We start from the raw sequence: 40,375 nt of genomic DNA, 5'->3' as shown, positions 1-40,375 counted from the left end.
AGGGAAGCCGAGCTCTTTGACTTCACACCTGAGCGTATTTTGAGAGAAGCCGAGCTCTTTGGCTTTTCACCTGAGCGTATTTTGAGAGAAGCCGAGCTCTTTGGCTTTTCACCTGAGCGTATTTTGAGGGAAGCTGAGCTCTTTGACTTCTCGCCTGAGCGAATTTTGAGAGAAGCTGAGCTCTTTGGCTTTCTACCTGAGCGTATTTTGAGAGAAGCCGAGCTCTTTGACTTCTCACCTGAGCGAATTTTGAGAGAAGCTGAGCTCTTTGGCTTTCCACCTGAGCGAATTTTGAGGGAAACCGAGCTCTTTGGCTTTTCACCTGAGCGAATTTTGAAGGAAGCCGAGCTCTTTGACTTTTCACCTGAGCGAGTCTGTTGGGTACCTGTGCTTTTTGCCTCCTCACCCAAGCGTGGCTTGAGAGAAGCCGAGCTTTCTTCTCTCCGATCTTAGCGTTTTTCTTATACTTAAATAAAAGCATCTTCGTCCGTAACATGACGAGATGCTTTTTTCTTAATCAAAATATTTTACGTAATTACAATATTGATCTTGTTTCATATGAAGATTTTCGTATAGCTTCCGTGCATTAATATTATCCGCGGCTGTTTGAAGTGTGACATAACGAGCGGATTGCTGCTCACAATATTGAAATACCTTTTGCATTAATGCTGTGCCCACCCCTTGGCCCCTTGCATCTTCCTTCACATATATATCATTTAAAATATATGCACGCTGTAAAGCAATGGAAGAAAAAGTAGGATATAATTGCGTAAATCCAACTGCCTTGTCATTCTCTACAGCCATAAAAATAACGGATTCCTTTAAGGCCATTCGTAATTGTAAAAATGCCTTTGTACTGCTTTGATCTGATTCAATCCCATAGAATTGGCGGTATTCATCAAAAAGCATTGCTACCTCTTCTAATTCATTCATAGTTGCTTGAAATATGTCCATGCTACTCTCCCCTTATGTCTACCCATGATTGTCAAAAAATATGAATCTAGCTCTCATTATAAAGGAAATTATGGGATAAAGAAAAGAATTCTCCACTAACTCGAGCAAGTCTCACATTAAAGGGGCTTTTCCTGTAAATATTCAGCAACTTTTTTCACTATATGCTTCCAATTTAATTCTGTTCTTGCAAACGCTTGGAGCTGCTCACATGTATCTGCTAGTAATTGCTCCTGCTTTGTTACTTGCTTTAATGTTTGTGCTACACTTTCCCAATCATGTGTTGGGAGAATCATACCAAATCGTTGATGATGGGTAATATCAGCGGCACCATCAACATCGGTCGTCACGATGTAACAGCCGTTTTTGGCTGCCTCTGCAAACACGTGTGCATAGCACTCCACGAGAGAGGTTAAACAAAATATTTTAGCCCGCCTGTACTCCATTTCTAATTGTTCTTTATCATAAATAGGTCCTATCATAATTACTTTACTTCCTATTGGGCTTCCATCCGTAAGATTTCGTATTTCCTGCTTAAAATCCTCTGACATTGGACCCACTAAGCGCAGCTCCCAATCTGAGAGTTTTGCGGCTAAAAATGCTTTAACGGCTAACAGAGTCTGTTTCTCAGGAGCATCCAATCGACCTACCATCAGTATCCTATTTCTCTTCTCAGTAAACAAAACAGGCTCTGTTTGGAACAACTCATAATAACCATTTGTTACATGCTTAATATCCAAATTCAAAAACTCAATGATAGATTTTTGAATGGCTTCACATTCCGAGGAAAGAACATCGCAAAGCTGAAGCAATTCTGGAAAATATGGATAGGTTTTTAATCGATTTAGCCAAAAACGATTCACATCTAATTTCATGTAAATCTTGCCATTTGGATGACAATTTTTATAGGTTTTTAAGATAGATAAATAAGAAGGATACGGACCTATAGCAAAAACAATATCAATTTCCTCGGCATGCTCCTTTAAATAGTTATTCATATTTGCCACATAATCATCTTCAAAAGGAATGTGCTGAAAGGTTACAGTTGGAAAGGTCTCTTTCAACAAGGCTTCATTTATTTCAGTCGTTAAAATTGTAACATCATAGCCTAGGTATTCCCCTAATAAAATTGGAACAAGACAAAGATCTTTGAAAATATGTGCATCAGAAAGCTTGTAGGATTCCACGCTACAAATAAAAGCAATTTTCTTCGACATACTATCCCCCTTAAATGGCGTGCTCCCCCTACTTTATGAACTAGTCATTATGAATGTGAACAGATTAGTAGGCTCAGGAAAATGAATAACAGCGCCTCTAGCAAATAGGCCACTCATTTTTATATTCTCTCTCTTATTAATGTAAGCAATTGCCTATGAAGTAACTCTTTACAGTGCATATTGTAATAAAGAATCCTTTACAATAGCATCCTTGCAAAAAACCAGTAAAGTACAAATCCAAAAGAATTGAGGGTTTCCATGAATATTAGCTTCTTATCCCCTGCCTATAATAGCGCGGAGTGGATTGTAACAATGCTTGACAGTATCCCAAAAGAATATGCCTATGAAATTATCGTTTGTGATGACGGCTCTACAGATCATACATTAGCACTATTAAAAGACTATCAAAAAGGCTGTCCTGCTTTAAAAATTATTGCCCATCCATGTAATCTAGGAGCGAGTGTAGCTTACAACCGCTGTATTGAAGAGGCTACGGGCGATTATATTGCCATCATCGATAGTGATGATCATTATTTGCCAGCTATAAGCAATGTGTTAGCACAGGTAGATGGTCAATATGATATTTATTATTACAACATGCTAACAAAGGCTGGTTATGCATTCATAAAAGATGACTCCAATCGTTATACATTACCTGGGCAATTTAAAATTATTCGAAGAAGTTTAATAGGTGATGCGAAATTTACTATAAGAAAAGATATTGCTGGGGATTGGGATTTTAACTGTGCTTTAATGGATAAAAACCCCACAAGCAAATATACAAATGAATTAGCCTATTGGTATAACTTTCCGAGAGAAAATTCTGAATATGATTTACACCGAAGAGGCTTAAAATAACAGCATTTTCAAAATTGATTGAGGAGGTGTGACAGTCAAAACAATGTTTAAAGATAAAACTCTGTTAATCACTGGGGGCACTGGCTCTTTTGGCAATGCTGTATTAAAAAAGTTTTTAAATACCGACATTCAAGAAATTCGTATTTTCTCTAGAGATGAGAAAAAACAAGATGATATGCGTAAGCTCTATCAGCATCCTAACCTAAAATTTTTTATTGGGGATGTCCGAGATATTCAAAGCATCCATAATGCGATGTATAATGTCGATTATGTTTTTCATGCTGCTGCTCTTAAGCAAGTTCCTTCCTGCGAATTCTTTCCTTTAGAGGCTGTGAAAACAAATATTCTAGGAACAGATAATGTATTAACCGCTGCTATTCAAGCTGGTGTACAAAAAATTATTTGCTTATCTACGGATAAAGCTGCCTATCCTGTTAATGCGATGGGCATTTCCAAGGCAATGATGGAAAAAACCTTAATTGCTAAATCAAGAATGGTTCATCAAGATCAAACATTGATCTGCGGTACACGATATGGGAATGTCATGGCTTCACGAGGCTCAGTTATTCCTTTATTTATCGAACAAATTAAATCCGGAAAGCCTTTAACCATTACAGACCCAAAAATGACGCGCTTTATGATGACCCTTGATGAAGCGGTAGAATTAGTTTTATACGCCTACCATCATGCTGAGAACGGAGATATTATGGTACAAAAATCTCCAGCAGCCTATATCGAGGATTTAGCTCAAGCGTTACTAGAAATTTTCCAAGCTCAGAATAGCATACAAACAATTGGAACACGGCATGGAGAAAAGCTGTATGAGGTGTTATTAACAAAGGAAGAGGCCGCAAAAGCCATTGATATGGGCAATTTTTATAGAATCCCTGCCGATAATCGCGATTTAAATTATGAAAAGTATTTAGAAGAAGGCTCGCCGAAAATAACATTATCAGATGAGTATAACTCTAATAATACAAAAATACTGACAGTAGCTGAAATAAAAGAAAAATTACTAAAGCTCCCTCTTCTGCAAGAAGAACTACAACATTGGACGGGAGGAAAGCCTTGAAATATTTAGTGCTTGGTGCTACTGGAATGGCAGGTCACATCATTTCCATCTATTTGTGTGAGCAAGGGCATGATGTGACAACCTATTCTAGAACTGCCTTTTCATATGGAAGAAATAGAACCGGGGATATAACAGATCCTATTTTTTTACGTTCACTTTTACTAGATGATACCTATGATGTTGTCGTCAATTGCATTGGTATGCTTAATAATGCCTGTGAGATGAATCAGAAGGAAAGCATCTATGTCAATAGCTATTTACCACATGCCATTGTTTCGTTATTGGAAAATCGTCAAACGAAGCTTATTCATCTAAGCACGGATTGCGTATTTTCAGGAAAGGCGCCTCCCTATCAGGAAAATAGCCTGCGTGATGGGGAAACCTTTTATGATCGTACAAAGGGATTAGGAGAAATCGAAAATTCAAAACACTTAACATTGCGTAATTCTATTATTGGACCCGATATGAAGGTGGACGGTATTGGCCTCTTCAACTGGTTTATGAAACAGCAAAACATGATGAACGGCTATACTGGCGCGATTTGGACGGGAGTTACTACTCTTACGCTAGCAAAGGCGATAGAGAATGCACCATCTGAAGGAATAACAGGCATCTATCACCTTGTTAACAATCAGAGTATTTCAAAGTACGATCTTTTGCAGCTATTCAATAAACACTTTAAGGACAATCAGGCAAGCATCCATGCATGTCAACTTCTGAACGTCGATAAAACGCTTATTAATACTCGAAACGATTTTTCATTTGTTGTCCCTAGCTATGAGGAGATGGTCATTGAAATGAAGCACTGGGTAGGAGCGCATAAGGATTTATACCCTCACTATTTTAAATAATGAAAATTTTACTGAATCTACTAGCTTTAAAAGTTATGTAGGTTCTTTTTTAATGAATAATTTTTCCTTCTGGTAAGCGCCCCTCTTTCATCCAATATTCAACAAAATGATTAAAGAATGTTGGATTTGCGAAAGATACACCATGGCCAATATTAGATAGCACAACACCCTTACAATTGGGATTACGATTTACTAGCAGTCTAGCAGATTTTTTCATAATTCCCTTTTCCCTTTCACCAACGGTCACCAAAATCTGGCAGCTAACTTGAGAAAAGTTGTCAGGGATTGCAAAGGACATATTTTCTTGCAGAATATTCGTAAGTGTTTCTATTTTTATTTTTAAACTATCTTGATAATACTGCTGAAAATATTCTTGATTTATATACAATGCTTTAGCTTGTAGCTTTGCGAATGATTTATTTTTTATGAGAGGAAAAGATAATGTAATGAATGGTCCTATCAGCTTTTTTGTAATTGGAGAAGGTATAACTAAAGCACTGTTAATAATCGCATTATCTATCAATTGAGCATTTAAACTTAGCATTTTTACAATAATTTGTGCACCTAAAGAAAAGCCGACCACTGTGACATGTTTACCTTGTGCTTTTTCTTCTATTATTTTTAGAAGTTTCCTGGCACATTCTTCAATTGAAAAATGCATATCGTCACCTATTAATTCTGGCACAACACAGTGAACGTTGGAAAAATGTTGGATTTGTTTATCCCACATCCATCCCCCAACGCCACCACCATGAATAAACATCATAAAAGTGGTATGTTCCCTACCATATTCTTGATAATCCATAACCCAATCCCCCAATACTACTCATGATCATCTAAAAAATCTTTACTAAAGCTCGTTTGTGATTGATAGCTTGAGCGTTTGCCCATATCAACCCCTCGCTTAATAATGCCCTTCCCAAAGCGTGCTTCGATTTCATCAACAATTTTTATTATAGGTTCGTCCTTGATATGCTCTTCAAAATTGAAAATAGAAAGCTGCTGTGAAAAATCCTTACGATCCACAACATTTGACACTGTCACTCCTAATAATCTAACAGGTGCCTCATCCCAATGCTTATCAAAGAGTTCACAGGCAACTTGGTAAATTTCTTCAAAGCGATAAATAGCATTGGATACCGTTTTTGAACGTGTATGATTATGCCAATCTGCATCACGGATTTGTATACTTACTGTTGAACCCGCCAGACGTTTGGCATCTAATCGTTCCGCAACCTTTTGACAAAGTCCATCAATTGTTTTATGTAGAATCCGAATGTCTACTACATCCTCTGGTAAGGTTGTGGAGTTGCCGACACTTTTTGTATCAAAAATGGCATCTGGATCTACCATTCTTGAATCCTCCCCATTCGCCCTAGCACGGAGACGTACACCATTCTTTCCTAAAATTTGCTTTATCGTATATTCCTCAGCTTTAGCTAAATCGCCAATTGTAAAAATACTGTGTGCATTTAATTTTTTGGCTGTACTAGTCCCAATGCCATGCATAGTAACAACCTCAAGAGGCCAAAGAATTTGCTCAATATCTCGAATTCGTAATACAGTAATGCCCATTGGTTTTTTCATATCAGAGGCTGTTTTTGCCAAAAATTTATTTGGTGCAATACCAATAGAGCATGGTAAATCAAGCTCTGTATGTATTTGATCTTGTATTTCCTGGGCAATATTAAATGCATGTCGCTCCTTACTTAATTCAGTTACATCCATATACCCCTCATCAATAGAAACAGGCTCCACTAAATCGGTATAGCTACGTAGTATGGTAAACATCTGCTTGGATGCTTCACGATACTTTTGAAAATCTGGTGGTAATAACAATAATTCGGGACATTTTCTCAATGCCTCATGAACTGTCATTGTTGTGTAAATCCCGAGAGCCCTTGCCTCATACGAGCAGGTGACAAGAATACCACGGCGTTCTTTTGGGTTCCCCGCAATCGCTATAGGCTTACCCTTTAAGCTTGGGTTATGTGCCTGTTCAACTGAAGCATAAAAACTATTCATATCTATATGAAAAATAATACGCCCTTTATGCGTCATCCTATCACCACTTTTCCTTACATAGCCCTATTATAAGCCTTCTTTCCTTTAATCAACAAATGTATAATCTCCATTGCTTTCAAGTAAATCCTTCAAAATAATGAGTGCCTGTTCAAGCTGATTCTCCGGTGCAGAAATGGCTAGTCGAACTGCGTTGATCGGTTTCGCATTTCCCACTGCAAAACGCTCTGCAGCATACACCTGTACACCAGCCTTTGCTGCAAGCAATTCAAACTGTACACCTGTAAATTTATCAGGAAGTATAAGCCATCTGAAAATACATGCTTCACCCCCTAAAATATTGTAATTACCTAGGTATTGATTAACCAATGCATTTTGTTGCTTTGCATACAACTTGTGTTTTTCTAAAATCGTTTCTGCTACACCATCATGAATCAATCTTGTGGCAAGCTCAAGCATCATTGGTGATATGGAAATATTGATATTATAAAGCGTCTCCATTATTCTTTTTCGCAGTGCTGAAGGTGTAACGATATACGATAATCGTAATCCAGGTGATATGGTTTTAGACAAGCTAGCAATATAAATAACTTTTTCTGGTGCATAGGAAGCTATCGGTGCAAGAGGCTGCTCCTTTAAAAAGCTATAGATGGCATCCTCAATAATAATTAAACCTGTATCCCTTGCTACTTCTGCAATCATTCTCCTTGTTTCTAAAGACATTGTGTGAGTAGTTGGGTTGTGAAAATCTGGAATTACATATAAACCTTTGATATGCTCATTTTTACAGGCATATAATAGCCCCTCTCTGGTTATTTCACCATCCCTTTGCTGTATTGCTACTAGTTGGATGCCTAACATATTGGCAGCTGTTTTTATCCCAGCATAGGTGATAGGGTCTGTGCCAATTCTATCTCCTGCTTGGAACAATGCAGCTAATGTTGCGACAATCGCATTTTGTCCTCCAGCCCCAAGCAAAATAGGCTGATCCGTTTGGAAATTGACTTTTTCTAAAAGCTTTAATGCTGCCTCATTTTGCCACACATTTCCTTCAAGACGTCCATATTGAAAAAGGTTATTAAAATTAGAATCACTCATCATCTTTTTCATATAACGAGTAATGTCTTCATTTACATAGTTATCTGGCAGAACAGAGCCCATTTCAATCATATGTGGGGAATGACTAGTGGGTAATAAAATTTTATTGGTTGCGGCATCGGAGGACACAAATGTTCCACTTCCAATCGAAGCATAGATGAGCCCCTTTTGACCACAAAGTTTAAAAGCTCTTGTGATTGTACTTAAATTAACATCTAAAAAGTCAGCTAATTCCCGTTGCGGGGGTAGCTTTGTCCCAGGCAAGAGCTTCCCGTCCTTTATATCTTGTTCAAGCTGTTCAGCTATGGCTATATATAATGGAGCCGAAATATTGCTGATATTTGGTCTCCAGCTCATTGGATACTCTTCAAATGAATTTACTGGCATTCTCTATGCTCCTTTTCTCGTCACTTTTGCATACAATATTTTAATTGTCTTGCATACAATGATAATATTGTATGCATATGATTTCAATGCTATAATTTTTAAAAAATCAGAAAAAAGGAACGATTAATTATGCAATATTCAGAAAAAATCTTAAAAACACCTTCTTCATTCATCCGCAACATCTTGAAAGTTACAGACGCAGAGGACGTTATTTCCTTTGCAGGGGGGCTTCCTAACCCAATCTCTTTCCCGATCGATGCGTTAAGAGCATCTGTCGACCATGCCATCACAGAAAATGGTAGTCGATTATTCCAATATTCTTCTACTCAGGGATACGCACCATTACGTGAGTACATTGCTGCAAAATACCAACGACTACATGGATTAGATGTTCACGCTGATGATGTCTTTATTACTACAGGTTCACAGCAAGCTCTAGAATTAATTGGAAAGGTATTGATCAACAAAGGAGACGGCATCGTTATTGAAGAGCCTGGTTATTTAGGAGCCATACAAGCCTTTACTTTAAGTGAGCCAACATTTTATGGTGTAACTCTCGAAAATGATGGTCTTAATTTAGAAGAATTAGAGAAAGCCCTACAACAGCCAAATGTAAAATTTATTTATACAGTTCCAAATTTCCAAAATCCAACAGGGCTAACGTATTCTAAAGAAAAACGTCGGCAGATTTGCGACATCATCTCAAAATATGATGTGGCGTTAATTGAGGATGATCCATATGGAGAATTGCGTTTTCAGGGCGAGCCACTGCCATACATCGGTGCAGGCAAATTAGAGAACAGCATTTTACTTGGTTCTTTCTCTAAAACGATTACACCAGGAATGCGTCTAGGCTTTATCATTACAAAGAATAAAGAGCTCATGCAACATATTGAAACAGCAAAGCAAGCAACTGATCTACACACAAATATTTTTGCTCAATATGTAATTTATGACTATCTAGCAAACAATGATTATACTGAGCATGTTCAGAAAATTATAACATTATATAAAAATCAAGCTGAAGCAATGCTAGATGCGATGCAAGAGTTCTTCCCGGCACATGTGGAGTATACAAGACCTGAGGGTGGTATGTTTATTTGGGCTACGATGAACAATGGTGCATCAGCTCTTGATGTCTTCCACAAAGCAATGGAGCAAAAAGTAGCATTTGTCCCTGGTGACCCATTCTATACAGCAAAAACGGGAGTAAGTACAATGCGTCTTAATTATACAAATGCAACCCCTGAAATTATTCGTGAAGGCATTAAACGATTAGGCAGCATTTTATAATCTACAACAAAGAAACCGTATGAGCTTTTTAGATTCGCTCATACGGTTTGTTTATATAGGATAATAGATTGTCATACTTAATCGTGTTAAAGACTGACTCGGATTAAAATAGGAATGTGGCAGATCTGCTTTAAATCGAATAGAGTCACCAGTTTTTAAGGTGTATTGCTTGTCATTGATCGTCAATGCTAGTTCCCCATCAAAAACCGTGATAAATTCTTCTGTCCCATCTCGATGTACCTCGGCAATTAATTTTCCCTGCTGGTCAATCTCCACAGTATAAATTTCAAAGCGGCTCTTCTCCTGAAAAGGAAAATAAGGATATACCCTATACCTTCCTTTATCCCCCGTTAATACTTGTACATCCTCTAGTAAAATTACCTCTGTTTCGGGTTGTGGTTGATTAATAAGTGTCGTAAATGATACCTTTAGACCATTTGCAATCTTCCAAATGGTTGTGAGCGTTGGGCTCGATTCCCCTCGTTCAATTTGCCCTATCATCGTCTTACTTACTCCACAAAGCTGTGAAACTTTCTCTAGGCTTAGCTTTTCCTTCTCTCGAATAGCTTTTAAATTTTTTGCAAACACAAGATGAATTTCTTCTATCTTTAATCACCCCTTTAACATGTACAATATAACGTACATTTTATATAATAAAAAGTACGAACGTTATATTGTTTATTTTGAACATTATAACATACTATCAAATAGGAGGGACTACAGTGCCATTATTTTCTTTTTTAACTTTCGTTGTCATTACAAGTTTTACCCCAGGTCCTAATAACTTTATGGCCATGCTATTTGCCAATAAACAAGGTTTTACAAAAACGATTCCCTTTTCTCTCGGAGTCGGTGCGGGCTTTTTTATGCTGATTGGTTTATGTAGCTTTTTTAATATTGCCCTGACAAATATTATGCCTTTTATAAAGTTACCCTTGACCCTATTTGGGGTTGGCTATATGTTGTATTTAGCCTTTAAAATAGTAACAAGCAAAGCTAATGATCTTGAAAAAGAAAGCAGCAACAACAGTCATTTATTTTTAGTAGGTATTTTATTACAGTTTATAAATCCTAAAGGGATATTGTTTGGCATTACTGTAGTAGCAACCTATATCCTCCCTTATTATTCTTCATATTTTAGCTTTTTTCTTTTCGCTGTATTTTTAGGAATCGTTGGCATCCTCAGTACAAGTAGCTGGGCTCTATTTGGTTCAGCTTTCCAAAAAATGCTTCATCAATATCGGCAACCCTTTAATATCATTATGGCTCTTTTATTGGTCTATAGTGCGATTTCAATTCTTGTTCAATCGTAGCAAAAAACAACCCTTCTCGTACGCTATAGCGTCGAAAAGGGTTGCCCTCTCAAATTTATTTTGTATATGTTAAAACGGCATTTTTTTTGAATTTAGCCAATGCTTGTGTAGCCTCACTTTTGTTTGTGTATTCAAAAATTCGAACATCTTTTTTATCAAATACTGTAATGACCCACATAAAAAATTCTCCCTTCAAACTTGTTTTTTTGTATTTAACAATCACCGAACAATGTGATACTTCCTGTAAACTATTTTTATCATTGCCTTACCTGATTCTTATTTTACGCTGATTTTTGTAAAAATAAAGCCTTATGTGAAGCCCTTCACAAACTGTTCAATTTCAAAACGCTTTCATTGAACATTTTGTGAAAAGCCATGTTTTTTAGGCATAAAGTGGAACTTCAATGTGCGAAAGCACCATACGTTTCTTCCTCTATCCAACAGTTCCTACTGCTATTTCGTCTTATAAAGAAAAACCGTATAAACGCCTTTTCCACGACAAGTTATAAAAACGGAAGAAAAAAGATCACCCATCACGGTGCTGCACCCCAAAAGTTAGAGTAATAAATCTAACTTTTGGGGTGTTTTTGTATGGCGTAATAGCTAAGGTTTTAAATTAAAGATTGTTCAAGAGTATTTAAAAGGGAATTTGGGATACTTATTATTAGCGCAAAAATACGGTATTCCATCTCCAACCCCAATCAAACATTAGGTTAGGGCTTATAAAGCTTTTGGAGAAGAAGGTTTACAACGGAAAACAAAGCATGAAAAATATCCTGTTCAATTCAAATGAAATGGTTTATGAAACAAACAGGTGCTTCTTACCAAGATACAGGAATACTATTTAACATGAATGATCCTAGTTTAATCGTAACTTGGAACAGTAAGTTTTTAAAAGAAGGAGTAAAAGGCCTGAAAACATGCGAAAGGAAGGCCCTCTATGTCTTAAAAATCAAAAGCTACAGTGACAAAAGCAGAAAAAACAATGTCTCGTGAGGAGCCGTTAGAACGTGAAAATGAACTACTTCGTCTAGAGATTACGTATTTAAAAAAGTTGAAGGCTTTTCGAGAGAACCTGGATGCCTTCCTCGAAAAGCACAAGCAGCAATCGCCTTTGAACTCAAAGAAGAAGGGTTCCGATTAAAAGACATCATTAAACAAGTCGATATTCCAGAAGCAACATATCACTATCACATCAAGCAAGAGCAGCCTAAAAATTTAACACGATAAAATTAGCGATTCGTTCATTAAAAGAAAGTGAGCAGCCATTAATTCATAGCGATCGAGACTTTCAATATACATCACACGGATTTAAGCGAATCATCGATAAAGCAAAACTGGTACAAATTATGTCACGTGTAGGTCGATGTATTGATAACGGACCGATTGAAGCATTTTGGGGCACATTGAAATGTGAGAAGTATTATCTACATAGGTACGATTCATATGAAGAGTTAAAAGTAGCGATAGATGACTATATTCATTTCTATAATCACTATCACTAGCAGAAAAGATTAAACGGCTTGAGCCCTTTAGAATTCAGGAATCAAGCCACTTAATACATTTTTTATTATTTCCATTGTCTACTTGACGAAGTGCAGTTCACATTTTTATGAGCGCCTGGTCTATTTGATTCTTGAACTATATATATCTTTTTATTGCTTTTCTAATATTTTTTTGAATGCTCCATTTCCATATTATATATTTTGCAAAATTCCTCCCTCTTCATTTCTTCTAGAGGGGTTGGATAATACCTCCAAATGCCTCTTGAAGTGCCCATCACACGCTGACCGCCAATATTCAGTTCATATTCTTCTCCATAACCTGTCGTATAAGCAGTTGTAATATTTCCGTATTTGCTATTAAAACCTTTGACCTCATCCAAACCAGACAATATATCGACGAGTGTAAAGTTTATTGGATATGTCGGTTGTTCTTCTTTTGCTTTTTGCAGCTCTTTTTCTGCTTGTTTGTACAAGGATTTTCGGTCTGGTGAAACATCAGAAATATATTGTATAGATAAATAGTCTTTCATTCGCTCTATACGATCAGATTGTTCATAGTTGTTTGAATACCTCATCATGGCTTCACGCTGTGCTACGCTTTTGATTTGTTCGAGCATCTCTTCATTTGATAACGTTCGCCCGCCTTTTGTAGGAATCCTACTCCAATCTGGTGCGGAAATGGAACTAAATGCTGAATAGCTCCTTACTAAAGGACTTTTTACTTCCTTCATCGAATAGCCCCACAAATCCCCTTTACCTGAAGAACGAATAAATTCGTCTGTTTTAGTAGTTGGCAATGTTGTATTTTTTGTCGTATTTCTCTGATGCGCATTTTCAATAAAATTACTTTGTGTTTGTCCAACTTTCCCTATCATTTTCTAACCACCTTTTTTATCTTTGTGATTTTATCGACGAAAAAGGGAAATATTTGAATTTAAAATAATTACCAAAGCGTCGTTTTAGAAGATTTTTCACTTAGCGTTGTAAATCCTTTTAGAACAACGTAAAAAAGAGAAGGATGATTTAATTACCAAGAAAGCTAAATATTGAAATAAGCGATATACAAAAATGTTTAATAAATTTTAACACAATGGATTTTATAGAAAAAAGAGCTTTGGTGGAAAAGGTGCTAAAAACTATTATTGTAAGGCAATCAGAAATTCTTTTTGAATGGAACTTTTGAGCATAAAAGTTCCGTTTTAGTTTTTAGCACCGTCCCACGATGACCATACGGTTTATCACATACATGCCCATTAAATTGTAGTAGTAGATTTTATTTCATAAGCATGTACTTAGCAAAATACTTCTTCCTGCTTTTTTGTTAATTCAATTTCAAAGCCTAAATCCTCAAGCATACGATAATCGCTATTTGCCTCTTGGCCTGCTGTTGTTAAATAATCTCCTACAAAAATGCTATTTGCCGCATACATTCCCAGTGGCTGAAGGGACCCAAGATTGACTTCACGACCACCAGAAATACGAATTTCCTTTGTTGGATTTATATAACGGAACAATGCTAAAACCTTTAAACAATAACGTGGATTTAACTCCTTTGTCCCTTCCAGCTTTGTGCCGTCTATAGCATTTAAAAAATTGACTGGGATCGAATCAGCATCTAATTGATGTAGGGCACGAGCAATGTTGACCACATCCTCTTTTGTTTCCTTCATTCCAATGATTGCTCCTGAGCAAGGCGAAATTCCATGCTTTTTTGCAATCTCTACCGTATTCACACGATCCTCATAGGTATGCGATGTAGTAATGTATGAATGATGACGCTCTGACGTATTTAAATTATGATTGTAGCGATCTACCCCCGCCTCTTTTAATTGCTGTGCCTGTTCTTCTTTTAATAAGCCAAGACAGGCACATACTTTTAAGCCATACTTCTCTTTAATTTCAGTGACTGCTTCACTGACAACATTGACATCCTTCCGCGTTGGCCCACGTCCACTTGCCACGATGCAATAGGTGCCAATTTTATTGTCAAATGCTCGTTTTGCACCCTCTAAAATTTCTTCCTTCGTAATAAATGGATATTTTTCAATCGGTGCAGATGATTTAGATGATTGGGAACAATAGCCACAATCCTCTGGACAATAGCCACTTTTCGCGTTCATAATCATATTCAATTTTACTTTTTTCCCATAATAATGCTTACGAATGGCAAATGCACCATCCATTACCTTTAATAGTTCATCATCATCACTATTTAAAATGGCAAGTGCTTCATCATTACTAATCACCTTACCTGCAATTACATCCTCTGCTAACTGTAACCAATTCACTAAACATTCTCCCTTTCTACTTGCATGATTTTCACTGTTCTTACTGACTGAAATACCTTATATAAGCGTTCGGCTAACAGTGCAGACGCTAAAGCTAAGCAAAAATCTGCAACAATACTATTTAAAAAACCAACTACAAATATATGAGACCAGCTCGTTTGCAAATGGAGCCAGAAATTCATTGATAAATATAAGTAAGGTACCGCAATCGCATAAATAATAATAAGCCCCACAATATTTGCACCAATAAAATGTTTTTTCGTTGGTGAATCTATTCTCTCAATGATGAATCCTATGATGAATGCTGCTAGTGCAAAGCCGATGAGGTAGCCAAATGTTGGCTGCAATACATAGGTAATGCCTCCGCCCTGTGTAAAAACAGGTAATCCAACTAAACCGACTCCTATGTAAACGAGCTGACTTTGAAATCCATTACGACTACCAAGTAAGCTTCCAGCTAAAAAAACAAAGATAATTTGTAGTGTAAAGGGCACTACTGGTAACGGTATCTTAATAAATGCACCAATTGCCGTTAAAGCTGCAAACATCGCAATCATGACGAGGGATAGTGTTGATTGTCGTTTAAACAATTTATGCCCTCCCACTCCTCAAAAAATTGTACAATCGTTTCTTTTGTTGTATGAATCATAAATCTCATTTCTTCATCAGAAATAATGTAAGGCGGCATAAAATATAATATATTGCCAAGTGGGCGAATCAGTAAGCCCTTTGCTAAAGCACGTTGATAAATTTGATAGCCAATACGTGCCTCATTTGGGAATGGCTCCTTTGTCCGATAATTGGCGACTAGCTCGATCGCACCCACTAACCCTATCTGTCGATACTCTCCAACATAGGGTAATTGGTCAAATGCCTCCAGTGCTAACGCTCGCATCCGTTCTCCCTTATTTTGAATCATATCGATAACCTGTTCCTTTTCAAACATTGTCAATACCTCAAGTGCTACACGACATGCAAGCGGATTTCCAGAATAGCTGTGAGAATGTAAAAATGCTTTCATTGTTCCGTAATCATCGTAAAAGGCATTGTAAATAACATCAGTGGTTAATACTGCGGATAGTGGTAAATAGCCACCTGTTAAACCCTTTGACAAGCACATAAAATCTGGCGAAATCTCCGCTTGCTCACAGGCAAATACGGTTCCTGTTCGTCCAAATCCTACGGCAATTTCATCAGCAATTAAGTGAACATCGTATGCTGTACAAAGCTCCCGCAATCGCTTTAAATAGATTGGCGGATACATTTTCATGCCCGCAGCTGCTTGAATAAGTGGCTCAATAATCACAGCTGTCATTTCTTCATGATGCGCATGAAGCTCTTCTTCAACATACTGAATACATTGAGCATGACAGCTTTCTGGCTTATCTTGAAAAGGACATCTAAAGCAATCTGGCCCTTGTGCACGTAAGGTATCTAATAACAAAGGTTGGTATACCTCGTTATAAAGCCCAACTCCACCAACAGATAAAGCGCCAAGTGTCTCACCATGGTAGGCATCTGTTAAAGCCAAAAAGCGTTTTTTTGCCGTTTTTCCCGTTTGCATATGATATTGAAAGCTCATTTTTAATGCAACCTCTATCGCGGATGAGCCATTGTCTGCAAAAAATACTTTATTCAGACCTTCTGGCGTTAAAGCTACTAATTTTTCAGCTACTTTAATCGCTGGTTCATGTGTAAAATTAGCAAAAATTGTATGCTCTAATGTAAATGCCTGATCACTTAATACTTGACTTATTCGAGGATTAGCATGCCCAAATAAATTAACCCACCAGGAGGAGACAGCATCTAAATAGCGATGATTATTTTCATCATAGAGCCATACACCTTGTCCTTTTTTAATGACGATTGGTGGAAATTGCTCATAATCCTTCATTTGTGAACAAGGATGCCAAACATGCCTTAAATCTCTCGCCTGTAAATCAGTTAACACTTGTTTCATCATTGACCAACCTTTCAAACAATGAAGTGTGAGAAATGGAATAATCAACAAGCTGCCCAATCTCTTGGAATTGCGGGATAATTGCATAAGGCAAATCATGAAACTGTAATATGGTTTTCATAGTATCTTGTTCTATCAAACTCCCTGAATTTCCATTAAATACAATGCCCAGAATATCAATATTACGCGTATGCAAAGCCTCAATCGTTAGTAATGTGTGGTTAATTGTTCCCAGTGTTGTTCGAGTAACAAGAACAACTGGAAGCTTACTTTGCAAGATAACATCAAGAAGCGTTATTTTTTTTTGTAAATCTAAAGGCACAAAAAGTCCACCAGCTCCCTCACAAATTACCATATCGTTTGATTGCTGTAGCACCTGTATTTGCTGTAGTAAATAATGCACATTAATTTGCTGTACCTCCAGTTGTGCAGCAAAATGTGGTGAAGCTGCCTCTTTAAACGAATACCCATTCAAACTTTCTGTCCTTAGCACCTGTAATGAATACTTTTCATATACTGTTGTATCGTAGTAATAGGAATGATCATTTTCATGTACTTCACCAGTTTGTACAGGCTTAAAAGGCGTGACGCGAAGATTTTGTCGCTGAAATTGTCGCATCAGCAATGTGGTGACAGCCGTTTTACCGACATCAGTATCTGTCCCAACAATCCAAAAATGTTGCATCGTTAACCTCCCCCTTTTCAGTTAACCAAAGATACATATTAAGTTAACACATATGTTTTTATTTTGTAAATGCTATTTCAATAATTTCTTCCAAAAACAGAAGTTTCACAATAGCAAAGAAACACTAAAACCTTACCTTTATATAGCAAAATCTAGCGTTACCCGTACGGTTGCTAAAAAAATGTTTAATTATTTTTGAATACTATTAAAAATTTAGAGGATTTCACTACTTTTGTGTTGTATTAAACTAAACGGGGGTGGCTGTATGTTTGGCCTTTTTAAAGAATCAGAAAAATTGTTAGATACATATGAACAAGTAGCATGTATTTTAAAGTCCTTGCTTACCTACGAGCTCAGAGACTTACCTAGCCGTTACGAATTTTGGTACCGTGCGGCGTTACGTTTGGAAGAATATCGAACGTTGAATGCAGAGCATCGCTCAAAGCGATCTATGACCACAGCTGTTGGACGCTTTCATCAAACTCAATATGATGTTACGAAACAAAAACTAGCAAAGCTAGAGCGTCTAATAGATATATATAAATCCTTTTGTCTGGAAGAAGAGCGAGAAATATTAAATCATCGGCTCCATTTTCAGAAGGAAGTAATTGACGAACTCTATAATCATCTTCAAAATAAAGAGCTATATACGTATTGTAGTACTGTACAGCAGCAATTTTGGGAAGCTGTCAGTGAGGATATACTTCTTGCAATTGCCCAACTGGATTAAAGTGGTTACATTTGCTGGATTCTTCTAAGTTGCTTGAGAATATGTTTTTTAGTTTATTAGTTGGAGGTTTTTTTATGATTGCATGGATTATTGCAGCAGAAATTGCATTTTGGATAGTCATTTTATTTGGGTTGGTTGCCCGCTATATTTTAAAAAAACCCAAGCTAAGTTTCTTCTTGTTTTCCTTAACATTAGGTATCGATTCTTTACTGATATTGTTAACTGCGATAGATTTAAAAGCAGGTACCCCCGCATCTATCTCACATGGGATTGCTGCTATTTATATTGGTGTTTCAATCGCCTATGGTAAAACTATGATTAGTTGGGCAGATGAGCAATTTCAGCGTTGGTTTTTAAAAACTGGGGATAAGAAAGTACGTCTTACAGGATCTGCAAAAGGGAAACATGAGATAAAGATGCTGATTCGCCATGTAGTAGCTTTTCTCATTGGCACTGGACTTTTGTCTATCATGGCACTTTATATTGGATCTAAGTCTGACACATCTTCCCTATTTCAGATGATGAAAGTTTGGGGCATCGTATTAACTATTGATGCCATTATAAGTATTTCATATGTGATTTTTCCTAGTCAAAAATAACGAATGTCCTAGAAGTTTTCTTTCCATTTCTATCTAAAAATTGATATATTAGAAGATGGAGAAAGGAGATTCATGGGTGTGGTAAATGAGAAAATCTTAATCATAGAAGATGATATTGACATTATGGAGGTTCTATCTCTTACAATTGCAAATGCAAACTACCTAGTTTTCAAGGCATCATCCATTTACGAAGGTTGGAAGGCAGTAATCAAAGAAGAGCCTGATTTAATTTTATTGGATGTTAATTTACCTGATGGCAATGGCTTTGAATTAGCGAGAAGGGTTCGTGAAGTGTCGGATGCTATTATTATTTTTGTAACTGTTAATCACTTAATTGACCATAAACTAGAAGGCTTTGAAGTAGGTGCAGATGATTATATAACAAAGCCGTTTATTCCCAAAGAATTACTCGCTCGTATACAAGCAAACTTAAAAAGAAAGACGACATCCATAAGAAATCCTATATTACATATTGATAACTTAGTCATTCATTTTGATGAAAAAAATGTTTATAAAAACGGAAAACGTTTAAATCTTTTTACGAAAGAAAAGCTACTACTATTTTTTCTGATCGAACATGCCAATAAGGTAATTAGTGTAGACCAACTGATAGATAATGTTTGGGGTCAGGATGGTGTAACTGATTCAAAAACAGTTTCTGTCCATATTAGTACACTGCGACGAAAAATTGAGGACGTTCCAGCTAAGCCTAAGTGGATTCAAACTGTTCGGGGCTTCGGCTACCAATTTGTTTATAAAAAATAAAGTGCTGAGCTGTGAAAAATGCTCAACACTTTATTTTTTCTATTACCAAAGGCAATGTAAAGCTAAATATGGACCCTTCACCCTCTATGCTTTCCACATATATTTCCCCATTATGTTGTTCCACAATTTGCTTACAAATGGCTAAGCCAATTCCGTGTGAATCCACTTTATCAACATTGGATGCTCGATAATAACTATCGAATATAAAGGGAATATCGCTCTGTGGGATACCTATGCCACTATCTGAAATTGAACAGATTAAATGTGTGTCCTCCACATACATTAAAAATTGAATACTGCCATTTGAAGTATATTTCATGGCATTTGTCATTAAATTTTCCATCACCTGATTGATTCGGGCACGATCAATTAGCAGTTGTGCCTCCTGATGACCATAAAAATCGGCATAATAGTCTAAGCCCAGTTGTTTTATCTCTCGTTCAAAACGGAAGCGAAATTGTTGAAATAGATTAATGGCCCTTACTTCTATAAAGGTATATTCTGCTCTTCCCGCTTCTAGATTAGCTAAATCAAATAAATCTTGAATTAAAACATTTAACGATAGCAATCTTTCCTTACTTCGAATTAAATATTTTTCTTGTTCTGATTCCTCTTTAATAACCCCGTCTAATATTAATTCGATATAACCTAGCGTTGAAGTAATGGGTGAGCGTAGTTCATGTGAAATACTATGCAATAATTTTTTCCGTTCTAATTCATTTTTCTCTAATCGTTCATTGACCTTTTTCAAATGACTATTTGTTTCATCCAATTCCTTTGTCCGTGAAAGAACACGTTTTTCTAATTCACCATATATTTTTGCATTTTCAATCGATACGGCTATTTGTCCAGAGATCATTTTTAACAAATTCACATGTGTTGGATGAAAGGCATTAGTAATTAATGTGTTTTCCAAATATAAAATGGCTATAATCTCATCTTTAAGATGAATCGGTACACATAAAATAGACTTAGCAGTTGAGAAAGCACTAAGATAAACACTCTGTGCTTGTGTATTTTGAATAATTAGTTGCTCTCCGCTTTGTAATACAAAATAGACAATGGATTGCATGGTTTCACTGAATTCCTCAATCTTATGGTCATGAAATATTGTAAATTTGGTCTCATTGGCCTCAGCTTGTGCTAACACTTGTAATTGCTCATGATGTCTATGAATAAAATACCCGACATCTGCACCAGCATGTTTTAATAAGGCAAATAATATTTTACGAAGCAAATCCTCCATCCGTATTTCTGTTGCTAAGGACTGAGTCGTTTCGAAGACAGTCATCATATCAAATGATACTGTTCCGATATGTTGGCCTTTTGGTACGTGATTGGCATGATACACTTTTTCCCAATGGCTAGCAACCGTATTGGCCCCCCACTCCTTTATTATCTGTATACCACATAAAATATAATGTCTCGCTGTTTTTTTATGATTGATAGCATGATAGTAATTAGCAGCTCGTTCATAAGAAATAGCAGCATCTTGAAGAAAATTATTCATTTGTGCAAGCTGAATTGCCCGATCGTAATAAAGTATGGCATTCTCGCCCTGCTTTTTCATTCGATAATTTTCAGCCATTAATAAACAATAGAGATGCTCATAGTTTTCAGGTGCATATTGAGCCCATTTTTTAAATTGACGAATACTTTTACTAATCTCCATCCTATATGTTCTAAATTCTGTTTTCGAGGAATATAGCTTTTGATGAATAAAATGAAACTGCCAAAGAGCACGATAAAAATAATAAATTGGCGTGATTGGCAAAGTATATATTTCTTTCTCTATCACCTTTAATATCTCCATAAACTCTTTTCCATGCTGATCGTCCCCCAATAAAAATGACATTTTCAATCGAATAGAATAATGCATCATTTTAATAATGGGCTGGTCTAATATAGCAAAGGGATATGCCCAATCAATAGAGGAATTAGGGTTTTGAAGCACATTCATCCATAACCCCATTTCAGCTAAAAAATCTATTGATAATGCACTGGCATGAATGGAAAACTCCTGTTGTTGGCGCTCAATTTCCTGCTGTAAATCCTGAATAGGTGTTCCATTAATGAATTGGATGGCCACGATAAAACAAGAAGCAGCAGAGACCAAATGATGCAAGCCGATTTCCTGGCTATTGTGCTGAGCCTTTTGAATATATTGAAGACTGGATTCATATGGATTTGTCCAATGATTAATAAATATGCCATAGACAAAATAAATACGGCCCTTGATGTAAATATTATTTTCATTCTCAGCAAAGGTGATGGCTATTTTTCCAAAGCGTGCAGAGTCTTGAATATTATTGAAGCCAGCATTTAAAAGCATGGCATAGTTAATATAGACAACTCCACTTTTTGTTCCGTTCCCATATTTAAGCTGTAATCGCAACCCTCTCATTAATAAAATTCCCGTTAAATTAGGATTAAGCATAAATGTGCTTGCCGTCATATTGATAATCAAATGGATTAACGTATCCATTTCTTTATCTTGAATAGGAGGATACTTTAAAAGATCTATATCAGATTTATTGTGCAAAGCTTTTCTTAATAATAAATACTCCTTTAAAAGTTGAATTTTTGAGGGGTTCTCAGCAATATTCATATTGGTAATTTGTAGGCCTTTTATGCCAGCCTCAATTCCTACCGTATGATTGTCTGATTCAATGTATAGTAAAGTTTTTAAATTGTAAATTAATAATTTTTCTAAAACTGTTTTTGAATGCCGCAACGCTTCTGTTAAATGAAATTCTGATACATCATAACGTCCAACTAAATATGCGCACTCTCCTAAGTTAGCATATATTTTTACAGACATTTCACGAAAAGACTGCCAATGATTGTCTGGAAGCAGCTCTATACTCGTCGTTAAAAAGGAGATGGCACTGTCAAACAGTCCAATTCTTTTTGCCGCAATACCAAGTTTATAATTCCATATTGCTAAATTTTGTTTTTCATCAGCATTCAACAATTGCTGACCATAGTTAAAATGTTTCACCACTTCACTTAAATGATAACTATCCACTATATTCGGGATATTTTTCGTTAATAATTTTCCAATTTGATAATGAAGCCTTGTCCGTTCTTCGTCAGATAAATCTTGATAGGCTACCTGCTGAATACGATCGTGTACAAACTGAAACTTCATATGAAATGTATGTAAAATACCCTCATGTTCAAACTTACTAGCCCATTTAAAATGGGCATCCATTGGTACAATAAAGCCATGCTCTACAAGTGTACCCAAAAGTTTCAGCAAATCTTGGGCTGAAATGGAAACTAGCTTTAATAAGGAACTAAACTCAAAGCTTTGGCCAAAACAAGAGACAATTCTTAAAATCCCCTGAGCGTCTTTATCGAGAGTCGCCATTCTATTTTCAATAAAAGTCAATAATTCATTATTAAAAAAGGACTGATTGTATTTATGAATACTAAATTGCCACTCTTTTGTTTCGGTATTGAAATAGATGGTATTACTTTGCTGTAAGGAACGAAAAGCTTCTTTCACAAATAACGGATTTCCTTTTGTTAAACGAAATAATTGGGTAGAAATTATTTTAATGGTAGTTGATTTTGCATGCAATGATTCCTCTAGCCATAACCGTACATCATCTTCCTCAAGAGGATTTATCTCTATATGCTGATTGGATGGGAAGTTATTCAAGCACTTGTAATTCTTTTTTAAATCCCCCTCCTCATTTGATCGAAAAGTAGTTATCCACATTAAATAGCCTGCTCGATGTTGTTCATATAGTTGGGTCATCATCTCAAGTGTACTAGCATTTGCCCATTGTAAATCATCCATTAACCATACAATTGGCTTCTTTTGCATGGCAAAGGCTAATAGAATCTTTTGCAATGAACTAAATATATACGTATGCAGCTGTTTGGCATTTTCACGTACATCTGTCCGAAAACCTGCTGCTTCTTTAAAAAACCATCGAAGCTCTGGTAGTAAATGAACAAGTCGATCTGTAACCATTAACTTTACATCATGAAATAGTTTTCGTAATGCTTGAACAGAATTCTCACCTTCTAAATAAACGATTTTCAATAAATTTCTTAAGGGCTGTACAACGGCTGTAAAGTCATTTTCTAGCTGTAATTGCTCATACTTCGTTTCTACAAAATACCCTTTAGCAGCAGCAATGTCACCCTTTAATGTATAAACAAGCTTAGATTTCCCAGACCCAGCTTTGCCAGAAATCATTACTATTTTTTTTTCGCCATTTACCACCTGATGAAACATAGAAGAAAGGTCCATGATTTGGTGCTTTCTACCATAGTACTTTGTAGAAAGCACCGCATTTAAATGAATGTCATATTCACCTAAGTGGAAATCATGAAACGGTTCATCTATTAACAGTTTATGTTGAATTTGTAATAAATCCTCTCTTAGCCCAACAGCACTTTGATAGCGTAATTCTGGATTTTTCGCTAATAACTTTTCTATTATATTCCAAATAATAGGATGCGGATAAGGCTGAAGATTTACCAATGAATTCGGCACTTTTGTTAGAATTTCATAGATAAGCTCAACAGAATCCTTTTTTTGGAAAGGTAATTGCCCACTGAGTATTTCGTAAAAAATAATACCAAGCGCATATAAATCAGAACGATGGTCAATTTCTAGATTAACTCTTCCGGTTTGTTCAGGTGCATAATATGGTAGCTGTTCAAGTCGCTCATAAAGATTTTCTAGTATGACGGGAGATTCTGCATCATATTTTAAACTAAATTCAGAACTTAGTAATTTTACCTTTAATGAATTGGGATTAATTAATATTTGGCTAGGATTCAAATTAAGATAGAGTAAATCACTTTGTTGCATTTTAATACAGGCATTCACAAGTTCAAGTGCAATTTGTAAAAATTGATGCAAAGAAATATGCTTATTTCTAAACTCATGTAGGGGTACACCATTAAAATTTTCATAAATAATTGCGTATTGATTGTCAATATAATCAATGGCTATTGGCTTTAACAACCACGGATTTTGTTCTTTCGCAAACAATGAAAATTCATATTGCAGTCTAGCTCTCTTTTCGGCTGAATTATGATGAATACTTTTTACTAGTACTAAATTCTTGAATTTATTAATATACATTCTTTGCAAATTCCAATCTTCTTTTGTTTGTAAAAGTATGCAATCATTCACCATATGTGCCTCCCTTATTCATTTATGTAGCGATTAATTTTGTAACCGCTTTATATTTTTGTAATTTATCTTTTAAATTCACTTCTTTATGTGAAGCTCCAGCAAAGCTGAAGACAAAGCTCTCTAACTTCTCTGGAGGGATATGGTACTGCTCTAATTTCCGAGTAGTTCCATGAAGGTCAAGATATTCATTACTAAATACACAAATTGCAGTTGCCTCACAATAATCTGCGATGTTCAAAAGTTCCTCCTTACTAGTTGAGATATCTAGTAGGAACGGATTAATTTCTTTTGCATAAAATAGTCCTTCTAATAACTGAATAAAAATATTTGTTCGTAAATCTTGGTCAACTATAAAAAGTATAGCATCATTTTTTCTAGTTTCACTTCGTAATTGAAGCAGCATATTATTCAGGAGTTCCTTTAAAGTTGAACGCACAACCTTTAAGCGGACATCCTCCATGACTAGTTGTTGTTCAATTACCTCAAAAATTTGGTAGATTGGGATATAGATCTTAGTAAAGCACTCAGCGAACGTATACTGATCCATCAATTGCCGATAGTACTTTTCCATTAAATTTATTTCACCATTTATTAAATACTCAGAGAATTTTTGGAATAGCTTTTCGGGTGTTTCCACGTAATAGGAAATTAACTTGACTACTTTAAGCTGAAAATCAAATGGTAACCTAAAGACTGTATTTGTATCTAGCCTTCTTACAATTGGAAGGAGTGGATACATATTATTGACATTATCTACTAGAGCATGAGAACCATCAGATAATAACACAATTGAATTTTTGGGATAAATACCAATAAAATCGACAAATCTGACCAAAAGCTTTTCATCAAGAAGATGCTTTTCTTTATAAATAATTGCCATTGCTTCTGCAGCTCCGACCTCGCGTTTATAGGGTCGATTTAATGTAAGAGCTGAGTAAATATCGATTAGCTGTAATATGAAAACTTCTCTAGGTATATCAGACTCCTCTAGTCCGTCTGGATACCCGGAGCCATCGATTCGCTCATGATGTGACTTAGCTAAATAAGCAATGGATACAAGTCCTAAATCGCACAATAAATCATAGCCAAACTGTGTATGCTTCTGCATAACTTCAAACTCACTAGGTGAAAGTCTTCCCTCTTTTTTTAAAATAGCCAGTGGTATTTTCACCTTCCCAATATCATGAAATAAAAATCCAAGCGCACAATGTTCTAAATTTTGTATGCCTTCTTTTTTAGCAAAGAGAGTACATAATGTAAATACATCGATAGCATGCATATATGTGTATGTGTCATAATCTTTTAACGTATTGAGCAGTTTTCGATAATGGCCATTTTCCATATAGCGTTGAAATAAATTGCGTATAAATAGTATATCGTCCATATTTTTTAATACATGACCATACCGAATCTCCGTGCTCAATTCTCCTAATGCCTGTAGAAAAAGAGAATTTTCTGTCTCACTATTTACAATGGTGTTCTCGTGCAGTTTTACACCTAACAGCCCATCCTGTTCAGCTTGAAGGTCTGTTTCTACAATCCGTGTCTGAATATAAACATCGTGAACATGGCGATTTTTCAATAATGTTATAATTCTTGCTGTTATTACACTTCCCTTTTTCATCAACAAACGATTTTCAACATATAAATCCTGCCCAAGAACCAATCCTTCCTGTAAATCAACAATGTTTGTTTTAACTAACTTCAAAAATAACACTCCTCTACTTTTATACATAAATCACTATAAAAGATGAAGGTTAAAATCTGATTAAATAGTATGTAAATTTTATAAATGACATGAGAATATATCCATAGAAGGAAAAATACGATGTATATCAATTGAACGGCATAAATGAAATGCATTAAGTATAAAGATATACGAAAAAGGCTGAACGATTTATAATCGTACAGCCTAGAAATAAAATTAATTGTTGTAGAACTTATGAATTTACTCCCATCCCTTGGACAAGAATTGTTTTCAATTCTTGCTTTTGGTCTGCTTTAATAGCGACATTGTGATATTTCTTTTTTATGCCTAGCATAAACGTAACATCAATAGGCTCCTTCAGCTTTAAGATAAACTGAGGATACGCCTCATCGAAATCACGTGCCACAAAATCAATAGTATCTTTCGATAATTTTCCTTCTAATGCATGTTTATCCTCAATAAGCGCTTCAATATTATCAAAACGAATTTCTGCTCGTTTCATTAAACCTAATGATAAATATAACTTATCAGCTGTAACATGCACAGGATTTAAACGAACAGCCTGCATATCCGCTATAAAAAATATAACGGAGTAGACATTTAAAATAAGCAAAATAATAGAGAGAACCATAGACTTTTCATGTAGCCACCAATGGATGCCAATTGTTTCAATAACAATGCCATGAATAAGCATAATCTGGAAGGCGATATAACTAGAACTCTTATGCAAGGTTAAGCCCGAACGCTCTTTTCTTTTCCAGCTTGCGAAAGCATAGTAAAGCATCAAAAAGTCTGCGCACAGCATTTGGATAATTAAATTCTTTGGTGCATGTTTTTCAACTGCTTTTGAAAAGGAGAACAAATCTGGTAGATTACTTAATCTTACATCCGCTAGAATTTTAGGCATATAGCGGACAAATGTCACAATAAGCAAAATTTCTAATAGAATAATTGAACCTTCAATCACAAACCCAGCCCACGTAATGGCTACAAATGGCTGAAGATGATCGATTGGAATTATAAATCGAGCTACAATACAACCAGCAGCAGCTAAAAGAATGGCTTGTTTTACAGAGTACTTACCTTTATAAAGCATAAATAAAATCGGCATAACAATAACGAAATCAATTAACGAACCAATAACTACCCCTTTTGATTCTGCTGGTAAAATGGATAAACCTAAACCCGTGTTATAAAGTGTGTAATTACTGGCAAGAACGACTAATAAAAAAGCTAGCCATACATTTTGCTTTTTCTTTAAAGCAATCATACATTATCACTCCTTACTTTACTTACCTGTTCTTCATTCATAATCCTTCCTCTAACACATTTTGACAAAATTTCTGAATAATCTCCTTTAGCTGCAACAATTTATTCAGTTTTTGCTTTAGATAATATTCAAAAAATTACAATATATCCCAAAACATTTTTATCTAGTTGGACAATTATTTCTCGACGATTTTCAGAATTGAGGCTTCGAAAAATATAAGACTGCTCCTCTAATTTACAAATCAATTGTCCTACAGCGCTAGAGGTAATATTCATATAATTAGCCATTTGTCCAAGGTCACAGAGCTATTTTTTCAACAAGCTCGATTAAAATCATTTTCAGTCAATCATTCTTGATGTATTTTAATAAAAATGGCAATTCATTGTAAAGACAGCTTTTTCTATCTCCTGAATAAGACGATACAGATTCTCTTCATCTTTTATCATTTTCATTCAATTCAATCATTAAAGCAAAATTAATAGTAAAGCTATCTTTATTATTAATATCACCTTATTATTTGTGGCTATAATTGTCAATGACTCCATCAAAAATAGGTGTTTTTATGCTACTATTTTGTCAAAAATTTTTCATATATTATCTTCTACAAAATCTTTTGCGATAGACATATGGTGAAAATCCTGTATAATCCTTAAATTTTTCTATAAAATAACTAACTGTACTAAATCCTGTTGTTGATGCAATGGTAGTGATAGATTGCTCACTATCTCGTAATAACTGCAAACTTTTACGAAGACGATACTGTAATAAATAGCTGAATGGTGACATACCCACCATTTTTTTAAACAAACGACTGCATTCTTCCCTGCTTAAATAAACATGTGCAGCTAATTGCTCCAATATTATTTTCTCTGCATAATTCACATGTAAATAATCCAGCATTTCCTTCACACGTTCATGCTGGACAATTTTCGCAGGTTCTAGCATTTCAATGGTCAGCATGGATTGCGTTAGCATAGCTTCCCAAATGGCTACAAGCTCTCTCCAAACCTTTAACTCATAAAAATCATTCTGCATTTGTAATATGGCTGCAATCTCTTTTACCTTTTGTGCTAAATGACCTGAAAGCCTTACATAAGGTAAGCGATTACTTGTAATGTATGGTTTTACATATTTCTCGGTAAATACACTTCCCTCATGTCCTCCTAGCAACATTGGGTCCACATTGAGACAGTAAATTCTTGCTAGATTTATTTCATATGGCTTTGCCTCGTGCAACCCTAAAGCATTAATAAATAGTCCATCTCCCTCTTCGAGTATAAAAACGTCCCCTCCTACTCGATATTCTATACGACCTTCTTTCACATAAACGAATTGAATCTCTTTATGCCAATGCAATGGCAAAAAATCTAAGCTTTCTAGTCGCATAGTCGTCTCATACAAAGCAACTGGAAATGCCTTCGTTCCATGTGAGGTTAGTTCTTGTAAATCCTTTGCAATTTTTATATGAGTTAAGGCCATTTCTCAATTCACCTCAATATATTGATATTTTTAACCATTAAATCGATATTTATTACACCTATAAGTCCTTATAATTTCTTTATATTGATAGTTTAGGAGATGTTTCAAAATGAATCAAACACAACTTAACAAACGTACTTTTGGTTTTATTCTCGTCATTCTGGGGGCAAGCTTTTGGGGTATTGGCGGGACTGTTGCGCAAAAGCTTTTTCAGCAGGAAAATATCGAAGTAGGATGGCTTGTTTCAAGTCGCCTTCTTATAGCAGGTCTATTATTAATTGGGGTTTATAAAATAACACATTGGAATAATTCAATTTTTGTTATGTTTCGTACAAAGCACAATGCCTTCAGACAAATATTATTTAGTTTACTAGGTATGCTTGCGGTTCAATATACGTATATGATGTCGATTTCAATCGGTAACTCAGCTGTTGCTACATTACTTCAATACTTAGCTCCACTTTTTATTATGGGCTATTATCTAATAACAAAGCATAGTCAATTAACAAGGCAGGATGGTATTGCTGTCACACTGACGTTGGTTGGTACTTTTTTATTACTTACAAACGGCTCCTTTTCAACCCTCTCTGTTCCCGGTATGGCAGTGTTTTGGGGCATTTTATCTGGTCTCTCTGCAGCTTTTTATACGCTATATGCTGTTCCGCTTTTACAGCAATTTCATTCATTGCTAGTGGTAGGGTGGTCGATGGTTATTGGTGGTATTGTGATGAGTCTATTTCATCAACCGTGGCAAATTAACATGTCTAATTGGGCATTGTCAACCATTGCGTATTTTTTGTTTATTGTTATTTTTGGAACGATGTTAGCCTTCTGGTTTTATATTGCTAGCCTACATTATTTAACGCCGAAAGAAACAAGCTTACTTGGCAGTTTAGAACCTTTAACAGCTGTTATGACAAGCGTATTATGGCTCAAAATTAACTTTGGAGGTTTTCAGTTGCTCGGAACAATGCTGATTCTTTGTATGATTTTATATCTCACTGTTTTCCCAAAAAAGCAACAACCATTACAAAATAATGGTGACTAAAATATAGATTTCAAGGAACACAAGCTGCATACTGCTTCACTTAAGTATGATAGAGCATCTTTATTGGCTGTTTATGTGGGATAAAATTTAAATTAATACACAAAATTTACATATTTTATATATCTTTTATCCCTTTCAGTCTATTATACTGAAACTATCATCATACTAAGGAGGTATTTTTATGGATAAAAAAGTTATATTTTTTGAGGTTCGTGGTGGTTCAGATAAGGGACCAGATGGCTATAGGAAAGATACAATGCCAATGGTGGATGCATTAAAGCAACGTGGTCAAAATGCGGAGGTTATTTTCTTTGATGTGACAAGAAAAGAAGAGATATTTAATTACGTGAAAGAAAATGGAATCGCTTATGTATCACGTATTAATCCTGGAAATTTACAGCATGAGGAAGAATACTTTGCAATGTTACGAGACCTATGTAATGCTGGTGTCATCGGAATGCCGCACCCTGATGCCATGATTGGCTATGGCTCGAAAGATGTCTTATCAAAATTGTCCTCTACCAATTTAGTGCCTGATGATACATTTGCCTATTATACAATTGAAGCCTTTAAAGCCCAATTTCCTACCTCTCTGGCTATTACAGAACGCGTTTTAAAGCAAAATCGTGGTTCAACAGGAGAAGGAATTTGGCGAGTAAAATTGGTGGAAACTCTTGCAGAAGGAGTCTCAGAGGTACCACTTGATGCTCAAATTAAATGTACGGAAGCCAAGGATAATCATGTGGAATATTGGAAGCTTAGTGATTTTATGATATTTTGCGAGCAGTACATTACAGGAGCAAATGGCATGCTTATCGATATGCGCTTCCTGCCACGTATTACAGAGGGGGAAATTCGCTTATTTATGTTACGTGATAAACCCGTACACGTTGTACATAAAAAGCCAGCAGATTCTGAGGATGCCTTTAGCGCAACATTATTTTCTGGTGCCAAGTACCGCTACGATTCTCCAGAGGACTGGGAAGAGCTGGTACAAAACTTCTTAACACAGCTACCTCTTGTCACTAGCCTGCTTGGTGGTTATGATTTGCCATTAATATGGACGGCTGATTTTATGTTAGATACTGATGCAGCAGGAGAAGATTGCTATGTTTTAGGTGAGATGAATTGCTCTTGTGTAGGCTTTACTTCGGAGCTTACCTTAGCACACCAAGTAGCTGAGGAAATTATCGCTTGCATCAAGGAGCGTACAGAGGTTTCCGCTTAACTAATTAACGTCTACAAACAAAAATAAAAAGTGCGATCTTGTAAATCGCACTTTTTTTCATATATAGACCTTTATAGCTTGAATAAATTCATAGATAAAATATCCAGCAAAGCCAATTAATAAGACACCTGCTGCCATTGTAAGAGTCTTAATGACCTTACGATTCATCGCTTTTCGAGTCACAGAAACAATGGCCATTAAGCCAATATCATGCAATAATATACCACTCAGAACACCTGCTGCAATGACTAAAAAGCTGGTTGATTCACCTTCACCATATGATTTGGCTAGAACCACACCGAAAACATTCACCCAAAATACGAGATTTCCAGGCGAAATGGCTACTAGTAGTCCATTACGATAAGAAGTAAAAAACGATTTTGTTACTTTCTCTCCTGCTAGCGTAATATCATGGTCCGCATTTTTAATTGAATCCAGCCCTAAGAAGAATAAAAAGCCTGCCCCTATTATCCACATTGGAATTTGAATAATTGGCATTGCTAAAATCGAGGCTAATCCCATATACAATGCAAATACTAATACTATGTCAATCGTCATGCCACCAAGTCCTACTGCCCAACCATGGATAAAGCCATTCTTTAAACCCTGCTTTGTCATTTCCACGGTAATGGCCCCAACTGGCATGGCAATCGCAAGTCCTACCAATACATATGCTACATATAAACTCAAACAAACACTTCTTTCATGCTATAAAATAAGCTTCATACGTCCGTTTGTTTGATTATAGCATAAAAATACGACATTGAAAGGGATTATTAATAATTATTCAACTTTATAGAATAATATTGAAAATAAAAACTATATTTCACATTACCCCCAATAAAGTAATATATCTACCAATAAAGGTTTCTCCCACCAAAATCCATATTGAACCTGTACAGTTTTGAAGTGACTTATTTATATTGCTATGCCACAATTTCAAGCTGATTTCATCAGATTAAACTATACGTAGGAGGTCTGTTTGAATGGAAAAGAATGCTATTATTGATGACCCTAATAGGCTTGAGTTACTGTTCTCATCCTGAAAATTAAACAAAAGAAGATTATTCATTTGTATCCATTTCTGGCTTTGTGACAGCTTTACAGGAAGAAAGATTTTAAGTAGTAAATAATGAATAATGCCCGTGGACTGAGCGGATAGTGCCGTTACCTGAGCGACCTTCTCCCTCACCCGAGCGGATAATGCTGTTGACTGAGCGACTTTCTCCCTTACCTGAGCGGATAGTGCTGTTGACTGAGCGACTTTCTCCTTCACCCGAGCGGATAATGCCGTTGACTGAGCCACTTTCTCTCTCACCTGAACGGAAATCAGCTATGTGATCAAGATGCCGATGATGAATATTTTAATGCAATCTGGTTTTCTTCATAGGAAAGTGAAAAGTGTGAGATTGGGGATTATATGTATGTTTGATAAGGAGTTTCTTTTTTATCGTACCCAGGACATGCCAGTGCTACTAAATTTTTTATAGAAGAACAAGAAAAGCAAGGGACTGTATTAACAGAAAAAAGAGGTTATACAGCAAGCTGTAAAGGAGCTTGACACAATCACGGAGAGCACTAGCATTCAAAACAAACAAATAGCTGTGATGTGTTCTTTGAAAATGAAAATTTAAACAAGCCCGATATAGCTAGAAATAAATAATACTTAGTCGTAATCTTTTTGGTGTGAAAAGGCATCTCTCAGGTGAAAGATGCCATTTTTCCTTAAAGCATTTGCTTTTTCCATTGAGTAAGAATATCAGTGGATTTCGCAATGTCCATCTTTAACATTACCTGCTTAGCAGAGCAACGCTTTTTAGCCTTTTCCCATGCATCCTCTAAGGCAGGCAAATAGCTTAAATTTTTTGTAGCTGCAACAAGCTGGAAAAAAATATTACCTTGAATATAATACCAGCGTGGGTTCATGCTATCTAACTGAATTGCTTCTTCAATAAGACGAAGGGCTAAATATGGACTGCCCTCACTGCGATTCAGAAATTGGGCAAAAGCCCCCCAGTAAAGTGCTTTATTTGGTTGTAGTTTGATGGCTTCTGCGTATTGAATATTTGCCTTATCATGCTCTTTCGCCAAAACAAAATATTCAGCCATTATATAGTAAGCATTCGCCTGTGCCTCAATGGGCCCAGCTAGCAATTCATCCACCACTTTACCAAACTGCTCATCATCCTGGCTTCCCGTATAAGCCGAAAGGACATCACGCTCTGGATAGGAGCCATCTGCTCGTTCCATATTTTGCTTCAGCTTTTCACCAGTAGGAATAGGCATATTCGCATAGCCATTCGCCTCCAATAAAGCAACATGTTGCTGAATCGTAGCAAATGCCGTATGCTCTGTGAATGCATTATCAGTTACAATATTTTTGGCTAACTGATAGCTTTCCTTCACGCTCCCATTTACAAATAGTTCATTAATCTGTTGGACACGCTCATCAAACTGTTTGATCACTATTAAAACCCTCACCTTCACCAAAAGAAACGTTTTATTGGTAGTTTACCATCTTCTCGAGAGAAAAGGAGCGTATATCATGTATTACAAGGGTAAATATTTAATAACGTTTAACATTCTTTTAATTTGAACGACTTTACATGTTGTTCAAGTGTATGTGCCATTTGATTCGTTTCATTTGAGCTATACGCTACCTCATCAATACTTGCTGTTGTTTGCTGGGCTGCCGCTGTAATCGCATTCAATGTTTCCTTAATCTCTTGAATGGATTGCGTTAATTGTTGAATCATCTGAACAACATGATCTGATTTCTCTGCCTCCAAAGTCATAGCATGTGATATCTCAATAATTTCTTCCACTGTATGTGAAACCGCTGCTGAAATATTTCCTAATGATTGAGCAGTTAAACGAACCGTCTTTGTTCCCTTTTCAATATATTTTGTATTATCTTGCGTCGAAGAAGTAACCTGCTGAATATGTCCCATAATTTCCTGTATTAGCTGGTCAACCTTTAATACTTCTTGATTCGATTGCTCAGCAAGTTTTCGAACTTCCTCTGCTACCACTGCAAAGCCCTTGCCATGTTCTCCTGCTCTTGCTGCTTCAATGGAGGCATTCAAAGCCAGTAAATTGGTTTGTTCAGCAATCCCAGCAATGGATGTGGTAATAGCCTGAACTCGCGTTGCTGAAGTGACTAGATTACTAACCGTGTTACTGACCATATCAGAGCCTTTACGGATTAAAGTCATGTCATTATTTATATCCTTAGCAAGTTGCTCTCCTTGTGCGGCAATTTTCATTGTTCCTCTTGTGGTTTCAACACTTGTATCTGCTTTCACTTTTATAGTTTGTAAATCTTCTGCTAAGGATGTAAGTACATCTGTTGCATTTTCTGCATGATGCAGACCATCTGTTACTGTCGCCGTAACTTCATAGATATTGTGCGCGACGCCTTGAATCGTATTTGACATATCATTTAATGTGTTAGCGGTTTCATCAGCATTTGTGGCTAATGTAATAGATGTAGTGCGCATCGTCATAATCATATTTTGTAAGTTGACAGTCATACGATCTAATGTGCTTGCTAAATCTCCTACTTCATCATTCCTTTTTACCTTCATTTCCTCCACCGCTAAATTACCATTAGCTATTTGCTTGGCCTGATGAATTAGTAAGGTAATAGGCTTAACTTTACGTCGAATTAAAAAGCCTGTAATAATTGAAGCAATTAACATTGGAAAAATACTAATTAAAATACCACTCTGCACAACATCCCAAGTTCGCTCCTTCACAATAGTAGCGTCGAAATCAATGACACTGATGGCAATGATTTCTTTACTTGTGTCATGATCCTTAAAAATTGGTGCATAGCCTGATAATCGCTCCATTCCACCATATGTATAGGGTTCGGAGTATGTTGGATGCTTTTTCTCAAGTAATAATTGGATTGCCTCCTGGTCCATGTAAAATGTATCTCCAGGTGCAAAGCCCTTCTCTGCCAAATGATCATCTAAGGCTAGCAATGTACCATCTAGTGTTAAAATATATTGCGTTTGAAAGATGTCTTTGTGTCCTGTTGTCCAGTTTAAATCCTTCCCAATACTCTCTTTTGCTGCTTGCTCCCCACGCAATGCTCTTTCCATATCTTCTGGGCGAATCAAGCCTGTTGTTATATTGGCACATCCATATGCCTCTATTCCCGCTGCATCATATAATTTATTATAAGCCGTTATGTATGTAGCGAACGATGTAATTCCTAGCATCACCACTAAGATACCAGCAATGATCGTTCCGAGTTGAAAAGTTAATGAATTTCGTAATTTCACGATTCATCATCTCCCCTTTCTAGTAAAAATCTATGAATATTCACTTTATTTCTATCATACTATAAAAAGATGTATTTAAAAAGCATCTTTTAATGAATAATAGAATGGAAAAAGTATTGGATAAAGTTCTGAATTATGAGATAATTGAAGTGCTATATCTTCATCTATTGGGCATAAAATCTTCATTTAGGAGGGCTTGCTATGAATAGACGTTTTCATGTTGTATCGCTTTTTATTGGAAATTTATTAACACTAGGCGCTATTTTCATTTATGCTATACAAAGTCAAGTGAATGTTGCCCTCAGTACTTATGCCCTTGTAATGGCTTTTTTAAGTGCATTGCTCATGATCTTTTTCTATGTGTGGGGAGATGAAAAGAAACAAATTTCAAATCGGTTTTCAAAATAATTTAGCAATAATTAAAATCTATTTGAATTTTTCCCTTCCTGCTTTAGTAGGAAAGGGAATTTTTCATGTGCTTCCTTTTCACTCAAAAAGTAATACTTCAATCACTAGTGTTTCTATTCCCCTCTAGTTATTGATGAACCATTCAGCTTTATTGGCGTAAAATAAGTCCAATTGTTGTAGAAAAATAAATTTTTTTGTAGAAAATTTTAAAACAATGATTGAGTACTATATCAAATTTCTGTATAATCAGCTTGTTTGACAATACTTTTATGAACTTGGGGGTAGACAATTGGGTAAAGCATTGATTATCGGAGCTGGCGGAGTTGCCAGTGTTGTGGTACACAAGTGTGTTCAAAATTCGGACGTATTTGAGGAAATTTGTATCGCAAGTAGAACTGTTTCAAAATGTGACGCTCTAAAAGAAAAACTAGATGGCGGAAAAACAAAAATTCATACTGCACAGGTAGACGCAGACAATACAGAAGAGGTTATTGAGCTTATTAAAGCTTTTGGACCAGATGTAGTCATTAACGTTGCCCTACCTTATCAGGACTTAACGATTATGGATGCTTGCTTAGCGACAGGTGTGCACTATGTGGATACTGCAAACTACGAGCCACCTGAAACGGCAAAATTTGAATATAAATGGCAATGGGCTTATAAAGAAAAGTTTGAAAAAGCTGGCTTAACTGCATTACTTGGTAGCGGTTTTGATCCAGGTGTAACAGGCGTTTTTACAGCTCATGCACAAAAACATGAATTTGATGAAATCCACTATATCGATATCGTGGATGCAAATGCAGGAGATCATGGTTATCATTTCGCAACAAACTTCAACCCAGAGATTAACATTCGTGAAATAACAGCGAATGGTCGTTACTGGAAAGAAGGCGAGTGGGTGGAAACAGCACCACTTGAGAAAAAAGAGGTTTATAACTTACCAGAAATCGGACCAAAAGATATTTACCTTCTATACCATGAAGAGCTTGAATCACTTGCGAAAAATATCAAAGGTTTAAAACAAATCCGCTTCTGGATGACGTTCTCTGAAAAATACTTAACACACTTAAAAGTATTAGAAAACGTTGGCATGACATCAATCGAACCTATCGAATTTGAAGGTCAAATGATTCAGCCAATCCACTTCCTAAAAGCAGTATTACCAGATCCAGCTTCACTTGGACCACGTACAAAAGGTAAAACAAATATCGGTTGTATTATTCGCGGTCTTAAAGATGGCAAAGAAAAAACGTACTATGTATACAACGTATGTGACCATCAAGAATGTTATAACGAAGTTGGTTCGCAAGCGATTTCTTATACAACTGGCGTACCAGCTATGATTGGTGCAATGCTTGTGATGAATGGTGAATGGCGCAAACCAGGTGTTTGGAATGTAGAAGATTTCAATCCAGATCCATTCATGGATGCATTAAATAAATGGGGTCTACCATGGCAAGAAAGCCATAACCCAGAATTACTTGACCTTGATTTAGATGCAAAGGAATTAAGCCGATGAAACCAATTGATTTTTCAAAAGTTCCATCCCCTTCTTATGTAGTGGATGAGCGATTATTAACACAAAATCTTGAGCTTTTAAAATCAATTCAAGATCGTACAGGCTGCCGCATTTTACTAGCCCTTAAAGGTTTTTCTATGCATTCAACATTCCCTTTAGTAGGGGAATATTTAGCAGGCATTACAGCTAGCTCACTGCATGAAGCACGTCTTGGCTATGAAAAAATGGGCAAAGAAGTTCACGTTTATGCTCCTGCTTATATTGAGCATGAAATGGACGAGCTTCTAGGCTATGTGGATCACATCGTGTTTAACTCATTTAACCAATGGGCTCAGTTCAAGGATAAAGTGAAATCTGCTGGTAAAACAATTGAATGTGGTATTCGTGTGAATCCTGAGTACTCTGAAATTGAAACAGCTCTTTATGATCCTTGCTATACGAATTCCCGTCTTGGCACAACTTTGGCTAACTTCGATAAATCCCAGCTTGACGGCATCGATGGCTTACACTTCCATGCGATGTGTGAACAAAATTCAGATACGTTAGAGCGTATTATTGAAGTAGTAGAAGAAAAGTTTGGTGATGTTTTACACCAAATGAAATGGTTGAACTTCGGTGGTGGCCACCATATTACACGTGAAGATTATGATGTAGAGAAGCTTGTGAATATCATTAATTATGTGCAAGAAAAATATAACCTGCTTGTGTATTTAGAGCCAGGTGAAGCAGTAGCCCTTAATACTGGTTATTTGGTAGCTACAGTCCTTGATATCCAAGAAAATGGGATGGATCTTGCTATTCTAGATACATCAGCAACATGTCATATGCCTGACGTACTTGAAATGCCATACCGTCCAATGATTATTGGCTCTGGTCAAGCGAATGAATTAGCCCACACATATCGCCTAGGTGGACTTACATGTCTTGCTGGTGATGTAATTGGCGATTATTCATTTGAGCAGCCACTAAAACCAGGTGACCGTCTTGTATTTACAGATATGGCCCATTATTCAATGGTGAAAAACCATATGTTTAACGGCGTCAACTTACCTTCAATCGTTTCTTACAATGATGAAGAGGGCATTAAAGTCATTCGTGAATTTAAATTTGAAGACTATAGTGGCCGACTTTCTTAAAAAATGTCAAACACCTCCAGCTAAATTTGGAGGTGTTTTATTATCTTCTTAGGTTTTAAAAGGACTACCTTTCTCCTTGCTCTTAGTCTTAGTGTTTTACATCATTCAACTTCGATTTCAGTTCTTAACTGTAATACTTCCTCTACAGTTAAGCTAGTTAATTGCATAATTTGTTCATTATCGTAACCTGATGCAATCATATTTTTTGCCACCGCTTTAATTCCTTTCTCTATTCCTTTCTCTATTCCTTCTTGTTGTGCATGATATTTAGCATCCTCTAGTTTAGCTACTTCATCAATCATGTACTTTAAACGAGACTGGTAGGCAATAATTGTTTCAGGTGTTTGGCTTAACTCTTCCCATGCACTTAGTGCTTGTTGCAAGTTTTCGTCTTTCATTGTTAATGCCTCCAATTCTAGATAAATATCATCATATGTTTTTTGCTTACGAGCATCTACCATGCCAAGTAATAATAACCATCTAACTAAAATATCGTCCAGAGCGTTTAATGTTTGGTTAAACCAGGCATGTAGAAACTTGTCCATTTCAATAAAGTGAATTTCTAATACATCGTCTTTTGATCTTAAGCGTTGAAGTAACGCATCCTCATATAAATGATAGGTACTATGATAATGGACGATTTCTTCAAATAATGTAAAATGGCAAATATTGATAGTTATAGTGGGGCGTTGTGTATGATACCCTAGTCCTTTTTGTAGCTGGGTTGTAAATAATCGTGACCAATAAAACATCGACCGTTTAAACATATCCTGCTGAGTGGAAAGCTGCATTTCAATATTAATCAGCTCTCCTGCTTGCGTTTTCACTACAATATCAAGTCGTGATTGTTTATCGTCTTGATATTCACCACCTAACACTTGATTTAAAAACATTGCTTCTGTAATAGTTGCCCGACCTGTACGTTGTAAAATGGCATTCAGAAAGACTATAGTTATATGTTTGTTGCGCTCACTGCCAAAAAGCTGTTTAAACGCAAAATCTACTTTTAAATCCAATAACTTTGAAAGGAGGTTCTAGCCCTCTACGTTTGTTAGCATAATTAATATAAGTATCAAGTGTACTTTGCTCTACTATGGCTGCATATTCATCCAACTATCAACATGATGAATGGCAACCCCTTGATAGCTTGTTTTTTTCGCATAGTGACGTTGAACAAGTGCTAGTTGCTTATTCATATAGGCTTCACCATTATCATAAAAAGTAATATTTTGATTATCATCTAATGCACCTGTTTCAACACTAATCACAATGGATTTATTAACTTTTTTGGCATAGGCTACTTCATGTTGTACAATTTTAATAATATCTTTTGCTGTATTTCGATAAGCCATAATAGAAACGCCCTCTACTTGATTTATCACCCATTCAGCAAGTAATCCTTTTCCAAATTGATTGTTGTATTTAATTTCGTCAAACCAGAACGGCATATCTGCTTCCAAAGGTAATTGTAATTGCTTGGTTTCCTTTTTGGCTCTTGTAAGAAGTGCTTGATAGGATTCAATTGATTG

The 40,375-nt window shown here is 36.1% G+C and carries 38 protein-coding genes and 1 pseudogene (1 of these 39 running past the window's edge); 16 read left to right on the top strand and 23 right to left on the bottom strand.

The features are described from left to right. A partial coding sequence (locus AC2CGN_RS13135; protein WP_484514271.1) for a hypothetical protein occupies nt 1-453 on the top strand: 453 nt, incomplete at its 5' end. A 60-nt stretch (nt 454-513) separates the two neighbouring features. On the opposite strand, the gene AC2CGN_RS13130 is transcribed toward AC2CGN_RS13135, so the two are convergent. Then, nucleotides 514-954, bottom strand: a complete 441-nt coding sequence (locus AC2CGN_RS13130; RefSeq protein WP_313373218.1) for a GNAT family N-acetyltransferase — start codon at nt 952-954, stop codon at nt 514-516. Nucleotides 955-1,070: 116 nt separating this feature from the next. After that, a complete protein-coding gene (locus AC2CGN_RS13125; protein WP_484514269.1) occupies nt 1,071-2,168 on the bottom strand; it encodes a glycosyltransferase family 4 protein in 1,098 nt (365 codons plus the stop codon). Between the two features lie 258 nt (nt 2,169-2,426). Between AC2CGN_RS13125 and AC2CGN_RS13120 the strand changes: the two genes are divergently transcribed. Genes AC2CGN_RS13120 through AC2CGN_RS13110 form a run of 3 tightly spaced genes read left to right on the top strand, consistent with a single transcriptional unit; the run spans nt 2,427 to nt 4,949 of the window. After that, nucleotides 2,427-3,026, top strand: a complete 600-nt coding sequence (locus AC2CGN_RS13120; RefSeq protein ID WP_429982211.1) for a glycosyltransferase family 2 protein — start codon at nt 2,427-2,429, stop codon at nt 3,024-3,026. Between the two features lie 43 nt (nt 3,027-3,069). Then, nucleotides 3,070-4,098 (top strand): polysaccharide biosynthesis protein, encoded by a 1,029-nt coding sequence (locus AC2CGN_RS13115; protein ID WP_429983992.1) that lies wholly within the window; start codon nt 3,070-3,072, stop codon nt 4,096-4,098. Then, nucleotides 4,095-4,949 carry an SDR family oxidoreductase gene (locus AC2CGN_RS13110; protein WP_429982212.1) on the top strand — a complete coding sequence of 285 codons (855 nt, stop codon included), beginning with the start codon at nt 4,095-4,097 and terminating at the stop codon, nt 4,947-4,949. Before AC2CGN_RS13115 ends, AC2CGN_RS13110 begins: the two co-directional genes overlap by 4 nt. 49 nt (nt 4,950-4,998) lie before the next feature. Here the strand turns inward: AC2CGN_RS13110 and AC2CGN_RS13105 are convergent, their stop codons facing one another. Genes AC2CGN_RS13105 through AC2CGN_RS13095 form a run of 3 tightly spaced genes read right to left on the bottom strand, consistent with a single transcriptional unit; the run spans nt 4,999 to nt 8,456 of the window. Continuing rightward, nucleotides 4,999-5,754: an alpha/beta fold hydrolase gene (locus tag AC2CGN_RS13105; protein WP_484514267.1), complete on the bottom strand. Its 756-nt coding sequence runs from the start codon at nt 5,752-5,754 to the stop codon at nt 4,999-5,001. A 17-nt stretch (nt 5,755-5,771) separates the two neighbouring features. Next, on the bottom strand, nt 5,772-7,010 hold the full coding sequence (locus AC2CGN_RS13100; RefSeq protein ID WP_484514265.1) for a DNA polymerase IV: 1,239 nt from the start codon (nt 7,008-7,010) through the stop codon (nt 5,772-5,774). Nucleotides 7,011-7,058: 48 nt separating this feature from the next. Then, nucleotides 7,059-8,456: an aminotransferase-like domain-containing protein gene (locus AC2CGN_RS13095; RefSeq protein ID WP_484514263.1), complete on the bottom strand. Its 1,398-nt coding sequence runs from the start codon at nt 8,454-8,456 to the stop codon at nt 7,059-7,061. A 129-nt stretch (nt 8,457-8,585) separates the two neighbouring features. Between AC2CGN_RS13095 and AC2CGN_RS13090 the strand changes: the two genes are divergently transcribed. Further along, nucleotides 8,586-9,749 (top strand): aminotransferase-like domain-containing protein, encoded by a 1,164-nt coding sequence (locus AC2CGN_RS13090; protein WP_484514261.1) that lies wholly within the window; start codon nt 8,586-8,588, stop codon nt 9,747-9,749. 51 nt (nt 9,750-9,800) lie between these two features. On the opposite strand, the gene AC2CGN_RS13085 is transcribed toward AC2CGN_RS13090, so the two are convergent. After that, entirely contained in the window at nt 9,801-10,355 is a 555-nt protein-coding gene (locus AC2CGN_RS13085; protein WP_484514461.1) for a helix-turn-helix domain-containing protein, read from the bottom strand. A 116-nt stretch (nt 10,356-10,471) separates the two neighbouring features. On the opposite strand from AC2CGN_RS13085, the gene AC2CGN_RS13080 reads away from it, so the two are divergent. Further along, complete coding sequence (locus AC2CGN_RS13080) at nt 10,472-11,062, top strand: LysE family transporter (protein ID WP_484514259.1); 591 nt, start codon at nt 10,472-10,474, stop codon at nt 11,060-11,062. 55 nt (nt 11,063-11,117) lie between these two features. Here the strand turns inward: AC2CGN_RS13080 and AC2CGN_RS13075 are convergent, their stop codons facing one another. Continuing rightward, nucleotides 11,118-11,240: a hypothetical protein gene (locus AC2CGN_RS13075; protein WP_283868523.1), complete on the bottom strand. Its 123-nt coding sequence runs from the start codon at nt 11,238-11,240 to the stop codon at nt 11,118-11,120. Between the two features lie 786 nt (nt 11,241-12,026). On the opposite strand from AC2CGN_RS13075, the gene AC2CGN_RS13070 reads away from it, so the two are divergent. After that, entirely contained in the window at nt 12,027-12,206 is a 180-nt protein-coding gene (locus tag AC2CGN_RS13070) for a hypothetical protein (protein WP_484514258.1), read from the top strand. Between the two features lie 73 nt (nt 12,207-12,279). Further along, nucleotides 12,280-12,567, top strand: a pseudogene (locus AC2CGN_RS13065) (transposase); the annotation flags it as partial. Nucleotides 12,568-12,728: 161 nt separating this feature from the next. Here AC2CGN_RS13065 and AC2CGN_RS13060 read toward each other — a convergent pair. From AC2CGN_RS13060 to bioD, 5 genes are all read right to left on the bottom strand, one after another. Then, complete coding sequence (locus tag AC2CGN_RS13060) at nt 12,729-13,442, bottom strand: hypothetical protein (RefSeq protein ID WP_484514256.1); 714 nt, start codon at nt 13,440-13,442, stop codon at nt 12,729-12,731. A 417-nt stretch (nt 13,443-13,859) separates the two neighbouring features. Further along, on the bottom strand, nt 13,860-14,855 hold the full coding sequence (bioB, locus tag AC2CGN_RS13055; protein WP_283868527.1) for a biotin synthase BioB: 996 nt from the start codon (nt 14,853-14,855) through the stop codon (nt 13,860-13,862). Beyond that, the gene (locus AC2CGN_RS13050) at nt 14,855-15,445 is read right to left on the bottom strand and encodes a biotin transporter BioY (RefSeq protein WP_429985592.1); all 591 of its coding nucleotides are present in this window, start codon (nt 15,443-15,445) and stop codon (nt 14,855-14,857) included. Before AC2CGN_RS13050 ends, bioB begins: the two co-directional genes overlap by 1 nt. Beyond that, entirely contained in the window at nt 15,409-16,815 is a 1,407-nt protein-coding gene (gene bioA, locus AC2CGN_RS13045) for an adenosylmethionine--8-amino-7-oxononanoate transaminase (RefSeq protein ID WP_484514253.1), read from the bottom strand. The genes AC2CGN_RS13050 and bioA overlap by 37 nt, the downstream gene beginning before the upstream one ends. Continuing rightward, a complete protein-coding gene (gene bioD / locus AC2CGN_RS13040) occupies nt 16,796-17,500 on the bottom strand; it encodes a dethiobiotin synthase (protein WP_429985593.1) in 705 nt (234 codons plus the stop codon). The genes bioA and bioD overlap by 20 nt, the downstream gene beginning before the upstream one ends. Before the next feature lie 265 nt (nt 17,501-17,765). On the opposite strand from bioD, the gene AC2CGN_RS13035 reads away from it, so the two are divergent. From AC2CGN_RS13035 to AC2CGN_RS13025, 3 genes are all read left to right on the top strand, one after another. Continuing rightward, on the top strand, nt 17,766-18,230 hold the full coding sequence (locus AC2CGN_RS13035; RefSeq protein WP_484514251.1) for a hypothetical protein: 465 nt from the start codon (nt 17,766-17,768) through the stop codon (nt 18,228-18,230). Between the two features lie 74 nt (nt 18,231-18,304). Beyond that, nucleotides 18,305-18,829, top strand: a complete 525-nt coding sequence (locus AC2CGN_RS13030; RefSeq protein WP_429989980.1) for a hypothetical protein — start codon at nt 18,305-18,307, stop codon at nt 18,827-18,829. A gap of 72 nt (nt 18,830-18,901) precedes the next feature. Then, nucleotides 18,902-19,594 (top strand): response regulator transcription factor, encoded by a 693-nt coding sequence (locus AC2CGN_RS13025; RefSeq protein WP_484514249.1) that lies wholly within the window; start codon nt 18,902-18,904, stop codon nt 19,592-19,594. Nucleotides 19,595-19,616: 22 nt separating this feature from the next. Here the strand turns inward: AC2CGN_RS13025 and AC2CGN_RS13020 are convergent, their stop codons facing one another. The 5 genes from AC2CGN_RS13020 to AC2CGN_RS13000 all read right to left on the bottom strand — a co-directional run bounded on the left by AC2CGN_RS13020 (nt 19,617) and on the right by AC2CGN_RS13000 (nt 29,215). Continuing rightward, nucleotides 19,617-24,755, bottom strand: coding sequence for an ATP-binding protein (locus AC2CGN_RS13020; protein ID WP_484514247.1), 5,139 nt, complete (start codon nt 24,753-24,755; stop codon nt 19,617-19,619). Nucleotides 24,756-24,777: 22 nt separating this feature from the next. Next, a complete protein-coding gene (locus AC2CGN_RS13015) occupies nt 24,778-26,466 on the bottom strand; it encodes an HD-GYP domain-containing protein (protein WP_484514245.1) in 1,689 nt (562 codons plus the stop codon). A gap of 232 nt (nt 26,467-26,698) precedes the next feature. After that, nucleotides 26,699-27,736, bottom strand: a complete 1,038-nt coding sequence (locus tag AC2CGN_RS13010; RefSeq protein ID WP_286924248.1) for a beta-carotene 15,15'-monooxygenase — start codon at nt 27,734-27,736, stop codon at nt 26,699-26,701. A gap of 128 nt (nt 27,737-27,864) precedes the next feature. Then, the gene (locus AC2CGN_RS13005; protein WP_484514243.1) at nt 27,865-28,023 is read right to left on the bottom strand and encodes a hypothetical protein; all 159 of its coding nucleotides are present in this window, start codon (nt 28,021-28,023) and stop codon (nt 27,865-27,867) included. Between the two features lie 307 nt (nt 28,024-28,330). Further along, nucleotides 28,331-29,215 carry an AraC family transcriptional regulator gene (locus AC2CGN_RS13000; RefSeq protein ID WP_484514241.1) on the bottom strand — a complete coding sequence of 295 codons (885 nt, stop codon included), beginning with the start codon at nt 29,213-29,215 and terminating at the stop codon, nt 28,331-28,333. A gap of 109 nt (nt 29,216-29,324) precedes the next feature. On the opposite strand from AC2CGN_RS13000, the gene AC2CGN_RS12995 reads away from it, so the two are divergent. Together AC2CGN_RS12995 and AC2CGN_RS12990 are read left to right on the top strand one after the other, a co-directional pair. Further along, on the top strand, nt 29,325-30,263 hold the full coding sequence (locus AC2CGN_RS12995) for an EamA family transporter (RefSeq protein ID WP_286924245.1): 939 nt from the start codon (nt 29,325-29,327) through the stop codon (nt 30,261-30,263). Between the two features lie 181 nt (nt 30,264-30,444). Next, nucleotides 30,445-31,491: a Cj0069 family protein gene (locus AC2CGN_RS12990; protein ID WP_484514239.1), complete on the top strand. Its 1,047-nt coding sequence runs from the start codon at nt 30,445-30,447 to the stop codon at nt 31,489-31,491. 57 nt (nt 31,492-31,548) lie between these two features. On the opposite strand, the gene AC2CGN_RS12985 is transcribed toward AC2CGN_RS12990, so the two are convergent. The 4 genes from AC2CGN_RS12985 to AC2CGN_RS12970 all read right to left on the bottom strand — a co-directional run bounded on the left by AC2CGN_RS12985 (nt 31,549) and on the right by AC2CGN_RS12970 (nt 35,783). Next, nucleotides 31,549-32,181: a LysE family transporter gene (locus tag AC2CGN_RS12985; RefSeq protein ID WP_286924243.1), complete on the bottom strand. Its 633-nt coding sequence runs from the start codon at nt 32,179-32,181 to the stop codon at nt 31,549-31,551. 268 nt (nt 32,182-32,449) lie between these two features. After that, complete coding sequence (locus tag AC2CGN_RS12980) at nt 32,450-32,797, bottom strand: hypothetical protein (protein WP_484514236.1); 348 nt, start codon at nt 32,795-32,797, stop codon at nt 32,450-32,452. Nucleotides 32,798-33,216: 419 nt separating this feature from the next. Further along, on the bottom strand, nt 33,217-33,957 hold the full coding sequence (locus AC2CGN_RS12975) for a tetratricopeptide repeat protein (RefSeq protein ID WP_484514234.1): 741 nt from the start codon (nt 33,955-33,957) through the stop codon (nt 33,217-33,219). Between the two features lie 110 nt (nt 33,958-34,067). Next, nucleotides 34,068-35,783 carry a methyl-accepting chemotaxis protein gene (locus AC2CGN_RS12970; RefSeq protein ID WP_484514232.1) on the bottom strand — a complete coding sequence of 572 codons (1,716 nt, stop codon included), beginning with the start codon at nt 35,781-35,783 and terminating at the stop codon, nt 34,068-34,070. A gap of 201 nt (nt 35,784-35,984) precedes the next feature. On the opposite strand from AC2CGN_RS12970, the gene AC2CGN_RS12965 reads away from it, so the two are divergent. The 3 genes from AC2CGN_RS12965 to nspC all read left to right on the top strand — a co-directional run bounded on the left by AC2CGN_RS12965 (nt 35,985) and on the right by nspC (nt 38,846). Further along, nucleotides 35,985-36,191, top strand: a complete 207-nt coding sequence (locus AC2CGN_RS12965; protein ID WP_429982239.1) for a hypothetical protein — start codon at nt 35,985-35,987, stop codon at nt 36,189-36,191. Nucleotides 36,192-36,480: 289 nt separating this feature from the next. Continuing rightward, nucleotides 36,481-37,710 (top strand): saccharopine dehydrogenase family protein, encoded by a 1,230-nt coding sequence (locus AC2CGN_RS12960; RefSeq protein ID WP_484514230.1) that lies wholly within the window; start codon nt 36,481-36,483, stop codon nt 37,708-37,710. Continuing rightward, a complete protein-coding gene (nspC, locus tag AC2CGN_RS12955; RefSeq protein ID WP_286925925.1) occupies nt 37,707-38,846 on the top strand; it encodes a carboxynorspermidine decarboxylase in 1,140 nt (379 codons plus the stop codon). Before AC2CGN_RS12960 ends, nspC begins: the two co-directional genes overlap by 4 nt. 101 nt (nt 38,847-38,947) lie before the next feature. Here the strand turns inward: nspC and AC2CGN_RS12950 are convergent, their stop codons facing one another. Together AC2CGN_RS12950 and AC2CGN_RS12945 are read right to left on the bottom strand one after the other, a co-directional pair. After that, complete coding sequence (locus tag AC2CGN_RS12950) at nt 38,948-39,862, bottom strand: Rpn family recombination-promoting nuclease/putative transposase (RefSeq protein WP_484514228.1); 915 nt, start codon at nt 39,860-39,862, stop codon at nt 38,948-38,950. Nucleotides 39,863-39,937: 75 nt separating this feature from the next. Then, nucleotides 39,938-40,375, bottom strand: partial view of an amidase gene (locus tag AC2CGN_RS12945; RefSeq protein ID WP_484514226.1) — the 3' end only. 450 nt of this gene lie beyond the right edge of the window; only the last 438 of its 888 coding nucleotides appear in the window; its start codon lies beyond the right edge, outside the window; its stop codon occupies nt 39,938-39,940.

The sequence above is a fragment of the Lysinibacillus sp. DFXJR4 genome, assembly GCF_057196045.1.
The sequence above is the reverse complement of the archived record's forward strand: the minus strand, read 5'-3'. Positions and strand labels throughout refer to the sequence as shown.

Bases quoted from the DNA above. Each gene is read 5' to 3' on its own strand.
- AC2CGN_RS13130 (WP_313373218.1), bottom strand. From the start codon at position 954: ATGGACATATTTCAAGCAACTATGAATGAATTAGAAGAGGTAGCAATG.
- AC2CGN_RS13125 (WP_484514269.1), bottom strand. From the start codon at position 2,168: ATGTCGAAGAAAATTGCTTTTATTTGTAGCGTGGAATCCTACAAGCTT.
- AC2CGN_RS13120 (WP_429982211.1), top strand. From the start codon at position 2,427: ATGAATATTAGCTTCTTATCCCCTGCCTATAATAGCGCGGAGTGGATT.
- AC2CGN_RS13115 (WP_429983992.1), top strand. From the start codon at position 3,070: ATGTTTAAAGATAAAACTCTGTTAATCACTGGGGGCACTGGCTCTTTT.
- AC2CGN_RS13105 (WP_484514267.1), bottom strand. From the start codon at position 5,754: ATGGATTATCAAGAATATGGTAGGGAACATACCACTTTTATGATGTTT.
- AC2CGN_RS13100 (WP_484514265.1), bottom strand. From the start codon at position 7,010: ATGACGCATAAAGGGCGTATTATTTTTCATATAGATATGAATAGTTTT.
- AC2CGN_RS13095 (WP_484514263.1), bottom strand. From the start codon at position 8,456: ATGCCAGTAAATTCATTTGAAGAGTATCCAATGAGCTGGAGACCAAAT.
- AC2CGN_RS13090 (WP_484514261.1), top strand. From the start codon at position 8,586: ATGCAATATTCAGAAAAAATCTTAAAAACACCTTCTTCATTCATCCGC.
- AC2CGN_RS13075 (WP_283868523.1), bottom strand. From the start codon at position 11,240: ATGTGGGTCATTACAGTATTTGATAAAAAAGATGTTCGAATTTTTGAA.
- AC2CGN_RS13060 (WP_484514256.1), bottom strand. From the start codon at position 13,442: ATGATAGGGAAAGTTGGACAAACACAAAGTAATTTTATTGAAAATGCG.
- bioA (WP_484514253.1), bottom strand. From the start codon at position 16,815: ATGAAACAAGTGTTAACTGATTTACAGGCGAGAGATTTAAGGCATGTT.
- bioD (WP_429985593.1), bottom strand. From the start codon at position 17,500: ATGCAACATTTTTGGATTGTTGGGACAGATACTGATGTCGGTAAAACG.
- AC2CGN_RS13035 (WP_484514251.1), top strand. From the start codon at position 17,766: ATGTTTGGCCTTTTTAAAGAATCAGAAAAATTGTTAGATACATATGAA.
- AC2CGN_RS13030 (WP_429989980.1), top strand. From the start codon at position 18,305: ATGATTGCATGGATTATTGCAGCAGAAATTGCATTTTGGATAGTCATT.
- AC2CGN_RS13025 (WP_484514249.1), top strand. From the start codon at position 18,902: ATGGGTGTGGTAAATGAGAAAATCTTAATCATAGAAGATGATATTGAC.
- AC2CGN_RS13010 (WP_286924248.1), bottom strand. From the start codon at position 27,736: ATGATTGCTTTAAAGAAAAAGCAAAATGTATGGCTAGCTTTTTTATTA.
- AC2CGN_RS13005 (WP_484514243.1), bottom strand. From the start codon at position 28,023: ATGGCTAATTATATGAATATTACCTCTAGCGCTGTAGGACAATTGATT.
- AC2CGN_RS13000 (WP_484514241.1), bottom strand. From the start codon at position 29,215: ATGGCCTTAACTCATATAAAAATTGCAAAGGATTTACAAGAACTAACC.
- AC2CGN_RS12995 (WP_286924245.1), top strand. From the start codon at position 29,325: ATGAATCAAACACAACTTAACAAACGTACTTTTGGTTTTATTCTCGTC.
- AC2CGN_RS12990 (WP_484514239.1), top strand. From the start codon at position 30,445: ATGGATAAAAAAGTTATATTTTTTGAGGTTCGTGGTGGTTCAGATAAG.
- AC2CGN_RS12965 (WP_429982239.1), top strand. From the start codon at position 35,985: ATGAATAGACGTTTTCATGTTGTATCGCTTTTTATTGGAAATTTATTA.
- nspC (WP_286925925.1), top strand. From the start codon at position 37,707: ATGAAACCAATTGATTTTTCAAAAGTTCCATCCCCTTCTTATGTAGTG.